The sequence below is a fragment of the Neolewinella marina genome, from assembly GCF_002631205.1.
GTDB classification, from domain to species: Bacteria; Bacteroidota; Bacteroidia; order Chitinophagales; family Saprospiraceae; genus Neolewinella; species Neolewinella marina.
Genome location: NZ_PDLO01000004.1, coordinates 288357 through 344636 on the forward strand (window position 1 = coordinate 288357; position 56280 = coordinate 344636).

Below are 56280 nucleotides of genomic sequence, written 5' to 3' on the forward strand. Positions count from 1 at the left end.
AACCAGCAACCAGTAACCAGAAACCAGCCCCCTACCCCCCATCATCCAGCCCAAACACCTCCTCGGTAGACTCCAGCGGCACCTCGTCGGTCAGGTCACGGGCAAAGCGGCACCACTCGCATTCGGGTTTCCCACAACCGGTGAACTGTTGTTCCTGGATGGCCTCCCAGGTGTCGCGGAGGATCTTGCGCAGGGCGTCGGTATCCTTCGTCAGTAGTTCAACGGTCTCTTCGGTTTGTTGGCCATCGGGATTGGTGAGCAGGTAGCTGATGCGCCCCTCCCGTACGCGGTGGAGGGTACCCGGGCGGTTGTCGTAGAGCAGTTTGTAGAAGGTCAGCTGCCGCCAGTAGTCGCCGCCGTAGGGATTGCTCTTGGAGGGGCGGCGCAGTTTACTGCTGCCTCCGGTGCTCGTCTTGTAGTCCACCACCCGCACGTAGGCGTCGCTGATCACGTCCACCCGGTCGATGATGCCCGTCAGGGGGATGCCGTCCACTTCGGCGTTCCGGATCAGGTACTCGATCTCCACGTCATTCACCCAGCTGGAGCGGTACGTATCGTAGTAGCTCGCCAGTTCCCGGCGCCCGCGCTCCAGGCGGCTCTCGTAGCCCGTGCGCGACAGCATGCCGCGGCGTTTGGCCAGGGCGATCTCGAAGTTGTAGACCAGTTCCTCCCGGCTGGGGAAGGCCCGGTCCGGGTCGCGCTTCATGCGCAGGAAGTAGTCCTGCAGGGCCTCGTGGAGGGCCGAGCCGTAGACCGTCCGCTCCCGCTCCCGGTCGGGCACCCGCAGCAGCTTTTCGTAGTAGAAGCGCAGGGGGCAATCCAGGTAGGCGTACAGGGCACTCACGCTGAGGCGGAAATCGGCCAGCAGGTGGGCAATGGCGCTGCGCTCTAGCAGGGGGAAGCGGGCCGGGTCCTTCGGGCTCAGCTGCAGCAGGGCCAGTTCCTCCAGGGTGGCCGCGTCCAGACTGGCCTCCCGCCGGGTCACGCCCCCGCCCTCAATCAATTCATCGACGAAGGCGACGTGTTGCTGCAGTTTGTCCTTCGGGCTGAGCTCGGCGCAGGAGAGCACCACCTCCGAGCGGGCGCGGGTGAGGGCCACGAAGAAGAGCCGACGCCGGGCTTCTTCCTCGTCTTCCGCCCCGGCGTAGGTCAGGGTATCGGGGAGCTTGAAGCGGCTGCGCGAGCGACCGCCACCGGGGCCCCAGTTCTTTTCCGAGCAGTCCAGCATCCACACCTTCTCGAATTCCAGCCCTTTGGCGCTGTGGGCCGTCACCAACAGTACGGCGTCGGCCTGCTCGAGGTGGGAGCGCAGGGGCAGGTCGATGCGGTTGCCGTCCATCTGGTCCAGGGTGTCGAGCAGGTCGCGCAGGGCCAGGCGGGGGCGGCGGGCGATCTCGCGCACCACGAAGTCGGTAAAGGTGGCCAGGTGCTGCAGCAGCTCGGCGCGGTTCGGGTCGCGGAGGACGCCGGCCAGCAGTCCGGATCCGTTCAGGACGTACTCCACGAATTCGGCCAGCGGCAGGCTGCCAATCAGGCCGATGGCTTCCTCCAGCCATTCCGCTACCCGGCGGATGTCGTCGGTGCCCTCCACCCCGTAGGGGTAGAGTTCCGACTGCCGGAGATACTCTCGCCAGTCGGGGAAGCGGCCGCGGTCGTCCACGGCGTCCAGGCGGCCGAGGTTGATGAGCGACAGGTCATGAGGACGCAGGCCGAAGCAGCGGAAGTGGAGGATGCGGAAGATCAGGTACTCCCCGGTGCCGGGGCGTTCGTGCTCGGCCAGCAGGTAGCGGAGCAGGTCGCGCAGCTGGCGTACCGGGCGGCCGTCCAGTACGTTGGGCCGCCGCTTGCTGCGGTAGGGGATGCCGGCCCGTTCCAGGAGGTGGCGCAGCAGGTCGGCCTGGCTGTGCTTGGCGTAGATGACGGCCATCTCCGACCAGGGCACGCCGGCATCATGCCAGTGCTTGAGCTGACCGACGAGGTAGCCAGTTTCCTGGCGGTGGTCGGAGAAGCTGAGGTAGCTCACGCCGGCGGGCAGGGCACCCGCGTCCGCGCCCCCGCAGAAGTTGCTGTTGAGCCGCTTGTCGATGCCGCGGTGGGGCAGGCGGTCACCGATGCGGAGGTTGTTGCGGTTGATGACCGCCTCGGCGCCGTTCAGGATGGGCTGGATGCTGCGGTAGTTCTCCGTCAGGGTCACCACGGTGAGGTCCGGGGCGTAGCGGTTGTGGAAATCGACCATGGCGTTCAGGCGGGCACCCTGGAATTCGTAGATCGCCTGGTCGTCGTCGCCCACGATGAAGATGTTGGGGTTCTCCCAGTAATCGGTGAGGTGGCGGATGATGCGCTCCTGGCTGCCGTTGGTGTCCTGGAACTCATCGACCAGCAGGTAGCGGTAGCGCTCCTGGTAGCTGCGCAGGAGGCTGGGGTGGTCGTGAAAGGCCCGCAGCACCCAGCCGATCATGTCGCCGTAGTCGTAGCGGCGCTGCCGGCGCAGGGCCTCCTGGTAGCGGGGGAAGAGGCGGACGGCGGAGGCCAGCTTCGCCATGCGGCCGCGCTCCTCTTCGATCAGCCCGGTCTTGGGGTCCCCGGCCTGCTTGTCCTTGTACTTGCGCTGGTAGATGAAGTCGGGGTGAGACTCCAGACCGTCCACGTAGGCGGTGATACGCTGCTCGAGCTCGTCCTCGGTCCAGTTCTCGGCCTTCATCTGGGCGAAGAGGTCCTGGAGGTGATCTTCGTAGTGGTAGGTTTCATGGTAGCCCAGCCGCAGGGGGTCGGTTTGCGGCAGGCCGTCGAGCAGCTCGCGGATGATGCGGATGCGTTCCAGCTCCGAGAGAGGCTCCAGTCCGGGGCGGCCGAAGTAGTGGAGGTTGTGCTGGATCACCTGGCTGCAGAAGCTGTGGAAGGTGAAGATGCTCACCCGGTGGGCCTCCGGGCCGATGAAGCTCAGCAGCCGCTCCCGCATGGCCTTCACGCCGGCGTCGGTGAAGGTGAGGCAGAGGATGTTCTGGGCCCCCGCGTCGGTGCGCAGCAGGATGTTGCCGATGCGGGCGGCCAGCAGGTGGGTCTTGCCGGTGCCGGGGCCGGCCAGCACCATGACGGGTCCCTCGACGGCCTCTACGGCCTCCCGCTGCCGGTCGTTGAGGCGGTCGAGCTCCGCGCGGAAGGTGGCGTTGTAGTCGTAAAGCTTGCGTGAGGGCATGAAGAAAGTAAACCGCCGGCCCGCCGCCTAGTTGACGAAGAGCGCCGAGATGCTCGCGTTGTCGTGGGTATTCCGGATGGCCGTGGCGAAGAGGTCGGCCGAGCCCAGCACCTTGATCTTGTCGCTTTTCTGCCGCAGGGGGATGGTGTCCGACACGATGAGCTCGGTGAGCTGGCTGTTGTTGATGTTTTCGTAGGCGTTGCCGCTCAGCATCGGGTGGGTGGCGATGGCGCGCACGCTCAGGGCCCCCTTCTCCATGATGAGGTCGGCGGCCCGGCAGAGGGTACCGGCGGTGTCCACGAGGTCGTCCACCAGGATGACGTCGGCGCCGGTCACGTCGCCGATCAGGGTCATGCCGCTGATCTCGTTGGCCCGCTTGCGGTACTTGTCGCAGATGACCATATCCCGCTCGAAGTACTTGGCGTAGGCACGCGCCCGCTTCACGCCGCCCATGTCCGGACTGGCGAAGATGACGTTGCTCATGTCCTGCTCCTTGAAGTAGGGGATGAAGATGGCCTGGCTCTGCAGGTGATCCACGGGGATGTCGAAGAAGCCCTGGATCTGGTCGGCGTGGAAGTCGAGCGTCATGATGCGGTCCACCCCGGCGGCCTCCAGCAGGTTGGCGATGAGCTTGGCGCTAATGGGTACCCGGGGGCGATCCTTGCGGTCCTGGCGGGCGTAGCCGAAGTAGGGAATGACGGCGCAGACGTAGCCGGCCGAAGCCCGCCGCGCCGCGTCGATGGTCAGAAGCATCTCCATCAGGTTGTCGCTGGGCTGGAAGGTGCTGCCGATGATGAATACGTACTCCCCCCGTACCGACTCCTCAATGATGGGCTGCATCTCCCCGTCGCTGAAGCGCGCCACTCGGAACTGGCCAAGTTCGTGGCCGTAGGCTTCGGATATCTGCTCGGAGAGGTACTGGCTGGTCGTGATGGACAGCAGGGTGACCTTCTCGTTCATGGGGGTCAGGCGCGGCTTGTGAGACATAGGAAAGGACGAAATATGAAGTAGGAAGTATAAAGTACGAAGGTCGGGGATGTTTGTTGGAAACCAGCAGAACCGGTAGGGTTTCTATCCCCTTCTTGCCGTTTACCCCGAGCGCTGATCCCGTTACGAGGTGGTTGAGATGCTGCTTCGCAGTGGGCGTTTAACTCATGCACTTTCCGCTCAGCTCTTCGTTGGCAAGCCTGGCTCACACTCAATCCAGGCGTGGATTTCCGGGCCCCAAGCTTGTTTTGCCGCGTTTACTGCCATGGCTTGAACGAAGATAGCTGCGACTTGAATCTTCAGTCCGCATCGTGCCAGGTACAATCCCGAGCAAAAGGCCTAACACCTTCGTACTTCCTACTTCATCCTTTGTAGTTCGTACTTATCAACAGAACCGGTGGAGTTGCAGCGCGAGTCCCGAGCGAAAGGCCTAACACCTTCGTACTTCCTACTTCATCCTTTGTAGTTCGTACTTATCAACAGAACCGGTGGGGTTGCAGCGCGATTCCCGAGCGAAAGGCCTAACATCTTCGTACTTCCTACTTCATCCTTTGTAGTTCGTACTTATCAACAGAACCAGTGGAGTTGCAGCGCGATTCCCGAGCGAAAGGCCTAACACCTTCGTACTTCCTACTTCGTCCTTTGTAGTTCGTACTTATCAACAGAACCGGTGGAGGTGCAGCGCAATTCCCGAGCAAAAGGCCTTTCCACCTTCGTACTTCCTACTTCATCCTTTGTAGTTCGTACTTATCAACAGAACCGGTGGGGTTGCAGCACGAGTCCCGGGCAAAAGGCCTTTCCACCTTCGTACTTCCTACTTCGTCCTTTGTAGTTCGTACTTACTTGAGTCTCTCAATCAGCCGCCCAGCCACCCGCAAAAAGTCCATCTCGGTGATGATCCCCACCAGCTCGTTGTCCTTGACCACCGGCAGACAGCCCAGTTTGCCGCCGCGCATCAGGTGCATGGCCTCCTTGATGGTGGTTTGGGGGCTCACGGTGGTCGGGTTCCGGATCATCAGGTCGCCTACCGTGCGGTAGTCGTTCATGTCGTTGTTGATGCGGCCCTTCTGGATGTAGTAGCGCAGCAGTTTGCGGGTGGTGATCAGGCCGCAGAGGTGGCCGTGCTCGTCTTCCACGGGCAGGTAGCGGAGCTTGCGCCAGTCCATGAGGTCAGCCACCAGCTCGAGGAGGTCGGCTTCCCGGACGGTGAACAGGTCCGTTTCCATGAATTCCTCCACCCGCAGTCCCACGGGGCGGTAGTGCTTCAGGTCCTCCACCTTGGGGATGGGCCATTTGTGGACCGGGTCCTGCTCCAGCTGGCACTTCACCATCTGTGAGGTAAGGATGGTGACGGCCTCGTCGCGGTTCACCCGCTCGGTGAGGGAGGTGAAGGATTTCAGCAGCCAGCGGGCGCCGTTCTGGTGGACCTCCGCCCGCTCCTGGATCACGCTGAGGTACCGCTCGATGTCGGGCTGGTCGATGCCGCGGGCCTGCAGCCCCTTGTACGCCAGCGGCAGCAGCTCGTGGAGGATCAGGTCGCGGCAGCTCACCTTGCGGTTGTTGAACCAGGTGAACTGGGTGTCGATGCCGAATTTCGCGGCCTTGGAGAAGTTGTCCTTCACGTCGGCGAAGCTCAGGTGCTCGCGGATGTCCTTGTACTCGTGGGCCATGCCCATCATCAGGCCAAGCCAGAAGGCGGCGTTGGCCGTCTGGTCCAGCACCGTGGGCCCGGCGGGCAGCACCCGGTTCTCGATGCGCAGGTGGGGCATCCCGTTCTCACTGATGCCGTAGCAGGGCCGGTTCCAGCGGTACACCGTGCCGTTGTGGACCTGGAGGGCGCGGAGTTTGGGGATCTTCTTCTGCCCTACGAGTTCCAGGCTGTCTTCGTCGATCTCGGTGCCCAGCAGCACCCGGAAGCGGGCAATGTCCTCCTTGTAGATCTCCATGATGCTCTGGTCCAGCCACCGCGTGCCGAAGCTCACCCGGGGTTCGGACTGCCGCATGTGCTCCTTGCTGGTCCTTACGTCCAGCGACTGCTGGAACAGGGCGATGCGCGATTCGTGCCAGAGCCGCTTGCCGAAGACCAGGGGGGAGTTGGCCGCCATGGCCAAGGTGGGCGCGGCGATGGCCTGGGCGATGTTGTAGAGGGGCACGAAGGTGTCCGGCGTCACCTGCAGGTGTACCTGGTAGCTGGTGTTGCAGGCCTCCAGCAAGGGGCTGTCGTGGTGGATGTGCAGCTCGTCGATTCCCTGGAGGTTCAGCTCGAAGCCGCGCTCGTTCTTCTGCTGGGCCTTGATGGCCTCGATCAGCGCCAGGTAGCGGGGCTTGGGCGTCAGGTTCTCGAGCGCAAGGTCGAACTTGCGCAGGGTGGGCAGGATGCCGGTGAGCACGATGTGGGCGCTGCTGGCCTTGGCGGCGGCCTTCACGATCTTCAGCTGCTCCATATTCTCCTCCTCCATGCGCCGCAGGGCGTCGCCGCCGAAGGTGCGGGGCGTGAAGTTCGTCTCCAGGTTGAAGCGGGCGATCTCGGTGGTGGCCCAGGGGTATTGCTTGAGCCGCTTCAGGACGTTGATGTTCTTCGGGGAGGGCTTCAGGGTCTTGCGATCCACGAGGCACATCTCCTGCTCGGCGCCGATGCGGATGGTGTCCGTCTCGAACCACTGGTGCTTGAGCATGTACTCCAGGGCCTGTACATCCTGCAGCAGGTGGTGGGTGAAAGCCGAGTGGCTTTCGGCGGTTGGTACGTTGACTTTCTCTTCTCCCATGGCTGATCCGGTTGGCTCTAAGGTACACTTCGGCGAACACAGGGCGCGGCCGCAGGTGCAGGAGAATCCGGAAAAGCCGGGAAAATTGGGCTTCGCTTAGGTCTACACTGCCACCGGAGGTAGCTGGGGCTTCACTATCTTCGCCCCCCCAAAATTTATCCCATGGCCACCGAAATCGACTTCAAAGCCCTTACCGCCCACGCCAAGGAAAACGGCTTCATCTACCAGAGCAGCGAAATCTACGATGGCCTGGCCGCCGCCTACGACTACGGCCCCAACGGCGTGCTGCTGAAGAACAACCTGAAGGAGTACTGGTGGCGCAGCATGGTGCAGCTCAACGACAACATCGTGGGCATCGACGCGGCCATCTTCATGCACCCCAAGACCTGGAAGGCCTCGGGCCACGTCGACGCCTTCAATGACCCCCTGATCGATAACAAGGACTCCAAGAAGCGCTTCCGCGCCGACGTCCTCATCGAGGACTACATGGACAAGATCGAGGGCAAGATCAACAAGGAGATCGCCAAGGCCCAGAAGCGCTTCGGCGACGACTTCGACGAGGCCCAGTTCCGCGCCACCAACCCCAACGTACAGCGCTACACCCGGGAGTACGACGAGGTAGCCACCCGCCTGGCCACCGCCATGACCGACGGCGACATGGCCGGCCTCAAGCAGATCATCGAGGACCTCGGCATCAGCGAACCCGATACCGGCAGCAAGAACTGGACCGACGTGCGGCAGTTCAACCTGATGTTCTCCACCCAGCTCGGCAACATCGCCGGCGAGGAAGGCAAGCTGTACCTGCGCCCGGAAACCGCCCAGGGCATTTTCGTCAACTTCACCAACGTCCAGAAGACCACCCGCCAAAAGCTGCCCTTCGGCATCGCCCAGATCGGCAAGGCTTTCCGCAACGAGATCGTCGCCCGCCAGTTCATCTTCCGCATGCGGGAGTTCGAGCAGATGGAGATGCAGTTCTTCGTCCAGCCCGGCAGCCAAAAGGACTGGTACGAAAAGTGGAAGGAGGCCCGCCTGAAATGGCACCTGGCCCTCCACCCCCAGGAGAAGCTGCGCTTCCACGACCACGACAACCTGGCCCACTACGCCGACGCCGCCGTGGACATCCAGTTTGAATTCCCCTTCGGCTTCAAGGAACTCGAAGGCATCCACAGCCGCACCGACTTCGACCTCGGCGCCCACCAGGAGCTCTCCGGCAAGAAGATGCAGTACTTCGACCCCGAAACCAAGGAAAGCTACGTACCCTACGTGGTCGAAACCTCCATCGGCGCCGACCGCCTCTTCCTGGCCACCCTCACCCACGCCCTGCGCGAGGAGCAGGTACCCGGCCAGGATGACCCCAACAACACCCGCACCGTACTGGCCCTCCACCCGGCCATCGCCCCCGTCAAGGCCGCCATCATGCCCCTGAAGCGCAACGACGACCGGCTGGTGGGTATGGCCAAGGAGATCTTCAACGACCTCCGCTTCCGCTTTGAGGTGCAGTACGACGACACCGGTTCCATCGGCAAGCTTTACCGCCGGCAGGACGCCGTAGGTACCCCCTTCTGCATCACCGTCGACTTCGACAGCCTGGAAGACGGCACCGTCACCGTCCGCGACCGCGATACCCTCGAGCAGGTGCGGGTGAAGAAGGAAGACCTCGCCGGCCTCATCGGCCCGAAAGTGGATATGGGTAACCTGCTGCGCTCGGCTCAGTAGGGGCTATTGTCAAGTAGGGTTCACCGCTGATTTCTCCGCCACTGGCGCAGGAGAGGCAACCGCGGATTTCGCGGATTCGGGTTCGCTGATTTACACAGATGTTGCCGCTCACTTTGCTCGCGGACGGGCGCAGATTTTTCGCTTGCAGCGGTTCTGGCTCAGGCCCACCATTCTTTTATCGCCTGCCAATTGACGTGGATCTGGTACGCAACGAACAGAAAGGGGGATCGCCCTTGAGATCGCCCGGTCGGCGAAGCGCAAAAGGGCGATCAGAAGGCTGCACTGTTTGAGCGACCTAGGGTTAGAGGTTGGAAAACGCATGGGGGGCTATCCTCTGACTAGCTCCGGAGTGCAGATCGTTTTGCGAGTTTGCAGCATTCCGTCCTTTTGGGTTACGCCGACCGAAAAAGGCGAGGTCAAAGGCATGCTTTTTTGGTCCTTTTGTAGCTAGACAAAAGGACGAAGGGTTATCAAGGATTTCCGCGATGTAACTGGTTTCCCCGAAGGTGGATATAACCTACAACGTCCCAGCCGCCTCCCGGAAGACCGTAGCCAGCACCACCTGCCCCGCGGCCCGCAGGGTCCGCTTGTCGATGACGTCCAGGTTGTCGTCGCCGGTGTGCCAGTGGGGTACGAAGCCGCTCTCGGTATCCTTGCGGTGGTTGATGATGTCTATGGTGGGGATGCCAGCCATGGTATTCAGGAAGAAATGGTCATCGGTGACCGCCCCTCCCCTTTCGTTGACGTAGTAGCTCTCGTAGCCCATGCTCTTGGCCAGCCGCCACACCTTGCCCACGATTTCGGGGGCGTACTTTTCCGAGTAGCCTTCCACGGCGAAGGTGGCGTCGCGGGCCCCCACCATGTCCAGCAGAATGCCGAAGCGCGGTTTGGGGGCGGGCACGTTCCTCGAGTAGTGCTGGGCACCCAGTCCCCAGCTGTTGCGGTTGCCGCCGTTAGCCTGCCCGTAGTCCTCCGCGTCGAGCAGCACGATGTCGACTCCGATGCCGGGATCACTCATGCCCAGTTGGCGGGCGATCTCGAGCAGTACCCCTACCCCGCTGGCGCCATCATCGGCACCGTTCACTACGGCGTTGGGGTCGTCCTCCAGGGGGCTGTCGGCCATGGGGCGGGTATCCCAGTGGGCGGCCAGCAGGATGCGGTCTTCCCGCTCGGGGGCGTAGCGGGCGATGATGTTGGTGGCGTTCAGTTCGGTGCCGTCGTAGGCCCGGGCGGTGAAATCCTGGCGGCTGACTTCCGCCCCGAATTCCTCCAGCTTGCTGATGAGCCACTCCCGGGTGTGCCGGTGGGCTTCGCTGTTGACCACGCGGGGGCCGAAGTTCACCTGCTGCTCCACGAAGGCGTAGGCGCTGTCGCGGTCAAACTTCGGGACGGGCTTGGCTTCCCGGGGCGGGGCCGCGGGTGCCACGTCCTGGACGGGGGGGCCGGCGTCGTTGGTACAGGACGCGGTGAACAGCAGTAAAAGGAAGCCGGAAAGGAAAAGGTAAGTCTTCAATGGCAGGGGGTTCAGGGGCCGCGGGGGGGTTATTTAGTGAGCACCTGCTCGGCGTCTTCCAGCAGGTACATCAGTTGGTTGATGTTGTCGTTGTTCAGGCGCAGCTTGCCCCGCAGGGTGATTCGCTCGGTACGGTATTTGACGGGTTCCTTCGCCTGGACTTCCATGACGGTTTCGGGACCCGCGCCCCCGCAAAAGAAACACATATTGTAGGGGTAGGCGCTGAAGACGAATTCGTTGTGGCTCTTGTAGCCCTCCACGGGAACGATGTAGCCGCTGATCTCGATGACCTTGCCCTCGAGGGCCTTGACGTCCTTGCCGAAGACGGGCACGTCGACCTTGAAGCCGAGGAGTTCGTCGTATTTCTTCTCGTAGGTGACCTTGGACAGGTCGTCCCAGACGGCGGCCGCGGCCGACTGTCCGACAGCTACCGCGGAAAAGGCCAAAAAGCAAAGGAGTACCAGGAAGCGCATGGTCGGGGAATTTAGGGCTAAGATACTCCTAACGCGGGGCGACCGATTTTGGCTGTCAACGAAGCGTTAAGGCTACCAGCCCCCGCCGGCACCGCCGCCGCCGAAGCCGCCGCCACCGAAGCCGCCAAATCCTCCGCCACCGCCGCCGAAGCCGCCGCCGCCACCCCCGCCGCCGCCGAAGCCACCGGGCAGGATGAACCAACCGCCGCCGCGCCGCCCGCGTGGGCTACGGCGCCCGTCGTAGTGGCCGCCGCGCCAGTAGCCACCGTCGCCGTCGTCATCGTCGTCGTGGCGGTTGCCGAAGCGGTTCAGCAGCATGAAGATGACGAAGATGAAGATGAATACGAAGATCGGGTGGACGCCCGGCTGTTCTTCCGGCACCTGGTCGGCGGTGTACTCGCCACGGCCGGCGTCCATGATGGCCTGGGCGGCACCGGAGATGCCGGCGTAGTAGTCGCCCCGACGGAAGGCCGGCGTCATGATGTTGCGGATGATGCGGCCGGCGCGGGCGTCGTTGAGGAAGCCCTCCACCCCGTAGCCGGTCTGGATGTAGATCTTGCGGTCGTCACGGGCAACGTAGATCAGCACGCCGTTGTCCTTGTCCTCGGAGCCGCCGATCCCCCACCCTTCGGCGATGGCCAGGCTGCGGTCGAAGACGGGCTGCCCCTGGAGGGAAGCCTCGGTCACTACCGCGATCTGGGTAGAGGTCTCCTTGGCGTAATCATTGAGCTGGCGGGTGAGTTCGGCCTGCTGGGCGGCCGTCATCAGGCCCGCGAAGTCGTTGACCAACTGGTTGGTGCTGCGCGGGATTTCGGGCTGGGCCACCAGGCTCCAGGCGGTGAACAGCAGCACGACCAACGCCGTCCAGCGGGGCAGACTAAACAGGGGGCGTTGGCGGGATAGGTTCACGGCAGGGGGTTTACGGGCTCCCGGGGGGGAGCGATTGGGGTCTAGTTGTAGCTGATTTCGTCGGGCAACTCATTCACGTCGTCGCTCTGGTAGGGGAAGTACTCCTTGAGGTTGCGCCCGATCTGCTGCACGGCCAGCTCGATGCCGGTGGCAAAATCGCCGCGGCGGAAGTGCTGCTGCATCAGGTCGCGCTCCTCATCCCAGAAGTCGCGGGGCACCACCCGGTTGATCCCCTCGTCGCCGACGATGGCGAACTCCCGGCGGTCCACGGCCAGCAGGATGAGCACGGCGTTCCGGTCCTGGGTCTGGTCCATGCCCAGCTCACCGAAAAGGCGTTTGGCCACCTCCAGGGCGGGTTTGCGAGCGCCGACTTCGACGTGCACGCGAATTTCCCCGGAGGTGGCCGTTTCCGCTTCCCGGATGGCCGCAACGATGCGGTCCTCCTCGTCTTTATTGAAGAACCTTACCATTAAAATTCTACCGTCGGGGCGTTTTGGGCGCCGGCTTCGGCCTGGAACTGGGGCTTCTCCTCAAAGCCGAAGACGCTGGCGAACAGGGCACCGGGGAAGCGGCGGATCTGCTTGTTGTACTCGGTGGCCTCCTCGTTGAAGCGGCTGCGGGCTACGGCGATGCGGTTCTCGGTACCGGCCAGTTCGTCCTGGAGGGCCTGGAACTGCTGGTTGGTCTGCAGCTGGGGGTAAGCCTCGGCGGTGGCCAGCAGGCGACCCAGTCCGGAAGAGATCTGGGCCTGGGCGGCCTGGAACTGCTCCAGCATTTCGGGGGTCAGGTTGTCGGCGTCGATGTTGATGGAGGTGGCCTTGGCGCGGGCCTCGATGACCGATTCCAGCGTTCCGCGTTCGAATTCCGCGGCTCCCTTCACGGTATTCACCAGGTTCGGGATGAGGTCGGAGCGACGCTGGTACTGGGTTTCCACGTCAGACCAGACCCGCTCGACGTCTTCCTCGGCGTTCACGAATCCGTTGTAGCTCGTGCACCCCGCGATCAGCAGGATGGCCAGAATGCCTACGATAAGGGCCAGGGTGGAAAATGATCTCATGATTTAGTCGATTTTAGAAAGTCCGCCAGTATAACATCGGCGGCGGCGGGAATGGTGATGTGTTCGTCGAGGTGGTTGAGTAATTCGTCGTTTTCTACCCCGCGCGACTTGAGGTAAACATCCAGTTTTCGGAGCAGTTCGCGGCGGATGTGCTCCCGCAACCACGCCCCGCGCTGGCGGCGACGGCGGTCGGCCAGGGCGGGCCCCAGGCGCTCGCGGTAGGCTTCCAGGCGGTCGGCCACTTCCGGAATCCCCGCTCCGGTCAGGGCGCTGGCGGTGGCCACTTCCACCGTCCATCCGTCGGGGCGGGCCGGGGCCAGGTGAAGGCCGCGGCGCAGTTCGGCGGCGGCCAGGCGCGCCTCCCGGGGCAGGGCGTCGGCCTTATTGACCACCAGGTGGTCGGCCAGCTCCAGGATGCCGCGCTTGATGCCCTGCAGGTCGTCGCCGGCGGCGGGCTGGGCCAGGAGCAGGAAGGCGTCGGTCATGCCGTGCACCTGCCATTCGGCCTGCCCCACCCCTACCGTTTCCACGATCAGGTAGTCGTAGCCGGCGGCCTCGCAGAGCAGCACCGCGGCCCGGCTGGCGGGTCCCACGCCCCCCAGCTCCCCGGCGTTCGGGCTCGGGCGGATGTAGACGGCCTCCTCCCGGGTCAACAACTCCATGCGGGTCTTGTCGCCCAGGATGCTTCCGCCGCTCAGGCTGCTCGTGGGATCGATGGCCAGCACGGCCAGCCGGTGGCCGCGGCGGACGAGCTCCAGCCCAAAGGCTTCGATGAAGGTGGACTTGCCCACCCCCGGCGTACCGCTGATGCCCAGCCGGAAGGTGGGTTTCGGTGGGCGGCATCGTTCCGCCAGGGCGATCAGCTGGGCGGCCGCGGCCTGGTCTTCCGGCCGGTTGCTCTCCACCAGGGTGATGGCCCGGCCCAGGGCGCGGCGGTGGCGCGGCGACTGCAGGTCGGCAAAGAGGGTGGCGGGATCCATGGGCGCCAAGATAGTATTCCGCAGACGGCTAGCTCAGCTCGCAGACCCGGCGCAGGGCCCCGATCTGCTCGGGGTTGCCCACCACAATGAAGCTGGCGTTCGGTTCCAGAATGGTGTCCGGCCCGGGATTCACCAGGTATTTGCCGCTGCCGAGCCGGTGGCCGATGATGTTGACCCCGGTGTTGGCCCGCAGGTGGAGGTCGGCGATCGGCTTGCCCCGGTAGCGCTCCGGCAACTGGTCGTACCTCAGTTCCTCGAAGCCGATGTCGCCCGACAGCTCGTTCGTGATGAAGCTGAAAAACTCGATGGCGCCGGGCTTCGAGATCAGGGTGGCCATGTAAAAGCCCCCGATCTGCTCGGGCATAATGACGTGGGTGGCGCCGGCCTTGATCATCTTCTGCCGCGCCCGCGCTTCCTTGGCGCGGCTCACGATGCGGAGGCGGGGGTTGAGGTCCTTGGAGGAAAGGACGATGAAGAGGTTGTCGCTGTCGTCGTTCAGCGCCGTGATGAGGGAGCTGGCCCGCTCGATCCCGGCCGCGAAGAGGGTATCGTCGTGGGTGGCGTCGCCCACCACGTAGAGCGTCTGGTCGTCGGCCTCCAGCAGGGGCTGCAACTTCTCCCCCTCCTCTTCGATGACCACGTAAGGGTGGTTGTGCTGCCGCAGGTGGTTCACGATCTCCTGCCCGTACTTGCCGTACCCGCAGACGATGGTGTGGCCCTCCAGTTTGCCGATTTTCGCCTTCACCCGGTTGTACTGCATGGTTTCAAAGAGTCTTCCGTCAAATACAAAGTAAGAGAAAGCGGCCAACACGTAGCCCACCACCCCGATATTGACGATCACCAGGGCGGAAACGAATACCCGCCCGCCGTCCGACAGCGGCCTCACCTCCCCGAAGCCCACCGTGGAGATGGTGATCACGGTCATGTAGAAGGCCTCCAGGGCGGTGTACCCCTCGATCAGCATCAGCCCTCCGGTACCGATCACCACGATGATGACCAGCAACACCAGGGCGAGCCGCAGGTCCAGCGCGGTATTCGACAGGGTGAGGCGGGTGAGGGGGCTGGAAGGCATACCGTTGCAATTTACACATCCGGCGGCCGACGGCCGTTACCGCACCTGTCCGCTCCCCCTGACCAGCCACTTGTAGCTCGTCAGGGCCTCCAGCCCCATAGGGCCACGGGCGTGGAGTTTCTGGGTACTGATGCCGATCTCGGCCCCCAACTCAAACTGTCCGCCATCAGTGAAGGCGGTGCTGCTGTTCACGTAGACCACCGCGGCGTCCACTTCCCGCAGGTAACGCTCCTGGTTCACCTCGTCGTCGCCGATGATGGTCTCGCTGTGGCGGCTGCCGTGGCGTTCCACGTGGTCGATGGCCGCGTCGATGTCGGCCACGGTCTTCACCGACAGGGCCATCCGCAGGAACTCCGTGCCGAAGGAATCCTCGTTGGCGTGCTTCAGGAGCTCGGCCGGATAATGACCCGTGAGGGCCGCGTGGGCTTCAGTATCGGCGTACACCTCACACTGGTGTTCGCTTCCAAGGGTTTCCAGCAGTTCGGGCAGGCGGTCCAGTTGCTGGCGGTGGATCAGCAGGCAGTCGAGGGCGTTGCAGACGCTCACCCGGCGGGCCTTGGCGTTGGTAATGATGGCCCGGGCCCAGTCCGGATTGGCGTTGGCGTCCACGTAGGCGTGGCAGATGCCGGCGCCGGTTTCGATGACGGGTACGGTGGCGTTGGCCCGCACGTGGTCGATCAGTCCCTGGCTGCCCCGGGGGATGATCACGTCGACCAGCCCGTCGGCGGTCAGGATCGGTTGTAGGGCTTCCCGTTCGGCCGGGGCCAGGTAGCAGGCCAGGGGCAGGCCGGTGTCGGCCAGGGCCCGGTCGATGAGCTCCTTGATGGCCCGGTTGCTGTCGGCCGCGTCGCGGCTGCCCTTCAGCACGGTGGCGTTGCCGGCCTTCAGGTTGAGGGCGAAGACGTCGAAGGTGACGTTGGGCCGCGATTCGAACACGATGCCCACCACCCCGATCGGTACGCTTACGCGGCTCAGCTGGAGGCCGTTGGCCAATTCCCGGTTTTCGAGTACCCGGCCCACGGGGGAAGGGAGGGCCGCTACCCGGCGCAGATCGGCGGCGATTGCCCGCAGCCGCTCTTCGTTCAGCAGCAGGCGGTCGTACTTCGGGTTGGCGGGGTCCATCCGGTCCAGGTCGCGGGCGTTGGCCGTCAGGAGGTCTTCCATATGCGCCTCGGTCAGCTCGGCCAGCCGGTGGAGGCAGCCGTTGAGGCGGTCGGCGGGCAGGCGGTTCAGGCGGGCGGCGGCGGTGCGCAGGTTCCCGAGTTCCGTTCGGATAGCAGTGGTTTCGTCGGTGACCATCATGGTGGTTTAGCTTGTGGTATCGCTTTCCGTCTGGGTGGCTACGGACCAGCTGTTCCCAAAAGGATCAGTAAATGCACCCCGCCGGTCGGGGTCGCCGGGGCGTTCCCGGGGAGCGTCGATGGCGGTACAACCCGCGGCCAGGGCCTTGGCGTAGAGGCGGTCTACGTCGGAAACGTAAAGGTGGCTCAGGGGCTGGTTCGGCGGGAACTGCTCGGTAGCCTCCGCGAGCATGAGCACGGAGTCGTCCAGCCGCACCTCGGCGTGGACCACCCGCCCCTCGTGGGTGTAGCGGCGCAGCCGCTCCGCACCGAACACCCGCTCCAGGAAATCGATGTAGGCGTCCGCGCCCTTCACGACGTGGTAGGGGGAGAAGCTGTTGTAGCCCGTCGGCTTGAAGGGAGTGGACATGGTGGCGGTGGCGTTGGTGTGCTCCCGCAAAATACGGCCGGCCGCAGGCTTGGCGCAGTTTGGGCCTGCTTTCCGGGGGGCTTATTTACGATTTGCGGCCTAGTGGTCCGACCACTAACCGGTCGGACCACTTAAGTCGTCCGACCAGTTTCCATTGGACCACTTAGTCGTCCAACCAAAAATCCTTGGACCAGCCCCCACCCTAACCTTCCCCCCGCCCGTGCGTTACTGCTGCATAACCCCGAAAGACATGCGACTAGAGCACATTGGCATCGCCGTGAGCAACCTCGAAGAAAGTGAAGCCCTACTGGAAAAACTGCTCGGCCGGGGTTCTTACAAGCGGGAAACCGTAGCCGAACAGTCGGTAACCACCAGTTTCTACCGGGGCGGAGCGGGGGAAGCCAAGCTGGAGCTCGTCGCCCCCGAGGGCGCCACGGGGCCCATCCAGAAGTACCTCGACAAGCGCGGCCCCGGCATCCACCACCTGGCCTTTGAGGTGGACGATATCCACGCGGAGATGCGGCGGCTGCGGCGGGACGGCTTCGAGCTGCTGCAGGAGGTTCCCACCCCGGGGGCTGACAACAAGCTCGTCTGCTTCCTCCACCCCAAAAGCACCAACGGCGTCCTCGTGGAAATCTGCCAAAGCCGGCGCGAATGATCAACGAGAAACGGCTGCTCCTAATCCTCGCTACGGTACAGTTCTGCCACATCATCGACTTCATGATCATCATGCCGCTGGGCAAGACGATCATGCAGGCTTTCGACATCACCCCCGGACAGTTCGCCTGGGTGGTATCGGCCTACGCCCTGGCCGCCTTCGCCGGCAACCTGGTGAGCACCGTGGTGATCGACCGCTTCGACCGCCGCACCGCCCTGCTGTTTCTCTTCACCTGCTTCACGGCCGGCACCCTGGCCTGCGCCTTCGCGCCCACCTACGGCTTTTTGCTGGCGGCCCGCTTCGGTACCGGCCTCTTCGGCGGCACCCTGGGTGCCCTGGTGCTGGCCATCGTGGGCGACGTCATTCCACTGGCCCGCCGCGCCTCGGCCATGGGCTGGGTCATGACGGCCTTCAGCGCCGCCTCCGTGGTCGGCGTACCCGCCGGCATCTGGATCGCGGCGGAGTACAGCTGGCACGCCCCTTTCTACGCCACGGCGGCCCTGGCGGCCATCTTCGTTACCGTGGCCTTCTTCTTCGTACCGCCCATGCGGGGCCACCTGCGGCGGGAAACGGTGGTGGCCGATGAAGCCCTCGACGAGGTGAGCCGGGAACCGGAAGCCCAGCTGCTGCAGCCGCGTTCGGTGGGCAGCAAGATCGCCGCCCCCTTCCGGGCCATCTTCTCCAACCCCAACCAGCGGGCCGCCCTCCTCTTCACCCTCACCCTCATGCTGGGCCACTTCACCATCATCCCCTTCATCGCGCCCTACATGCAGATCAACGTGGGCTTCGCCGACAAGCAGGTCAGCCTCATCTACCTCATCGGCGGGGGGCTCACCGTGGTGCTGCTGCCGCTGTTCGGGCGACTGGCCGACCGCTTCGGGCGCATGCAGGTATTCACCGCCTCCTCCTTCCTGGCCCTGTTCAGCATCTACGCCCTGACGAACCTCGACACCAACTCCATCCCCGTAGCCCTGCTCGTCACCAGCTCTTTCTTCGTCGTGGCCAGCGGCCGCAACGTACCCGCCACCACCATGGTCACCAGCGTGGTACGGCCCGAAAACCGCGGCGGCTTCATGAGCATCCGCCAGTCGGTGAACGAGATGGCCCTCTTTTTCAGCAGCGTGGTGGCCGGATTCATCATCACCGAAGGGCCCGACGGCAAGCTGCAGCACTACGAACTGCTGGGCTACTTCACCATCGTCATGAGTGTGGTGGCGGTGTACACGGCCAGCCGGATCCGGGCGGTGGCGTAGGCGCATTCGCCGCCAATTCCCGTACTTGCACCCATGAGCACACGCATTGCCATTTTCGTCAGCGGCGGCGGATCGAACGCCCGGGTAATGATCGACCGCTTCCAGGCCCACCCGGAAGACGGCGTCGAGGTCGTACTGCTCGTGAGCAACAAGGCTACCGCCGGCGCCCTTACCGTGGCGGCGGAGCGCGGGGTGCCCAGTCTGGTCGTAAAGCGAAGCGAGTGGACGGCGGGCACCGAGCTGCTCGAGGCCCTGGAAGCCTATTCGGTCGACTTCATCGTCCTGGCCGGATTCCTCTGGCTCATCCCCGCCTACCTCGTGCAGGCCTACCCGAACCGCATCGTCAACATCCATCCCGCCCTCCTCCCCCAATACGGTGGCAAGGGCATGTACGGCCACCACGTCCACGCAGCCGTCAAGGCGGCCGGCGAAACCGAAAGCGGCATCACCATCCACTACGTCAACGAGAACTACGACGAGGGCAACATCATCTACCAGGCCGCCGTCCGCCTCGACGCCGACGACACGCCGGAAAAGATCGCCGAACGGGTGCTGCGGCTAGAGCACGCGAATTACTGGCGGGTGGTGCGGCAACTGGTACAACGCGGTCTCAGACCGCAACAGTAACAAGCGGTCTCAGACCGCGGCAGTACAACGCGGTCTCAGACCGCGCAAGCAGAATGCGGCCTCCGGCCGCGCTGGATCGGCTAATGCAAGAGGGTCGAACAGCTTGATGCAGCGCTGCCGGAGGCAGCCTTTTTCTTGCGCTGCCGGGAGGCAGCATTGTACTGCCGCTGCCGGAGGCAGCATCGTACTACCGCCGGTCGGCAGCAGCATACTGCCCGATCCCCATATCCAGCAACAGCAGCAGCACCGCCGGGGCCAGGAACCAGTAGAAGTAGCTGTCGTAGGTGCTGAACTCCTGGGTCTCGAATTCCTGCTTCTCGATGCGGTCGACCTGGGCGCGGAGGGCCTGGGCCAGGTTCTCGCTGTCGCCCCCGAGGGCGAAGTAGGCACCGCCGCCACTCCGGGCAATTTCCTGGAGGGTGGATGGGTCGGCACTGGTGGTGGCCGGACCGCCGCCCGCCTCGCGGATGTAATCGTTGCGCCCGTTGTTGAGCTGGATGGGCATCAGGGTGCCGTCGGACTGCCCGACGCCTACCGTATACACCAGCAGACCAGCGTCGTGGGCCCGGGCGGCCGCGGCGGCGGCCTCTCCGGCGTGATCCTCCCCGTCGGAGACGATGATGAGGGCGCGGTGGTTGGCACTTTCCTCATCGAAGGCCGCCTCGGCGGTGGTGATGGCCTCGGCCAGGTTAGTGCCCTGGGCGCTGAGCTGGTAGGGGGCGGCGGTGCTCACCACGCTCTTCACGAAGGCGTAGTCGGTGGTCAGGGGAGCGGCCATGACGGCCGTGCAGGTGAAGAGCTCCACCCCGATGTTGTTCCCCGTCAGTTCATCCACCAGGGTATTGGTGAAGAAGCGCGCCCGCTCCATGCGGCTCGGCTTCACGTCCTCGGCCCGCATCGAGTTGCTGATGTCGAGGGCCACGATCAGGTCGATGCCCCGCCGCTGGATCTCTTCCCGCTGGGCCGACCACTGGGGGTTGGCCAGGGCCACCACCAACAGGGGCAGGCTCAGGACGAGCAGGCCAAACTTCGTCCACGGCAACCGCCGGTTCACCCCCGGCGCCAGGAAGGGGATGAGTTCCCGGTCGGCGAAGCGGTCCAGGGCCGCGCGCCGCTGCCGCCAGTACCAGACGAAAACGATCAGCACGATCGGCACCAGAAGCAGCAGCCAGAAGTAATCGGGGTGTTCTACGCGGAACATAGGCGGGATTGGAAAAAAATTACCGTGGCCCAAGGTAAGGACCGGCGGGCGGCCTACCGCAGTTTGATGTCCTTGATGATCTTCATGATGTCCGGGGTCATCTCCTTCGGCATCTCGAAGGTGTCGCGGCGGTAGTCCGACCAGGCTTTCTCCTCCTTAACCTGGGCCTTGATCTCCTTGGCCAGGGGGCGCAGCAGGTGCTGGAGGTCGGGGAAGCGCTCCAGGAGCAATTTGATCACCCGCTCGCTTTCGTCCATACTGTTGCTCGGGAAGAGGTCGACCTGACAGGCGATCTCGATGCGGCGGCGCTGCCGGCTGTAGAACCACTCCTGGATCTCCTCGGCGTCGATGGCCCCGCGGGAGTCGGCCGACCAAATCAGCACGTTGTACAGTTCGGCGACCTTCAGGGCGGGCACCCCCTCGCTGAGGCGGAAGAGCAGCTCGGTGACGCCTTCCTCCGGCAGCAATTCGAGCAGTTCACTGAGGGCCTTGAACAGCCGCTCATCGAAGGACACCTGCTCGTAGCCGGGCTTGCCCTCGATGTACATCAGGTCGTACACTGCGGCCAGTTGCCGGCGGGCGGCGGCGCGGCGACCGCCACCGGAGGGGGAAGGGAGGGAGGATGAGGTCATGCGTGAGGACTTAGGGGATCGTCCTTAACACGGTATACCGCAGCAGGGTTTCCAGCAGCAGCAGTCCGAATCCGAGCCAGAGGAAGCGGGCGAACTGTTCCTCATAGCGGCGGAAGACCGTCGTTTCGATTTCCGTCTTCTCCAGCTCGTCGATGTAGGCGTAGATCGACTCCAGCTCCTCGGTGTCCCGGGCCCGGAAGTAGCGGCCGTTGGTCTCCTCGGCGATGTAGGCCAGCAGCTCGTCGTCCACCGTGCCCCGGGTGGGTTTGAAGCGGTAGCGCCCCCCGCCGATGGGCGCCGAGGGCATTAGGGTTTCCTCCCCGCTGCCCACCCCGATGGTGTACACCCGGATGCCGAACTGCCGGGCGATCTCGGCGGCCACTTCTGGCTTGTGGCGGTCGCCGGCGTTGTTCTCCCCGTCGGTGAGCAGGATGATGATCTTGGAGGCGGCCTCGCTGTCTTTCAGGCGGTTGATGGCCGTTTCCAGGCCGAGACCGATGGCCGTTCCGTCCGTGATCTCGCCCATCTCGAGTTCGCTGATGAAGCGGTCGATGATTTCCTTGTCGACCGTCAGTGGTGCTTTGGTGTAGGCCTCCCCGGCGTAGGCCACCAGTCCGATGCGGTCGTACTCTCGCCGGCTCACGAAGTCGCGGGCCACCTGCTTGGCCACTTCCAGGCGGTTGGGGTCGAAGTCCTGGGCGCCCATACTGGTGGAGAGGTCCATGGTCAGCACGATGTCGATGCCCTCGGCGGTCACCGATTCCTCGCTCAGGTCCAGCCGCGGCCGGGCCAGGGCCACGATCATCAGCACCAGGGCCGCCACCCGCAGCAGGGGCAGGAAGGGGCGCAGGGTACTGCGCCAGCTGCTCAGTCCGTCCACCGAGCGGGTACTCGGCAGCCGCAGGCTCACCAGGCGTTCGCCGCCGCGCTTCTGGTTCCAGAGGTACAGCAGTACCGGCACCGCCGCGAAGGGCAGCAGCCAGGGGTAGACGAAGGTAAATTGGTTCCACCAGCCCATTACACCTGCGGTTTGGGGGGTGAGGCCACGGCTTCCTCCTCCGTTTCCGGCCGGGGCTGGGTGGCTACGATGAAGGTGCGTACCCGGTCCAGGCTGCGGGGGTGAAGCTCCGCGGCGGGGGTGGCCTTGGCGAACTTGACGAGGTCCGAGAGTTGCAGCAGTTCGTTGAGTTCCCCGGCACGCTCGCGGTCCAGTTCCTCCCGGCGGTCCAGGGCGGAGGTGATCTGCCGCGTCGTCATTTCCAGGGCGGGTACGCCGAAGCGTTCTTCCAGGTAGGCGCGCAGGATATGGGTCAGTTCCACGTAGTAGCGGTCGGTCCGTCCCGCTTGCCACAGCTGTTGCCGTTCCAGTTCATCCAGGGCTTCCAGGGCGCGCACGTGGGCGGGCGGCGGGGGCGGGGCCGCGGGTGCCAGGGCGGGTTGGCGGCGGCGGTAGGCCCGGATCCCGAAGAAGAGTCCGGCGGCGGCCAGCAGGGCGAACAGCCACCAGAAATCCCAGAGGTTCCGCGGTTCCTCGATGATGGGCTTGATGGGCAGGATGTCGTCTTCGGCCGCGACGATGGCGCCGCGCACGGTCAGCAGCAGGTCGGTGGTGTAGACCGTATCCCGGCGGCCGGCCGGCGTCTCGAAGTAGACGGGCAGCGGCGGGATGGCCACCTGCCCCGTATCGAAGCTGGTGATCAGGAAGCGCTGCTCCAGCAGCAGTTCCGGGGTTTCGGCCAGGGTCTGCAGCCCACCGTCACGGATCACTTCCGCGGCGGGCAGGCCGTCGATGAGGGTGGTCGCGACGGGGAATACGGTGGTGCCCGGCGGGGCCGATACGTTCACCGTCAGGTTGATCTGGTCGCCGATCACGATCTCCTTGCGCGCCAGCTCCGCCCGGGCGTTGACGGTGCGGTTCGTCGACTGCTGGGCGGTGGCGGAGAATCCCCACAGCAGGAGCAGGACCCAGAAGTAGTGGCGGCTGACTGGCATGTCGCGAAGGTACAATGCGGGGGGAGTTTCCCGGTGGAGGCCCGCCTACCCTTTGAGCAGCTCTTCCAGGTAGTGGCGCTTCACCCCGAAGCGCTGCTTCAGCGCTTCCCATTGCACCCGCGCGCCGCCGCCCGCCTGCCCTTCGGACTTCACGGCGGTGATCATCACGTTCTTGGCGGTATGCTCCAGCGGGATGAACTCGAAGATCCTGGTGGCGTAGCCCCGGCCCTGGAGGTAGAGGGCCCGCAACCCGTCGGTAAGCATGGCGGCCTGCCGTTCGAGCATGATGCCGCTGTCGAGCAGGGGGCGCAGGTCGTCGGGTACCTCCATATCGCGGCGCACCTGCTTCTGGCAGCAGGGGGCCACGATCATGATCTCGGCCCCGGCGGTGATGCCCCGGAAGAGGGCGTCGTCGGTGGCCGTATCGCAGGCGTGGAGGGCGATGAGGACGTCGAGGCGGTCGGGGTGGTAGCTGTCGATGTACCCCTCCACGAAGTTCAGCCGGTCGAAACCATTCTCGGCCGCGATCTGCCGCCCCTTCTCCACCAGGGCGGGCCGCAGTTCCACGCCGGTTACGTTGACTTCCAGGCCCAGGGTGTTGGTCAGGTGGTCGTAGAGGACGAAGGTGAGGTAGCCGCTGCCCGAGCCCATATCGACGAGGTGGGCACCGGCGGGCAGGGGGTGGTGGTGGACGAGGTTGTCGACGATCTCGACGAACTTGTTGATCTGCTTGTACTTGCGCCGGCCGGCGGCGGTCACCTGCCCGTCCGCCGTGGTGATGCCCAGGGCGTGGAGGTAGGGGCGGTCGGCGGGGATGTCGCGGTACTTTTGTCGGTTGTGCGCCAGTACCGGCGTTTCGTGGCGGGCGGGCTCCCCCCGCAGCCGGGCGTTACCCTTGCGGCTCTGCAGCAGGGAGAGCTGCTCGTCGAGGGTGAAGAGGTCGCCGTTGTAGTAGGTGGTGGCCAGTTGGTCGGTCAGGTAGGCCAGGCCGGCCTCGGGGGCGTAGTTCTTGGCCTCCTCCCGGTCGGCGTAGCGGTGGGTGACCTGCAGGACGGTCTCCCCCTTCAGCTCCACGGGGCGGGCGTAGAGGTTACGCGGGGTGGCGGGATCCTTGCGGCGGGGCTTGCTCAGGGTGAGCTTCGCGAGGCGGCCGGCGTGGAGGGCGCGGCCGGCGGCGGACCAGAACGTATCAATGGCTTCGGACATGCCGCAAAGGTAAGGTGGGCGGGCGCCGGAGCCTCAGGGGAGAAAATGTTGTTTATTTTCCGTTTTAAAATATTTGCTTTTAAACGGCTCACGGCCTATTTTACCTGGTCCATCCACTCACCAAACACACTACCGCCATGACCATCCAGCAGATCGCCGACCGCCTCGTAGAGCTCAGCCGTAACCGCCAGTCCACCCAGGCCTACCGCGAACTTTTCGCCCAGAACGCCAGCAGCCACGAGATGCCCGGGGTGCCCGACGGAACGGTATCCGGCCTGGAAAACCTCATCGCCAAGAGCGAGGCCTTTGACCAGATGCACCGGGAGATTCACGAGCTTACCGTGACCGAGCCGCTGGTCTACCAGCACTTCTTCACCGTCGGCATGGGCATCGACGTGACCAAGAGCGACGGCACCCGCAGCCAGGAGCACGAAATTTGTGTCTACCAGGTGAAGGACGGCAAGATCGTCGACGAGCGTTTCGTCTACTCCATGCCCGGCTAGCCCCGGCTGCCCACCCCCCGCGCGGCGCGATCCAGGATTTTTATCCCTATTGCGCATTAAATCTCAACTGCTTACCTTTGCGGTCGTTTTTGCGGGTGTGGTGAAATTGGTATACACGCTAGATTTAGGATCTAGTGCCGCAAGGCGTGAAGGTTCGAGTCCTTTCACCCGCACATCATTCCGCCTCCTGGCGCGATTGACGGCCTGCCCCCCGGTAGGCCTTTCTTTTAAAGTATAAGCAAATGGCTGAAGTAACGTACGAGAAGACCGGGCCGGTCACGGGTCGCATCCAACTCTTTTTCCCCAAGGAAGAATTGAGTAAGAAGCTCAATGAAGAGCTGAAAAAGGAAAGCAAGCGGGTCAACATTAAAGGATTCCGCAAAGGCAAGACCCCCATTTCGGCCCTCCGCAAGCTGATGGGCAACCAGGTCTTTGGCCCCCTGCTCGACCGCAGCATCCAGGAGGAGCTGTTCGGATACATCGAGGAGAATGACCTGAAGTTGATCTTCAGCCCCCTGCCCGACGAAAGCGAGGAAGTGGAGCAGATCAGCGCCAACAACATCAAGGACCTGCGTCTGTCGTACGACCTCGGCCTGGAGCCCGAATTCGAGCTGCAGCTGCCCGAGCAGTCGTTCACCAAGTACGTGCTCGACACCAACGAGGAGTTCGTCGACGAGCTGGTCAGCAACCTGCGCAAGCAGCGGGGCGAAACCAAGGAGATCGAGGAAGGCCCCATTGAGGCCGAGGACATCCTCGACGTAACCATCCAGGAAGTGGACGGCGAGCTGACCAACGACACCAAGCTGTACGTGGACAACCTCCAGGACGGCGTGAAGGAGCAGCTCATCGGCCAGTCCGTAGGCACCAGCATCACCCTCGACGACCTGAGCCAGGTAGAGTCCAACGCCAGCGACAGTCACGTACGCAAGTACCTGCTGGAACTGAGCGACGAGCAGAAGGACCTGGACCTCAGCGGCAAGACCTTCACCATCACGGTGAACAAGATCAGCCGCCTGGTCCCCGCCGAACTGAATGAGGAGTTCTTCATCCAGTTCGACCCCGAGGGCAACGTCACCAACGAGGAGCAGCTGCGCGAGCGGCTGGCCGAGGAGAATGCCAAGGGGTTCAACGCCCAGGGCGTCTCGATGGCCAACTTCGAAATCCAGCGCGCCCTCGTGGAAGGTAACGACTTCGAGGTACCCGTGGAGCTGATGAAGAAACTCAGCAAGGACGACAGCGAATCCAACTTTGAGCTCTTCGAGCGCGGCGTCCGCTGGATGCTGATCCGCAACAAGGTGGCCGCCGAGAAGGAAATCGAGCTGCAGTACGAAGACGTACGCGCCGAGGCCCTGGAGTCGCTGATGCGCATGCTGGGTGGCCAGCGCCCCGCCTTCCTCAACGACGAGTTCCTGGACAACTACATCCAGAACATGCTCAAGGACGAGAAGCAGCGCGAGGAACTGAGCAACAACGCCATGGAGAAGAAGGTGATGGCCGCCATCCGCGAGGACGTCAGCCTGGTCGAGCAGCCCCTCTCGGTGGAGGAGTTCAACGAAACGATCAAGGCATTCAACGAAGCCAACACCCCGCCCTCCGCCGAGGAGGAATAGGCCCTCAACCCTAGCGACCCTGGTACCGTTTACGGGGAGAATCCTTCGACAAAATCAGAATACTATGACTCCCCAAGTCCCCCAGGATGAATTCATGAAGTACGCTACCCGCCATATGGGTATGAGTACCATGCACCTGGAAAAGTACGCCCAGACCATCGGTGGCATGGCCACCCCCCAGGTGATGGGCTTCTCCCCCAACGTAATCGAGGAGCGGCAGATGAACGTTGCCGCCCTGGACGTCTTCAGCCGCCTGATGATGGACCGCATCATCTTCATGGGCGTGGCCGTTACTGATTACGTGGCCAACGTGGTCCAGGCGCAGCTACTGTTCCTGGAGTCCGTTGACCCGAAGCGCGACGTACAGATGTTCATCAACAGCCCCGGCGGCAGCGTCATCGCGGGCATGGGCATGTACGACACCATGCAGTACGTCACCCCCGACGTGGCCACCATCTGTACCGGACTGGCCGCCTCGATGGGATCCGTCCTGCTGGCCGCCGGCGAGAAGGGCAAAAGGTCCATCCTGCCCCACGCCCGGGTGATGATCCACCAGCCCAGCGGTGGCATGCAGGGTCAGTTCTCCGACATGGAGATCAACTACCGGCTGATCTCGAAGCTGCGTGAGGAGCTTTATACTATCTTGGCCAAGCATACGGGCCGTACCTTTGAAGAGATCGAAAAGGACAGCGACCGCGACAACTGGATGACGGCTCCGGAAGCGGTCAGCTACGGCCTGGTCGACGAGGTGCTGAACCGGGAAAAGAGCGAAGCCAAATAAGTCCCTCGCCCCTTTCCCCTACCAATCAACTCACCCGGCGGGCCGAACAGACGCAATGTCTTCCGGCCCGCCGTTTTTTTACCGATACACCTACTTATACATCCCCCCTTACATGATGCGAGGTAAACGACAAGATTTCCGCTGTTCCTTCTGCGGCCGCGACAAAAGCGACGCCCTGGTCCTCGTGGCCGGGCTGGACGCCCACATCTGCGAAGTCTGCGTGGAGCAGGCCCAGGAGATTGTCGCCGAGGAGCTCTACGGCGGCGTCAACCCCGAAGCCCCGGAAAGCCAGCCCCAGGTAAAGGCCCCCAAGTTTGAGTTCAAGCTTCCGAAGAACATCATCCCCAGCCAGATCAAGGAGCACCTGGACAAGTACGTGATCGGCCAGGAGGAAGCCAAGAAGATCCTCTCCGTCGCCGTCTATAACCACTACAAGCGGCTGTCGCACCCCGCCACCACCGACGATGAGGTGCAGATCGAAAAGAGCAACATCCTGCTCGTAGGCCGCACCGGTACCGGCAAGACCCTGCTGGCCAAGACCATCGCCAAGCTGCTGCAGGTGCCCTTCGCCATCGTCGACGCCACGGTATTCACCGAGGCCGGCTACGTAGGCGAGGACGTGGAAAGCATCCTGTCGCGCCTCCTCCAGGTCTGCGACTACAACGTGGCCGCCGCCGAGCACGGCATCGTCTACATCGACGAGATGGACAAGGTGGCCCGCAAGAGCGACAACCCCAGCATCACCCGCGACGTGAGCGGCGAGGGCGTCCAGCAGGCCATGCTGAAGATGCTCGAAGGCACCGACGTGAACGTGCCCCCCCAGGGCGGCCGCAAGCACCCGGAGCAGAAGCTCGTCAAGGTGAACACCCAGAACATCCTCTTCATCTGCGGCGGCGCCTTCGACGGCATCGAAAAGATCATCGCCCGGCGGACCAACACCAAGGTCATCGGCTACGGCAACGCCAACAAGCGGCAGATCAAGGAGGAGGATATGCTGCAGTACATCACCCACCGCGACGTGAAGCGCTACGGCATGATTCCCGAGCTCATCGGCCGCCTGCCCATCATCTCCTTCCTGCGCCCCCTCGACCTCGACGCCATGAAGCGCATCCTGGTAGAGCCCCGCAACAGCCTGCTGCGGCAGTACCAGCACCTCTTCCGCCTGGAAGGGATCAACCTAACCTTCACCGACGACGTCATCGCCTACATCGCCGAAACGGCCCTCGAGTACGAACTCGGCGCCCGCGGCCTGCGCTCCATCTGTGAAGCCATCATGACGGACGCCATGTTCGACCTGCCCGGCCGCAAGGACGTGAAGCACTACACCATCGACACCGTTTACGCCAAGTCCAAGCTGGAAGGCGGTATGCTGGAAGTGCTGCGCGCCGCGGCCTGATTTTTTCACCGCAGATCCCGCGGATTCCGGGCTCCGGCTGTTGTGCAGGAAACCCGCCGCGCGATCTGCGGTAAAAAATACCCCTACCTATGGCCATTGATGCCAAAAATCTCCGCGTCGACTACCAGGCCGACGAACTGCTGGAAAAGGACGCCCCCGACCAGCCCTTCCCCCTCTTCGACCGCTGGTTCCGGGAAGCCCAGGACAGCGACTGCCCCGAACCCAACGCCATGGTCGTGGCCACCGTCACCGCCCAGGGCCACCCCGCCGCCCGGGTGGTGCTGCTCAAGGAAGTGGACGAGCGCGGCTTCGTCTTCTACACCAACTACGACAGCCGCAAGGGACAGGAGATCGACGCCCACCCCCACGTGGCCCTCGTCTTCAACTGGCTGGAACTCCAGCGGCAGGTCCGCATCGAAGGCCGGGTGGAACGCCTCGACGATGCCACCGCCACCGCCTACTTCCAGAGCCGCCCCAAGAAGAGCCAGATCGGCGCCTGGGCCAGCCCCCAGAGCGACGTCATCCCCGACCGCGACTTCCTCGAACGGCGGCGGCAGGAACTCGAAGAACAATACCGGGACACCGACACCCTGCCCAAGCCCGACCACTGGGGGGGCTACGTCGTGATCCCCGAAATGATCGAATTCTGGCAGGGCCGCAGCAGCCGCCTCCACGACCGACTGGCCTACCACCGGCCCGCCGAAGCGGAGGAATGGCAGCGCGAACGCCTGGCCCCCTAAACTTCTCTCCATGCAAACGGACGCCCACTGGGTTCAGCTTCAGACCGACATTGCCCGCTACCACACCCCCCTCCACGAAGCCGCCACCACGGTGGTGGACGAGAAGGTGAGCAACTACCCCATCTTCGTGGCCTACGCCGGCGAAGACCTGGAAAGCCTGCCCGGGATCTACGTGATGGACGTACCCACCCCCCGCGACCTCGTCTGGACCATCAACCTCACCACCCTGGAAGAACTGGTGGCCAAGCAGGTGGTGACCCCCGACAAGGTCGACCCGTTCCGCAACGTCTACAAGGACAAGCCCGACAGCTTCTGCTTCCTCATCATCGACGAGGCCGGCGGTCGCTTCGGCTTCGTCAAGCAGCACGTCGGCAAGGCCTGACCGTCTTTCACCCCATCCCCCCTATTCCGACTATGATTTCCGAAGCCGCCATTAACCGTACCCTCGACCGCCTCGAATCCGGCGACGAAGCGTACGAACAACAGATCCAGGACTTTGCCGAGAGCCAGCCCGAGCTCATGGAGTACCTCACCAACGAGGACGTAGAGGCCTTCACCGAAGGGGAACGGGAGCTGCTGCTCTTCGCCGCCCTGGTCATCTTCCAGTCGATTGACGACGAGCAATCCGGACTGCCCGAGGTGACCGGCGACGCCATCGCCACCGCCGAGGAACGCAACTACGAGATCATGGCCGGCAGCAAGGGGGCCACCCTCCGCGATCGCTTCACCCCCTTCTTCGAGCAGAGCGAGGAGGAGGAGCTGCTGGCCTTCGTCGAGGACCTCACCCTCTCCGAAGAGGAAGGCGACGCCATTTCCCCCGAGGCGCGGGAGCCCTTCTTCGTGACCCTCAAGACGGTCATCGACACCCTCACCTAGCGGCCAGCTCCCGGTTGCGGGCCTCACGGGCCCGGTCGACGGTCAGCAGGATCAGCAGTCCCCCCACGCCCAGTCCGGAAATGGTATAGATCGAGCTGGCGTAACCGAAGTATTCCGCCAGCTGGAAACCCAGTACCGGCGTGAGCACGAAGGCCAGGGAGTAGCTCGCCGAGAGCAGCCCGAGGTATTCGCCGCGGCGGGAGGGCGGAGCGTGCCTGGCCACGTAGGTCCCCGTGAACGGCATCAGCAGGATCTCCCCGAAGGTGATCAGGGCCATCCACACCAGCAGCAGACCGTAGCCCACCACCGCGGCCACCGGCAGCAGGAAGTAGCCCGCCGCGATGAGCGCGCTGCCGGTGAGCATGACGAACAGCGGCCGGTAGCGGCGGTCGGCCAGGTACACCAGCGGCATCTCCACCAGCACGATCAGCACGCCGCTCACCGTGAGCAGCAGTCCGAATTGTCCCTCGGTGTAGCCGTTGGCGGTGAGGTGGACGGGCACCGTACTGAAGAGCTGAAAGAAGCACATGATCACCAGGGTATTGGCCAGTACCATCTGCACCAGCCACGGTTGGCGGTAGCCGGGTCGCGTTTCCGGGCGGGGGGCCTTTTCTGCCGCGGACGCGGGTGCCGGGGAAGGGAGGGGACGGGCCGTTTCGTCGGCCGGCAAGGCCACCAGAAAGAGGATGGCCGCCATCCAGTAGGTGATGCCGTCGGCCCAGAAAAGGCTCTCGTAGCCGTAGGTCGCGATGAGCAGTCCACCCAGGGCCGGCCCCACCGAGAAGCCCAGGTTGGCGGCCAGCCGCTGCAGTCCGTACGACTGCGTCAGGTGCTCCGGCGGGGCGTAGACGGCAATGGCCGCCCGGTTCGCCGGGCGGAAGGCATCGGCGGTCAGCGAAGTCAGGAAGACCAGGCCGCAGAGCGGCCAGAAGGAAGTCACCTGCCCGATGAGGATGTGCAGCAGGCCGGCAATAATCAGGCTGAACACCATGATGTGCCAGGAGCCGTAGCGGTCGTTCAGCAGTCCGCCCAGGTAGTTGCCGGCGATGCCACCGACGCCGAAGGCCCCCATCACCCAGCCGGCGTCGGTAGCCGTATAGCCCATGGAGTTCACCAGGTAAACCGAAAGAAAGGCGACCACCATGGCGCCGCTCCGATTGACCACCATGACCAGGGACAGAAGCCAGACTTTGCGGGGCAATCCAGAGAAAGAACGGACGTACAGCCGACCAATACGGGGCAGGGTGGAAAGCATCGTCTGGGGTTGAGAGTGGAGATAACGACCCGTTTGCACTACAAGTTCCGGGAATGGACTTTAGTTTTGTCCATTCAAAGCCCTATTCCACCGCATGGCTGGCAGGAGAGAAAAGTTCGTCATCAGTAGCATTCGCCGGCTCCTCAACGGAACGGCGCGCATGTCGCGGCGCCAGGCCGGCGCCATCGGCTACTACCTGCTGAGCAAGCCCCGGCGGGCGGCCGACGAGCCCCTGAGCACCGCCTTCATGCAACAGGCCAAAAAATACACCGTCGACGCCCAGGGCAATACCCTCCAGTGTTTCCACTGGCCCGGCAAGGGGCCCAGCGTGCTCCTCCTCCACGGTTGGGAAAGCCATACCGGCCGCTGGTTCGAGTTTTTCGAGCCCCTCCGCAAGGCCGACTACTCCATCTACGCCTTCGACGCCCCGGCCCACGGCAAAAGCCGCGGCCGCCGCTTCAGCGCCCTGATCTACGCCGAGGCCCTGGCCACCTACCTGGAGCACCACGACTTTGCCCCCGAATACTGGATCGCCCACTCGGCCGGCGGCATGGCCGCCATCCTCTACCTGGCCGAGATGGAGAACAAGTACGAACCCCGGCAGCTCGTCAGCCTGGCCGTACCCGGGGAGCTGGAGCACTTCATCGACAAGTTCTGCTCCTTCGTCGGGGTACACGACAAGGTCAAACAGGGGATCGACTACCAGTTCCGCCGCAAGCTCGACATGAGCTTCACCGACATCTCCTTCGTCAACTACGTGAAGAAACTGCAGGTGCCGGGGCTGATCATCCACGACGAATGCGACGACCTGGCCCCCATCAGCGGCGCCGAGCAGATGCACCGCAACTGGGCCGGCTCCAGCCTGATCACCACCCGCGACTGCGGCCACAGCCTGGTGGGCGAACTCGTACCGGCCATGGTGCTGGAATACCTGCGCCGCTGCCAGGTGCCTCATTAGGGTGGTAAACGCGTAAGGCATCAACCATGAGCGGTCGGGCGCGGTTGATACGGTAGCGACAAACCCAACACTATGGCCATTTCCTCTACCGTCGGAATCGATGACTTTTCCATCTACCTCCCCCAGCTCTACCTCCCGATCGAAAAGCTGGCGGAAAAGCGGAATATCCCCTATAGTAAGTTGAAAGACGGACTCGGCCTGGAGCAGATGGCCCTGGCCGACGCCCGGGAGGATACCGCCACCATGGCCGCCAACGCGGTGCTGGACCTGATGCACAAGAATGACCTGGACCCCTGCACCGTGGGTCGCATCTACCTGGGCACCGAGAGCGCCCTCGACGGCGCCAAACCGACGGCCACCTACGTGCTGGAAATGCTCAGCGACCACTTCGCCGACGCCTACGGCCCCAACTGTTTCCTGCACTGCGACGTGGTCGACCTCACCTTCGCCTGCATCGGTGGTGTTGATGCCCTGCAGAATTGCCTGGAATGGACGGCGGCCCGGGAAGACCGCATCGGAATCGTCGTAGCCAGCGATCGGGCCAAGTACGAAATGGGCAGTACGGGCGAGTACACCCAGGGCGCCGGCGCGGTAGCCATGCTGGTCCGCCAGTCGCCCCGCCTGCTGGCCATCGACCCCGACTTCGGCGTGGCCACCCGCCCCACCCACGACTTCTTCAAACCCAAGCGCAAGGTCAGCAAGCAGGACATCATCCGGGAGGTGATCGACCTCCTCCCCGACCTTTCCGCCGAAGACTATTCCCTGGGTGAGCTGGAAGACAAGCTGACCAACGGCTCCACCACCACCGGCGTCCTCGATTGCAACGAACGCTTCCTGACCATCCACAAGGACACCCCCGTCTTCGATGGCCCCTACAGCAACGAATCCTACCAGGCCCGGATCCGCGAGGCATTGATGGACTACCGCCGCCGCCGCGGACAGCAGCCCGGCCGCCTCAGCGAAGAATACGCCGCCCTGGCCTTCCACCTCCCCTACGCCTACCAGGCCCGGCGGATGTTCTCCGAGATCTATATGGAGGAGCTTAAGGCGCAGCGCCAATGGGAAGCCTTCACGGAACGCAACCAGCTCGACGTACCCTGCGCCGACGACTACGAGGACCGCGAGCAATACCTGAACAAGTGCGGGGAGTTCCTGCGGTCGGTAACCAAGACCGAAGATTACCGCCGGTTCGTGGAATCCCACCTCGCCCCCGGCGACTGGGCCAGCTCCCGCGTCGGCAACCTCTACTCCGGCAGCGTATTCCTGAGCCTGATGGCCATCCTGGAAGCCGCCCACCACTCGGACGAGGACCTCAGCGGCCAGGACCTGCTGGTACTGGCCTACGGCAGCGGCTCCAAGGCCAAGGTATTCGGGGCCACCGTACAGCCCGGTTGGCGGGAAGTGACGGCCGGCTTCGACCTGCAGTTGCGCCTCAACAACCGACAGGAAATCGACTACGATACCTACGAGAAACTGCACCGCTGCATCCTCCCCGACAACGTCACCGAGCACGAACAGGGAACCTTCTTCCTGGCCGACGTACACGACAGCCACGACGAAACCGAAGGGGTGCGCCACTACGGCTACGCCGCCAACGTACTGGCATAAAAAAAGCCGGGGAACTCCCCGACTTCAAAATACTTTCAAAAAACTATTCCTGAGTTTGCCTTCATCAAACGAGAGGCGAACGCCTTCGATGGCGCAAACATAGGGATTTCACCGATTTGAGACAACAATTAGCTTACGAAAAGCGGTGATTTCTCTCCTTTTGTAAGTATATAAGTTACACTAAGTCCCCCACATTTATTTTAACGGCCAAAACGGGAGGCCCAGCCACCTATTCCAGCCGATCAATCACTCGCAGGCTGTCCTGCAGCAGACTGTCCCTGCGCAGGCTGTCCTGCAGCAGGCTGTCGCGCAGCAGGGTATCAAAGCGGATTTCGAAGGGGAACAGGGGGCGCAGCGGCAGCGGTTTGGACAGCTGAGGCGGGGGTGGTTCACCCGGTCGCCCGGGACGCGGCGGTCGCCCCGCAATGCGGCGCATCTTGCGGGCGCGGTCCAGCAGCAGGGAGTCCGCCCGGGCGGTGGCCGCCTCCTGTACCTTCCGCTCGCAATCCCTCAGCAGGTTGGCCCGGATCGCGGCGACCTGCTCGGCGGCCCGTTCCTCGATGAGGACACGGGGGTTGATGGCTTCCTCACGGCAGCCCGCCAGCCAGAGGCACAGCAGCAGGGGCAGGTACCTGATCATTGGCCGGTAATTTGGGGCAAGCGTGCCCGCAGGCGGGTTTCCTCCTCCAGCCGCCGCTGCACGATGCTGTCCGTGGCGATGGCTACCCGGTCCTCGAAGCTCTGTTGGCAAAGGCTGTCGAGCAGCGGCCGCAGGGAGTCGATCCGCGCCGCCGCGATGGCCTGGAAGGCGTCGCGCTGTTCCGGCGTCAGTTGCACCCGTACGGCCTTCTCCGGCTCGCAGGCGGAAACCAGCAGTCCGACCAGAAACAGGATGGGGGGCAGGAGCTTCACGGCACAAACTTACGGATGCTTTACCGTTCCCGGGCGGAAGCATCCTACCTTCGTGGCACAATCAAGCCCTACCGCATGGACCCCCTTCGCATTGGAATTACGGTTGGCGATGTTAACGGCATCGGCCCCGAGGTGATCGTCAAGGCCCTCACCCGGCGCGGCATCCTGGAGCTGGTAACCCCCGTGATTTACGCCTCCGAAGCGGTCTTTGCCGCCTACCGGACGGAGGACGACGACTTCGCCCTCCAGTCGATCACCGACCCGGAGTCGGCCGAAGACGGGACCATCAGCCTGGTTTCCTGCTGGGAGGAGGCGGTAGAACTCACCCCCGGCCAGCCCACCGCCGCCGGCGGGCGGGCCGCCGCCCGGTCGCTGGAGCGCGCCGTGGCCGACCTGAAGGAGGGCAAGCTCGACGCCCTGGTCACCGCCCCCATCAACAAGTCGGTGATGCCCAAGGACGACTTCCCCTACCCCGGCCACACCGAGATGCTCACCCAGCGGCTCGGCGCGGAGGAAAGCCTGATGTTCCTGGTCAGCGACGACCTCCGCGTAGGCGTGGTTACCAATCACATTCCCGTCTCCCAGGTGGCCACCCAGGTCACCCAGGCCCGCATCCTGGAGAAGATCAACATCATGGACGCCAGCCTGCGGGCCGACTTCGGCATCGAAAAGCCCCTGATCGGCGTCCTGGCCCTCAACCCCCACGCGGGCGACGAGGGGCGCATCGGCACCGAAGACGACAAGGTGGTCCGCCCCGCCGTAGAGCAGGCCAAGGAAGCCGGCATCATGGCCCTGGGCCCCTACCCCGCCGATGGATTCTTCGGCAGCGGCAAGTTCCGGAAGTTTGACGCCGTCCTGGCCATGTACCACGACCAGGGGCTGGTCCCCTTCAAGGCCCTCAGTTTCGGCAAGGGCGTGAACTTCACCGCCGGGCTCCCCGCCATCCGTACCTCCCCCGATCACGGCACCGCCTACGACCTGGTGGGCCAGGACCAGGCCAGTCCGGATTCCTTCCTCGCGGCCCTCTTCCTCGCCCGGGAAACCTACCTGAACCGCGAACGCCATGCGGAGGATACCGCCAATCCCCTGGAAAGCCGCATGCACCTGGTGTACAAGCGCAAGGCCCGCGCCGGCAAATCCGGCGGCGGCAAGTCCGACCGCAAGGGGGGCCGCGGCGGGAAGCGCTAAAGATTAACCTCCGAAGCTCCAACAATCCCGGGGCGGCGCGATTTAGTACGGGAAGCCCTTCCGCCCATGCGCCGCTACCGCCTCCCGGTCCTGATCTTCTTTGCCGTATACGCCGCGGTGGCGGTCTACGGCTGCTTCCGCCTCAACTTCACCTTCGACTTCCAGCAGTTCTTCCCACGGGGAGATGAGGACCTGGAGTTCTTCCTGGAGTTCATCGACGAGTTTGAGGGAGACGACAACTTTCTTCTCGTAGCCCTGGAGCGGGAACCCACCGTTTTCGACAGCAGCTTCCTGGCCCAGGTGCACGACTTCAGCCTCGCCGCCCGCGAACTGCCGGGGGTGGAGGCCGCCCAGTCGCTCACCTCCTTCGGATACCCCATCAAGACCCCCTTCGTGGTCACCACCATCCCGGCCATCCACCTCGACGATCCGGGGCGCTACGCCGCCGACAGCGCCCGCATCATGGCCGACGAGCGCTTCGTGGGTAACCTCATCAACCGCCGCGGTACGGCCCTGGTCACCGTACTGAAAACACCCAGCCTTATCTCTCTGGATCAGAGCCGCGCCCTGATCCGGGGGCTCGACAGCCTGGTGGCCACCTACGACTTCCCCGACTACCACTACCTGGGGCCCGCTTATTTCCAGAAGGAGCTGGTGGCCATGCAGATCCGGGAAGTGATCGTCTCCGCCCTGATTTCCGGCCTGCTGGTCTCCTTCGTCATGTTCCTGCTGTTCCGCCGCCCCCTCGGCATCGCGGTGGCCCTGGTGAGTATCGCCCTGGGACTGCTGCTGTTCATGGGCACCCTGGGATTGCTCGGGCGGGAGCTCAACGCCATCGCGGCCCTCTATCCGGTGCTGATGATCATCGTGGGCACCTCCGACGTGATCCACATCATGTCGAAATACATCGACGAGCTGCGCAAGGGGTTGCCCAAGGAAGCCGCGATCCGGGTAGCCATCAAGGAGATCGGCCTGGCCACCCTGCTCACCTCCCTCACCACGGCGGTGGGATTCGCTACCCTGCTCACGAGCCGCATCGACCCCATCCGCGACTTCGGGCTCAACGCCGCCCTCGGGGTCATGATCGCCTTCTTCACCGTCATCCTCTTCACCACCTCCCTGCTGAGCTACCTCTCCGTCGACCAGATCGTCAAGCTCGGGCGGCAGCAGGCCTTCTGGGACCGACTACTGGAGAAGACCTACCAGTTCACCCAGCGCCACGCCACGGCCATCAAGATTGGCGCGGTGGTGGTCGTGGGCCTCTGCCTCTGGGGCATTTCCCTGATTACCACCAATTACCGCATCGAGTCCACCCTGCCCAAGAACCGGAAGGTCACCGAGGACTTCCGCTTCTTCGAGCGGGAGCTGAGTGGCTTCCGCCCCTTTGAGCTGGCCATCCTGACGCGTGACAGCAGCGCGGTGACCGACTTCGACAACCTGCAGGACATTGGCCGGATCGAGGACTACGTCCGCCAGTTCCCCTTCGTCCAGGGCACCGCCAGCATCACCGCCGTCTACCGCAGCATCAACCAGGCCTTCAACAACAACCGCCCCGACGCCTATACCCTGCCCGCCACCGAGGCCCGCTACCGGGAGTACCGCGCCCTGGCCGAGCGGGTGCCCGCCGTGAACCTGAACCTGCTGGTGAGCCGCGACCGGCAGAAGGCCCGCATCACCAGCCGGCTCGACGACATCGGCGCCGACAGCATCAAGGTATTCCTGGACAATACCCACGCCTGGATCAACGCCAACGTGGATACCTCCCGCATCGAGGTGCGCAGTACGGGCACCGGCCTCATCATCGACAAGAACGCCGAATACATCCGCCGCAACCTGCTGCAGGGGCTCGGCCTGGCCATCGTGATCGTCTGCCTGCTGATGGCGCTCCTCTTCCGCAACTGGCGGATGCTGGTGATCAGCCTGATCCCCAACCTGCTGCCCCTCCTCATCGCCGGAGCCATGCTGGGCTTCCTGGGCATCGAGCTGGAGGCCGGCGTGAGCATCGTATTCGCCATCATCTTTGGCATCGCCGTGGACGATACGATTCACTTCCTGTCCAAGTACAAGCTGGCGCGGCGGCGCGGCGTACCGGCCCCGGAGGCCATCCACCTCACCTTCCGGGAGACGGGCAAGGCCATCGTGCTTACTTCGGTCGTCCTCTTCTTCGGCTTCCTGGTCATGCTGTTCAGCATCAGTCCGCCCAGCGTCACCATCGGCCTGCTCATCAGCCTTACCCTGGCCAGCGCCTTGATCAGTGACCTGCTGCTGATCCCCTTGCTGCTGCGGTGGCTGGACCGGAGCGAGTAACCTGATTATTTCTTCTCAGCTACCATGATGTACTGGTAGTCGAGGGCCGTATTGTCGGTGGAGATTACCTGGAAGCCCGCGGATTCCAGCATGCCGGCCAGGGTCGACAGACCGATGCGGTCGCTGGGGTCGGGGCCCAGGGCGGTATCCTGCTGTTTCCAGTCCACGATGACCACCCGACCGCCGGGGCGCAGGGCGGGGAGGAGCTTGCGCAGGTAGTCCTCCTGGTTTTCGATGAGGTAGAGGGTATTGACGAAGAGGACGATGTCCACCTCATTGTCCGCCAGAAGGGGGTCATCGGCCAGGGCCAGCCGGGGTTCCAGCCGGGGCTGCAGGTTGGCGGGCAGCTCGGTCATCCGCACCGTGTCCAGGTAGTCGATCCAGCGCTGGTCGATCTCGACGGCGATCACGCGAACGGCCAGGGGGGCCAGGCGGCGGGCAAAGAAGCCCTCCCCCGCCCCGATGTCGGCGATCACCTTCTCCTCGATGTCGCCGAGCACCTCGATCACCACCCCGGGCTTTTGCCATACGTGGCGCTCCCGGTCGTCCTCCCCGGCACCGGGGGCGGCGTAGACGTCCTCGGTGGGGGGCGTGGGCCCTTCCGTCTCCTGGCAGGAAACCATCAAACACAGTAGCAGGAAAAGGGAAAGGCGCATGTATCGAAAGCTGGCGGCGGCCAAGATACGGACCACCACCTTACAGGCCGGCGGTGCAGAGGTCGCGCATCAGGTCGTAGATCAGGCGGTTCACCACGCTGGTGCGCAGGTCGTGGTTGTTCACGGCTACGCTGTAGGCCAGGCGGCGACCGTCCGGGCGGTCCACGTAACCGGCGTAGGTACGCACGGCGTTCACCGTGCCGCTCTTGCCCCTCACCCGCCCTTCGGCTACCGTACCGCGCAGTACGTTGCGCATGCTGCCGCTGCGGCCGGCCAGGGGGATGCTCTCCACCCAGCGCTCCTGCCCGGCCTGGTCGACCAGGAAGGCGGTCATGAAGGCCGGGGAAAAGAAGTTGCGGGGGTCCAGTCCGCTGCCGTCGCGCAGGTTCACCCCCCGGGTATCGAGGCCGCGGCTTTCCAGCCAGTCCATGACCACCTCGGTGGAGGCCAGCTCCTCGCGGGGCCGTCCGTTGGCCTTGTTCATTTCCCGCAGCAGGCCCTCGGCGTAGAGGTTGACGCTGTTCATGTTCGTGCGGTCGACGATCTCACTGAGGTAAGGCGAAAGTTGCTCGTCCAGCATCTCCCCCACGGTGTAGCCGCCGACGGTCAGGTGGGTAGCCGGAGGGCCGGTCACCACGATGCCCACCGCTTCCAGGCGGTCGTTGAGCATCTGGGCTGCCAGCAGGGCGGGGTCGGGCAGGGAACCGCGGATCCGGAAGCTGCCCGTACCCGCCGGAATGCTGCCCCGGATGAAGTGGTGGTAGTTGAAGGGGGCCCCGAAAATGTAGGCCTGGTCGCCGCTGCCCCGGGGGCCGCTGGTAAGCTCATTCGTGAATTTCAGGCCGGGGACGGCGGGTTCCACGCGCAGCACTGGCGGCGTACTGCCCTCGTCGGGGCGCTGGGTGAAGGTGAGCTCGTAGCTGTTCTCGTTCAGGTTCAGGCCGTAGGCTCCCGCGCCGTAGTAGTTGCCCAGGTCGGCCCAGGGCCAGCCCCTACCGGTGCCGTCGGAACCGTAGCGGCTGCCGTCGCCGATGACCGCCCCCGTGATGCGGCGGATGCCGCGCTCCCGTATGGCCCGGGCCCAGCTTTCTACCACCTCTTCCAGTTCAGCGGCCCCGTCCATCCGGCTGCTGCCCAGGGTGGGGTCGCCGCCCCCGACGATGTAGAGGTTGCCGCGCAGTATCCCGTCCTCAATGGGCCCCGAGGCGATGAGGCGGGTCTCGAAGCGGTAGTCGCTCCCCAGGATGTCCATGGCGGCCGCCGTGGTGATCAGCTTCTGGGTGGAGGCCGGGATGCAGGCCACGCGGGCATTGTGGGAGGCGAGTTGCCGCCCGTCGTCAACAAGGCGGACGTCCACGGCCACCAGGGCGTTCTCCAGCACCTGCGTTCCCGCAAAACGATCCACAACCTGCTGCACGGATGACTGTCCGGACAGGGCGACGGAAAACAGCAGGCAACACAGGAAAAGGCGCAGGACCATAGCGGGGTTTTTGGGGTGGCGGGTACGCGGGTGCAGGGTAATCAACGCAAGAGCAGGATCCGGTGGGTGAGGTGGCCGAAGCGCCCACTGACGCGGAGGTAGTAGGCCCCAGCGGGCAACGCACCCAGGTCTAAGCGTTGCCGGGGGGCGCGGAGTTCACTCCACTCGGCCATTCGGTGGCCGGTGGCGCTGAAGAGGCTGGCGCTGACCGTCTCCCCGGCCCAGCGCCCCTCCAGTTCGAGGGTCAGCTGGCCGCTGGTGGGATTGGGGAAGAGGTGGATGCGGCGGCCACCGTCAACAGTAAGGGTGCTGCTCGTGGTATCGAGTGCAATGTCGCGGGCGGGCCCGGGGAAGCTGCCACAGGCGTTGACGGACACCACCCGCCAGAAAAAGCTGGCCGGCAGGGCGTCCCGGGCCACGGTAAGCTGGCGGCCGGCGGTGGTGGCCACGTAAACGGTATCCGCAAAATTGGCCGTGGTCGATACCTGCAGGGTGTAGGCGCGGGCCGTTTCCAGGGGGCGCCAGCGGAAGGTCACGGTCTCCGGCTCCACCCGGGCCGCGAGGGGCGTTACCGGTTCCGGCACGGGCAGTACCTCCAGGGAGTGTACCGCCCGCCGCTCGCTGCCGTCGGCGGCGATCACCACGAAGGTGAGGTCCGCGGTACCGGGGCCCACCAGCGTCCAGGCGCTGAACAGAACTTCAATCGTCCGGGTAGCGGCATCGTAGCGGAAGGTGTAGTTGTCCAGCTCCAGTCCGTCGGCCTCCACCCGCAGGGAGGGCTTTGCCGTGTAGCCGTCGCCGACCCGCAGCCGGGCCGTACCCCCGAAGTTGGCGCAGGACAGGATCGGGGGCGTCAGCAGGGAAACGCTGAGGTCGCGGTCGTCCCGCCGGTCTTCGCATACCCGCAGGCGGAAGTCGGTGATGGCTCCCCCGTCCTCGGCGGCCTCGTCGGTAACCACGAGTTGCCAGGTACCGCGGGCCGACTCCTCCGCGAAGGCCGCAAAGTCACCTACCGGGCGAACGCGCAGGTAATCCCCGACACTGCCGTCCTCGCAGTGCTCACTGAACTCCGCGGCCGTGGTTGCCGCCCCGGCGGCGAAGACCACGTACAGGTCGGTGGCCGGGCAGGCTCCACCGAGCAGGGGATCCAGCAGGGGGACGCTGGTACCCGCGGGGCTCACCAGCCGCAGCGACAGGTCGCCCACGAAACTGTGTTCCACCCCGACGATCACTTCCAGGAAGGAGAGGTCCAGGTCTTCGCTCACCTCGAGGGTGGCCTTCACCTCCCCGGGCTGGGCCGCCGGAATGGGCACGGGCAGGGAGCCGGCCGTACGGAGCAGGCAGCTGCGGTCCGCCGTGGTGAAGTTACGCGGTGCGGACCAGGCGCCCGGGCCACAATCGTTCCCGCCGCGCACCCGCCAGTAGTAACGGGTGCCGCCGGCGAGGGGGAAGTCGGGGACGAAGGAGGTGGTAGCCAGCCCGCGCAGGTCGGCTACGAGTCCCGTAAAGTCAGCGTCCTGGGAGATCTGCAGGTCGTAGGTCACCGCCCCCGCCGCGGTCCGCCAGCCGAGTTCGAGGAAGGGGTCCACCCCGCTGCTCTGCTGTTCGGGCCGTAGGAGGGTTACCGCCGGCGGGGCGTCCGCCACCAGGGTAAGGGTGAGGGTGAGGGTGTCCGAAAAACCGCGCCCCCCTACGGCCACTACGGTGATCGGGTAGCTTCCGGCCGCGGCGTCGGTGGGGTCGGCCCGCAGGGTGACGGTATTCCCTCCGGCGGAGGTGGCGGGCAGGGTGAGCTGCAGGTCCGGGTGGGCGGCGGCGGTGAGTTGGGTGCCCACGGGAAAGGCTTCGCCCAGGGTGAGGGTGAACTCGCTGATGCTCCCGGTGCAGCTGCGGAGGCAGGCCGGACTGGCCACCAGGGCAGTGGCGAGGGCGGCTTCGTCGAGCCCCTCCAGGGTTAGGGTGCCGGTACCGCAGGGGTCGAGCCAGGGGGCCAGGCTCGTCGCCGCGGTGCCGCCACCCAAGAAGCTGCGGGCGAAGGAGCCGAAGATGTCCTCGGCCTGGTTCCCGCAGGCGGCGGAACCGCCGAAGAGCTGTCCGCGGATCCGCCCGGCGGCGTCAAAGAGGGGCGCGCCCGAGGAGCCCGTTTCGGTTGAGCCCACGTCCCAGTAGGCGACGCGGAGAAAATCACCGTCCGCCTTGGCCTCTCCCAGGATGTTGGACCGGGTGACGGGCTGGTCGGAGATGGAAATGCGCTTCTCGTCCAGGTTTGGGTGGTGGACGGTAGCGACCCGTCCGGTGGGGGGAGACAGCGCGGCCGACCAGCCCGCGAAGAAAGCCCGGGCGCGGGGGTTGACGGGCTCGTCAAGCTCGATCAGTGTCATGTCAGTGGCTGAGTAGCTGGCCAGCAGCCGAGCTCCGGTATTGAACACCTCGAGGTGTCCGTCGCCGGCCGAACCGCTGTCGTTCGATCCCGGCGGGCGGCACTGGTCGTTTTCGAAGTTCCAGTAGGTGACCAGGGTGGGCGCGGTGGCGGCATTCACTCCGCAGTGGTTGGCGGTAAGGAAGAGGGGGCGGCCGTCCTGGTTGGTGTTGTTGACCAGAAAGCCGGTGCAGCGCTCCCGCCCTTCCAGGGTGTAGGCGGCCACGCTGCGGATCGCGTCGCGGAAGGCTTCCACCTGGGGGTAACCATCGGCCGCACCGCAGGCTACGTCGAGGTGGCAGTCGTCGCTGAGCAGGTCCATCACCCCTTCAAAATCGTGGTTGACCGAGGAAATGACCAGGTCCAGTTGTCGCTTGCCCTCCGGCGGCAGGAGTACCTCTACTTGCAGCTCGTCGCCGCGCAGCAGGGGCGACCAGAACTGGGCGTGTTCCGCGTTGTCGGCGGCGGTGAAGGGGCCGAAGCGGTTGGCCCGCGTGGTCAGGTAGAGGCGGGCGCCGGGGGGCAGGGCGAAGCGGGTGAAGCCGAGGTTCAGCGATTTGGCGCCGGGACTGCGGACGCTCCACCGCCACGCCAGGCTGTCCGGGCCGGCGCTCGACCACTGTCCGTCGCGGGCGGGCCGCACGTCCACCGGCAGGGTGACGGCGAAGGTCTCGGGGCGGTCCGGGCGGCGCAGCGCCAGCTCGGAGGCCAGCAGGCGATCGTTGTCCTGGGCGGGCAGTTCGAGCACCGGCGCCTGCGCTACGGCGGGCCCGGGTAACCTGCCCTGGGCAAACAGGCAGGTGAGGAAAAACGGGAGGGCCAGCAATGCGGTGAGGGCGCTGCGCAACATGGGAGGGGGTTGTTTAGCCAAGGTAAGGTGGAAAATCGGTGACAATAAATTGAAGCCGTGCTTTGTAGGTTAAGCGGCAAAGCCTTACCTTTGCCCGACTTTTGCAGAACCTCCGGCCCGGTAACGAGTGCCTTAAAAAATAATACAGCATGAAAAGGACTTTCCAACCCTCCAAGCGTAAGCGTGTCAACAAGCACGGATTCCGCTCGCGCATGTCTACCAAGAACGGCCGCAAGGTTTTGGCCCGCCGTCGCGCCAAAGGTCGCTACAAGCTGACCGTCAGCGACGACACCTACAAGAAGTAACTCATACCACCGGAGTAACTCCCGGAAGGTTGCAAAATTATCAGCCCTGACTGCTCACCGCGGTCAGGGCTTTTTGTCGATCCCGCCGGGGTGGCGGCCGCCTTGCTATCTTTCCCCCATGCGCGTACTTATCCAACGGGTCAGTGAGGCCTCGGTTACCATTGCGGACTCCGTTTCCGGACAGATCGGCCCCGGCCTGCTCATTCTGCTGGGCGTCGAGGACGCCGATACCGACGAGGACATCGACTGGCTCTGTGGCAAGATCAGCCGGCTGCGCATCTTCTCGGACGCGGAGGGCAAGATGAACCTGAGCGTGACGGACATCGACGGGGGGCTGCTGGTCGTGTCCCAGTTTACCCTCTTCGCCAGCACCAAGAAGGGCAACCGGCCGGGCTTCACCCGCAGCGCCGGCCCGGCGGTGGCCATCCCCCTTTACGAGCGCTTCGTGGCCCGGTTGTCGGCCGAGGCCGGCCGGCCGGTCGCTACCGGGGAGTTCGGCGCCGACATGCAGGTGGCCCTGGTGAACGACGGGCCGGTGACCATCTGGATGGATTCCCGGGACCGGGAATAGGCTGGTCCATGATTTTTTTGTTGGACGACTTAGTGGTCCATGCTGAAATGGTCGGACGACTTAAGTGGTCCGACGACTAACCGGTCGGACCACTTAAGTCGTCCGACCACTCACCCAGGGGCCAGCCCCTCCACCCGGCTCAGGAACAGGCCCTGCGGCGGCGCCTGCCCCACCGAAATCCGCTCGCCCGAAGCGAGGGCGTCCGCCAGTTCGTCGGGGGAAAGCTCGCCCTGCCCCACCCGCAGCAGCTGGTAGACCAGAATGCGGATCATCCCGCGCAGGAAGCGATCGGCCACGAAGCGAAAGCGGTACCGCCCCTCCCCTTCCCGGTGGAAACTCGCCTCCCGCAGCTCGCAGGTCGTGGTGTTGTGGCGGTCGGGGGTGAGACAGAAGGCCCGGAAGTCGTGGGGGCCGGTGAGCATCCGCAAGGCCATTTCCATCGCCCAGGTATCGAACTCCCCCAGCTCCAGGTAGCTACTGACGGGGGCGAGAAAGGGATCGGCCCGCGTGTGGAAGTAATAGTCGTAGGTGCGCCCCGTAGCGTCGTAGCGGACGTGGGCGCCGGGCGCCACGGGCCATACCCGGTAGAGGACGATATCGTCGGGAAGCAGCTTGTTCATGATGAACAGCCAGTTGTCGCGCAGCGGAGCCTCCACGTCGAAGTGGAGGTAGTAGTCGGAAGCGTGGACGCCCGCGTCGGTACGGCCACAGCCCACCACCTTCGGCGGATCCCCCGCCGCGGGGCCCTTGCCGGATTGCCCCTGCACCCGCGCCAGCGCCGCCTCGATGGTCCCCTGCACGGTGACCGTATCGCCCGACTGCCGCTGCCAGCCCCGGTAATGGGTGCCGCGGTAGGCGAGTTGGACGAAGTAGCGGTGCATACAGTTGGGGATTAGCGGCAGAAGGTAACCGATTCCCGCCACAAGGAGGAAAACCCTCCGCCCCTACCGGCCCAGCCGTATAAGACATGCACCAGAGATTGGTATATAATTTTATTTGAAACCGATTTAATACGTATTTATATTGTATTACACAAATAATTATGTCATTGATTTGGACTTTCGCAGCCAAGGGCTTCCGCCTCCTCACGACCTCAAAAAACGGACACAAACCCAATTAAATGGGTGATAAAGCTGGCAACCGCAACTCACTCATCCTGCCCGGGGAATTCCTCCACCCTTCCGCACGGGGCCGTAACAGCTTGACAATCACCCACCTGTTACGTATATTCATCATGACCTTATAATCCCCCGGCACCACTCCCTGATCACTTTCCGCTGCTATCATTGCGGATGAATCCGTGGTTCCGGTTCACCACACACCAACTCAGACCATGAGGCACTCGTACCTACTCGTGGTGGCAATGCTATTGCCACTGTTCACCTACGCCCAAAGCGGAAATTCCACCGACGGCGTCTCCTCGGAATTCTTCGATGTCATCTTTACCGAAACCGCTTACAGCACCTGGGACGACCGGGGCAGCGGGGCGGACCGCGACGTCACCTTCTGGCAACCCGTCGCAAAGCCCGGCTACTTCGTCTTTGGTGATATGGTGACCGACAAATACATGTCGCGGATATATACCGCCAGTAACGGAGGCAGTTACGCCTCCCTGTCCGCGGACGACAAGAAACTGATGCCCTTCACCATTGCCTTGCGGCCCAAACCCGGGTATGAGAACCTGCTGAAGGTTCCCACCGGTTTCCAGGAAGTGTGGAACGATGCCGGCAGCGGGGCAAACCGCGACGGACGGGTATTCCGCATCCTCTGCCCGGGCACCTCCGTGGCCCTGGGTATGATCGCGACCAACGGCAGCAGTCCGGAACCCCGCAAAAACGATTGTCGCTGCATCGAGAAAACGGCCTTCAGCAAGACCAAAAACAAGACCGTACAATTGATCATGCCTGCCGCCCCCCAGTCCATCGCCCCCACTGGGATACGCGCCTACTGGGACGATGCCGGCAGCGGCGCGGACCGGGACATTGCGGTCTTCCAGATCGGCGTAAAGCAAGGCATCAAGGGCGGGCAGGATGAACTTGTGATCCCCCCCTCCACCTTCCTGGCCAGCAACAGCGGCAGCCGGTTCCCGGACGACAAGGCCTATGCCCTGGTGCTCCAGTTCCAGACCGACCTGACGCAGCCCGTCGAGCTGCCCACCTTCCCCGAGCTGACGGGCCCCCAGCCCATTAACTTCGGCAGCAATTTCGTCACCACCAACACCTATCAAGTGCCCTGCTTCAGCGTGGTGGACAACAGCTACAACTCACTGCTGGAGCAGTTCCGGGAATCGCCGGTGTACACGGTACACCGCACCACCCGCTACGAGCTGGTCGACCAGAGTACCACCGGTCAGAACACGGACGGCGTCCTGACCTTCGCCTACACCGTGGGCATTACCAACGAGGAGAACCACGCCGCGTCGCTCGGCCTTACCCGGGGCTTTTCGGTCACGGCCGGAGTATCCGGCGGGGTACCCGGCGTCGGAGAGGCGAGTGTAGAGGTGACCAGCTCGATCGAAATTTCCGCGTCCTACTCCTGGGGCGGGTCGGTAGCCACTACGGAAGAAAAGACCTACGGGGCGGAACTGCCCCTGCGCCCCTATCAGACGTACGGAGCGATCTACCAGGCCATCGACGACTACGTCATCAAGCGGAAGGACGGCACGGAAGTAGGCGGCGCCAATTTCCGTAACGGATCCAAGAACTACCACCTCGTGGCCTGGCCGAGCCAGGACCCCAATGCCGCGAAACCGGCGCCCGCCGCTCCCATTGCGGGCAGGGCCACCCCGGCCATTCCCGGAGGGACCACCCTGGAGGTAGGCAAGCAGTATTTTTCTCCCAACCGGCAGTACTACATGATCCACCAGCCCGACGGAAACTTCGTCATCTACAACAGCAGCAACAACCACTTCGTCTGGGGCTCCTACAACAACCTGGGCGCACCACTCGACCCCGCTGGCCGCTACGTCATGCAATCTGATGGAAACCTCAGCTTCCTGAATCCCAACAATGAGCAGTTGTGGTCTACGCGGACGCGGGTGGCTGGATCCGGACTCCAGCTTTCCGACAACGGAAAATTGGAAATCGTCTCCCCCGCCAACCAGGTCATCTGGCGCACCAACTGATTCTGCAGCACCAGACTTCGGACCTTTGCCGGGGCCGCGGACGATCGTCCGCGGCCCCGGCTGGTTTTGGGCATGTGGGCTCCGGGGCGGACATTTTCCCTAAAGACGGCCACCCGACCCCTCGCTGCCGCACTTTCCCGCCCCGCCGTAGTTTGCACGACTACCCATCCCACTCCCCTATGCACGTAGCCATCCTCGGCAACGGTATCGCCGGAATCACCGCCGCCCGCTGGTTGCGCAAGCTCAGCGACGACGTCCGCATCACCGTAATCTCCGCCGAATCCGATTACTTCTTCTCCCGCACCGCCCTGATGTACGTCTACATGGGCCACCAGCGCTGGGAAGACCTCATGCCCTATGAGCCCTTCTTCTGGTCCAAAAACCGGATCGAACTGCGGCGGGGCTACGTGGAAGGCGTGGACGTGGCCGCTAAAACCCTGCATTTTTCCGGCGGCGATAGCCTGGCCTACGACAAGCTCGTGCTGGCCACCGGCAGCGCCTGGAACACCTTTGGCTGGCCCGGACAGGACCTGCAACGGGTGGGCGGACTGGTAAGCGTCCAGGACCTGGAATACCTGGAAAAGGTCACCCCCGAGATCCAGTCGGCCGTAGTCGTCGGTGGCGGCCTCATCGGCATCGAACTGGCCGAGATGCTCCACAGCCGCCACATCCCCGTTACCCTGCTGGTGCGGGAATCCAGCTACTGGAGCAACGTCCTGCCCCGGGAGGAAAGCGAAATGGTCAGCCGCCACATCCAGAGCCGGGGCATCGAGGTGCTGCACGATACGGAGCTACAGGAGATACACGACGACGGGGGCGGGGCCGCGGGTGCCATAACCACGAAGTCGGGCCGGCGCATCGAGTGCCAGTACGTGGGCCTCACCGCCGGGGTACACCCCAACATCGGCTTCCTGGCGGGGAACGACGCCGTGGAAACCGGCAAGGGCATCCTGGTGGATCAGTACCTGCGCACCTCCGCCCCCGACGTCTACGCCATCGGCGACTGCGCCGAACTGCGGCAGCCCCGTCCGGGCCGCAAGGCAATCGAGGCCATCTGGTACACCGGCCGCATGATGGGGGAAACGGTAGCCTATACCCTGCTGGGGCGCCCGGTGGCGTACGACCCCGGCATCTGGTTCAACTCCGCCAAGTTCGTCGACCTGGAGTACCAGGTGTACGGCGAGGTGCCCGCCCACGGCCGGGAGGGACTGGCCACCCTCTACTGGGAGCATCCCGACGGTGAAAAATCGGTACGCATCAACTACGAGAAAGACGGCGGGGCCGTCCGGGGCTTCAACCTCATGGGCATCCGCTACCGGCAGGAAGTCTGCGAGAAATGGATCGCCAACCGCGCCCCGATCGAGGAGGTGCTGCAGAACCTGGGCATGGCCAACTTCGACCCGGAGTTGTACGCCGAATACGAGGCCGATATCGTAGCCCTTTACAACCAGCAGACCGGCAGTAACCTCCGGCTGCAAAAGAAACGCGGCCTCGACGCCGTCCTCCGCTTCCTCAATTTCAAGACCCGCACTCCCCGTGCCATTGCCCGTCCCGATGCCCAGTAAACGTACCCCCAAGACCACCCTGCAGTACGTAGGCTTGGCCCTCTTCGCCGTCGCCCTGCTCGTCTTTACGGCCATGCTCGGGCTGGAAAACTACCGGATCGGCGAAGAGGAGTTCCTGTCTACCGTAGCCCCCGCCCCGGAAGGAGTCGTCACCGGAGTATCCGCCGGCTCCTCCAGTGGGGAGAGCTCGAACGACCCGGCGCCGGCTCCCGAAGCGGACCCCAAGGCCCGCCTGGTCTACGAGGTCAGGGGCGCCGCCTTCCAGGCCGCCGGTCAGGAGCTGGGGCTGTTTGACCAGACCTTCGGCAGCAGCTTCAGCTTCCAGGACAAGATCGAGGAGGTCTATACCGCCGCCCGCCGCCGGGCCGACGAGCGGGTCGATCAGCTGATGGCCGAAGCGGCCCTCCCCGACGGCGTTTCGGAGTGGGACCTGCGGCTTTCGGATCCGATCTACTTCAAATCCAGCCTGCTCTCGGTGGCCACCGCCGCCGAGCGGGGACCGGTGAAGGACAATCCCCTGCTCTTCCTCGGGCTCACCATCGGGCTCGGGTTGCTGGGCGGACTGCTCTACATTATCCCGAAGTTCCGCGGCAAACCCGGGATCAAGCACGACCACATCTACCACTCCCAGCTCACCAAGGGACTGAACCTGGGCTGGCGCAGCGTCTTCCTGGCGGTGGCCACCCTGGGCATCATCGGTTACGGGGTGAGGTACATGGCCAGCGACTGGTTCTGGCCGGGGGTGACGGTGGTGGTGGCCCTGCTCATCATCGGGCTGGTGCTCTTCGCCGAGCATTCCTGGCGCAACCGTCCGGCCCGCGCGGCCGACCCCGCCGGATTATCGGCCTACCTCGGCATCCTGGCCGGTACCTACCTCATCGGCTTCTATATCCTGCTGTACTGGGCCCCGGAGCACGTCACGGCCTGGATCACCATGGTGAATCCCGTGAAGCAGGGCCTCTTCGGGGGGATGGCCAGTCAGTGGTTCCTCTACGGACTGCTGTACACCCTCATCATCCTGGTCATGGGTGTGCGCATGCTGGCCAAGTACCGCCACAACAGGTATCAGGTCGTGCGGACCTTCTCCGTCATGTTCTTCCAGCTGGCCTTCGCCTTCCTGATCCCCGAGATCCTCGGTGCGCTGAACAAGCCGCAGCAGGACCTGAAGAATATCTGGCCGCTGGACTACGACTTCTTCTTCAGCTGGCAGCTGGAGGAATTCCAGAGCGCCGGGGCCCTGGGCACCTTCATGCTGGTATGGGGCATCTTTCTGGTCATCGTGGGCGTCCCCCTGATGGTCCACCTCGTCGGCAAGCGGTGGTACTGCAGCTGGGTGTGCGGCTGCGGCGGCCTCGCCGAGACCATGGGCGACCCCTGGCGGCAGCTCAGCGACAAGAGCCTCCGCGCCTGGAAGTTCGAGCGGTGGATCATCCACGGGGTGCTGGTGGCGGCCATCGGCATGACGGCCCTGACGCTCTACTCCTACTTCACCGGCGCCGACAGCCTGCTCGGTTTTCAGACCTGGAAGGTGCAGAAGTGGTACGGCTTCCTCATCGGCGCGGGCTTCGCCGGGGTGGTGGGCACCGGCTTCTACCCCCTGATGGGCAACCGGGTGTGGTGCCGCTTCGGCTGCCCCCTGGCGGCCTACCTCGGACTGGTACAGCGCTTCCAGAGCCGCTTCCGCATCACCACCAACGGCGGACAGTGCATCAGCTGCGGCAACTGCTCCACCTACTGCGAGATGGGCATCGACGTACGCGCCTACGCCCAGAAGGGGCAGGACATCGTGCGGGCCAGCTGCGTAGGCTGTGGCGTCTGCGCGGCGGTATGCCCCCGGGGGGTACTGCGCCTCGAAAACTCCAGCGTCGACGCCGGCTACCGGACGGTGCCGGAGCGGGTGATCCACGTCTCCGAGGAGGAAGGGGCCTACCTGAAGTTCTGACCAGCGGCCCCCTCCCGGCTCAGCAGGTGCACGGCGCAGGGGTCGCCCCCAAGTTCGCGCTCCTCCAAGAATACGAAGCCCAGCCGGCGGTAGAAGCGGATCGCAGCCGTATTCGTCACCAGCGGATCGACGAGGATGCCCACAACCTTGAGGTCCCGAAAGCAGCGCGCGATGACCTCCTCCATGATGAGCGTGCCGTAGCCCCGGCCCAGGTCCTCCGCTTTGCCGATCCAGAGGTCGATGGCGCGGTGGTGGTCCGCCACCTGCCCCCAGTAGTGGCTCTCTTCCCGGGCCGGGTCGATGATCTGGACAAAGGCGATGGGCCGGTCCCGGAGTTCGGCGATCAGTTGTTCCCGCCACGGGTGGTGGGTGCCCAGGTCCGTTTCCCAATCCCACTCCTCACCACCCGTGGCGGCTGCCACGTGGGGTTGGGCCGACCAGTGCTGCAGCAGGGGGATATCCTGGGGGGTAGCGGGGCGCAGGTGTAGCATGAGGGGGGGATTTACTGCTGATTAGACATCTGATGTTGTCCGGGGGGACATCCGATGTCCTCGAGGGGGCTGAGTCGAGAAAAACGGATGAAAATGGGCAAAACCATGGCACAATGCTCCTATTCGGGGCATTTCACTCCGAATTTGGGGTTTTTTAGCACATTCAACATCCGATGTTCTCCGCTGAAAATGGCTGAGGACATCCGATGTGTACCCCAAAAAAAAGCCCCCGCACCAACATCGGTACGGGGGCTTTCCTTATTCAGCGGGGGGCAGGCTACTGCTGCTTCCACGCGCGGCTGGCGAAGGCATCGTCCAGCGGGGTTTCGAAGACGTGGTTGTAGTAGTTGCTCATGGTCTTGACGCCGGCGGCGGCCACTACTCCGGCTACGTGGCGCTCGGTGTAGCCGGCGCTGAGGAATTCCTCCACGTCGGATTCCGAGGGGCGGCCCCGCTTGGCGATGAAGGCCTTGCTGAAGCGGCTCAGGGCACCCAGCTTCGCGTCGGGCACCTCGGTGTTGTTGCGGATGGCGTCGGTCACCTCGGTGGGCACCTTCGACATCTTGTCGGCAATGAAGCTGTGGGCGGCCAGACAGTACTCACAGCCGTTCTCGTAGCTGATCGACATGAAGATCACCTCCTGCTCTTGGGGCGTGAAGCCGGCGTGCTGGCGGAAGGAGTTGTAGGCGTGGGTGTAGGCATCCAGCAGGGCGGGGTTGTTGGCCATGCCGGCGTACATATTGGGCACCATGCCCATGCTCTTTTTCGCCTGCTCCAGGATGGGGCGGGCTACCGGGTCGGCGGATTCAATGGTCTGGGGCTGGAAGGTCAGATTTTGCAGTGTATTCATGGGAAAGGTTGTTAAAGGGGTTAATAACTAAGCAACCGCTTAGTTAAGGGGTAAAAAAATTTAGAGTTGCTCGAAGGAGACTTCGATGTAGTCGTTCAGTTGGTTACGGTCGAAGACCTTGCTGCCGGCGGTGAGGCCCTGCAGGGCGACCATCAGGTAGTTCACCCGGCGGTCCAGGGTACTTGCGTCCGCCCGGGGTGCGGCGGCGGCCAGTTTCACCTTCAGCACCCGCCGCAGGTGGTCGACGAAGGGGGTGATCTCCGCCTGGATCGCGGGATCGGCTTCCGCAGCCAGTTCCCCCAGGGTGTTGTGGAGCAGGCAGCCGTTCCGCTGCCGGTGGGCCAGGGCGAAATCCAGGAAATCGTGGAAGTAGGCCTTGATGGCCGCTACGCCGTCGGGCGAGGCTTCCAACTTGTCCACCAGCCGCAGCATCTTGGCCTGGTAGTGCCGCAGGCTGGCCAGCAGCACCCCCCGCTTGTTCCGGAAACTGGCGTAGATGGAGAATTGGTTGATGCCCATCTCCTTCTCCAGCATCCGCACGGAAGTACCGCCGTAGCCGTGCCGCCAGAAGACGTGCATGGCCTTCTCGACGACCTCTTCCTCCTTGTATTGCTTGCTGCGGGGCATGGTATTCTAAGCGTGTGCTTAGATAACGGCGGGCGGGACTTTTAGTTCACCATACCCAAAGGTTCAGGCCTCCCGCAGCGCCGCGATATCCATCTTCTTCATCAGCTGGAAGGCCGCGACTACCCGGGGCGCCCGCTCCGGATCACCGAGCAGCGCCGGCAGCTCCGCGGGCACTACTTGCCAGCTTACGCCGAACTTGTCCTTCAGCCACCCGCAGTTCCCCTCCGATCCGCCATCCGCCGTCAACCGCTCCCAGTAGTGGTCGATCTCTTGCTGGGTTTCGCAGCTGATGACGAAGGAGACCGCCTCGTTGAAACCGAACTGCGGTCCGCCGTTCAGCCCCATGAACGGGCTGCCGTTCAGCTCGAAGGTGACGACCGCCCCCTGGTCAGCAACGATGCGGGAATCGGGAAATACGGAGGTATAGAGCCGCGCGGCTTCTGCGGCCCGCCCGTCGAACCACAGGCAAGGATAGGGGGAGTTGGTCATCGAAGCGAAGGTTGGTAAAGCATAAAAAAGAAGGTACTGCATTTTCGTGCAGTACCTCCTCTTGTCGGCTCACATGTCCCGCGGCGCTGGCTAGACCGGGATCATCTTCGCTACCTCCATCCGATCGAAGTTGCGGTGCTGGGCGATGGCCTTGATGAATGCCTGCGGCTTCCCGTCCACGAAGACGGCCTTGTCGTCCTTTTTGTGGTCGCCGACGTGGGTGGCGTCCAGGAGTTTCACGGCAGCTCCGTCCGCGGCAATGGCCTTGCAGTGCTTGAAAGCTTCATTGACGAACTTCTTGTACTTGGCCTGCTTCAGCAGGGCGTCGACCGACTTTTGGCCACCCGGGATGTACACGGCATCGAAGAGCACGCTTTCCGTGGTCATAATGGCCGCGAACACCTCATGGTCGTGCCCCTTGGTACATTTGATGGTGCCGCCGTGGGGAGCGACGATCTTCACCATGGCGTTTTCCTTTTCCAGGGCATCCCGCATGGGGCCGAAGTCGTCGGCGTCGAAGCCATCGGCCGCCAGTACTGCGATTTGCCGGGTGGCAATCGAGTTTGACGGAAGGTGGGTTTGACTCAGAGCATCCGATTTTTCCAGGTACACCTGTTTCTCTCTGGGCTGCATCTTTTCCACCTCATCGTCCGGCCCGATGGCCTGGTTGACGGGCGGATCTACGCTGTCGGGCACTTCCAGGCCCAGTCCGTCGGCCACCTGCTTGGCGAGTGCCTCGTCGATCTGGGAGATCATAAACAGCATGCGCTGCTGGACGTGGGGGTAGGTACACTTGCCCAGTTCGAAGGTATAGGCATCGGCCACGTGGGCCTTTTCCCAGTCATTCAGGCTGCGGTAGAACAGGGCAGGCTGGGAGAAATAGTCGACGAAGCTTTCGCTGCGGGCCCGAATCTTGTGTCCGTCGATCCGCTCGGTGAAGGATTCAAAGGCGCCATCGGCGATGCTCGTCAGAAAGGGGCAGCCGCCGCCCAGGGTGTTGGGGAAGTAGGCGGTTTTCCCCTTGGGGATCTGCATCTGCATATGTCCGTCCCGCTGGTTGTTGTGGACGGCGGCGATCGACTGGTTGATCGGGATCTGCTCGAAGTTCACGCTGCCCAGCCGGCTCAGCTGGGTATCGCGGTAGGAGAAGAGCCTCCCCTGCAGCAGGGGATCGTTGCTGAAGTCCAGTCCGGGCACCAAATGGGTAGGCAGGAAGGCTACCTGCTCGGTTTCCGCGAAGAAGTTGTCGGGGTTCCGGTTCAGGGTCATCTTGCCCACGATCTTCACCGGCACCATCTCCTCGGGGATCAACTTGGTAGCGTCGAGCAGGTCGAAGGGGAACTTGTGCTCGTCCGCCTCGGGGATGATTTGCAGGCCCAGTTCCCACTCGGGGAACTGACCGGCATCAATGGCATCCCATAGGTCGCGGCGGTGGAAATCGGGGTCGGCGCCGTTGATCTTGACGGCTTCGTCCCAGGTGACGGAATGCACCCCCAGCTTCGGCTTCCAGTGAAAGCGGACGAAGTGGGCCACGCCCTCGGCGTTGATCATGCGGAAGGTGTGGATGCCGAAGCCCTCCATCATCCGGAAGCTGCGCGGGATGGCCCGGTCGCTCATCACCCAGATGTGGTTGTGCAGCGTCTCGGGGGACAAGGAAACGAAGTCGTAAAACGTATCGTGGGCAGACTGCGCCTGGGGGATTTCGCGGTCGGGCTCGGGCTTGACGGAGTGGATCAGGTCGGGAAACTTCATCGCGTCCTGGATGAAAAAAATGGGCATGTTGTTGCCCACCAGGTCCCAGACGCCTTCCTCGGTGTAGAACTTGACGGCGAAACCGCGGACGTCGCGCGCCAGGTCCGGGGAGCCCTTGGAGCCGGCTACGGTAGAGAAGCGGACGAAGACGGGCGTCTTGCGGGAGGTATCATTGAAGATGCCGGCCTTGGTGAACTCCGGGATCGCCTCGTAGAGCTCGAACACCCCGTGGGCCGCGCTGCCCCGGGCGTGGACGATCCGCTCCGGAATGCGCTCGTGGTCGAAGTGGTTGATCTTTTCCCGCAGCAGGAAATCCTCTAGGAGGGTGCCGCCGCGGATGCCGGACTTCAGGGAGTTGTTGGTGTCGTTCACCTTGAGCCCCATATTCGTGGTCAGGGGCTGGTCGGTGGGGTCCTTGCGGTAGGGTTCCAGCGCCTCGTTCTTGGCGGAGTTCGGGGCGGCGGGGGGTGTTTTCTTTTTGCTCATGCCAGGCGGGTTTAGGTGTGGTCCGCAATGGATCAAAACCCTGGCTTTCGCCCCCCTGTTCGGGTAGCGGCGACGGATAAGTTCCGGGCGGCGGCGCGCGGGTGCCGGGGAAATGCGGTTCGGCCAACCTGCCCCTGGCGGGCGGGGTCTTTTTCTTGACACAAACCTTTCCTTCGGGCATTGAACCATGCCGGCGGCCTATCCCTTTTAGAGGGTATACTTTAAACCGACCGCGGCTGCTTCGCCGGCCCACCCCGATAATTTCCAGTAAACATGGCAGAGACCAATAACTCTAACATCCAGAAAGAGGCCAATAGCCACGGCCAGTCCCACAACATGCACAACAACCCGGACAACGGGAAGGTGTGGGAAGTCAATGAATCCAGCAGAAGTTGCCCCTTCCTCAGCGGCGCCCACTCCACGGCCAGCGCCGGTACCTCCAACCGCGACTGGTGGCCCAACGCCCTGAACCTCCACATCCTGCGGCAGAACAGCAACCTGACGGATCCCATGGATCCCGACTTCGACTACGCCGAGGCCTTCCAGAGCCTCGACCTGGAGGCCCTGAAGCAGGACTTGCGCGACCTGATGA

50 protein-coding genes and 1 tRNA gene (1 of these 51 cut by a window edge) are annotated in these 56280 nt (G+C 64.0%); 22 read left to right on the forward strand and 29 right to left on the reverse strand.

Annotated elements, in window-relative coordinates; translation table 11 throughout:
* Window positions 1-31: 31 nt before the first annotated feature.
* The 3 genes from CGL56_RS11605 to CGL56_RS11615 form a co-directional block, all read right to left on the reverse strand.
* Window positions 32-3196: an ATP-dependent DNA helicase gene (locus CGL56_RS11605; protein ID WP_099106726.1), complete on the reverse strand. Its 3165-nt coding sequence runs from the start codon at window positions 3194-3196 to the stop codon at window positions 32-34.
* Between the two features lie 27 nt (window positions 3197-3223).
* Window positions 3224-4183: a ribose-phosphate pyrophosphokinase gene (locus CGL56_RS11610; protein WP_245184262.1), complete on the reverse strand. Its 960-nt coding sequence runs from the start codon at window positions 4181-4183 to the stop codon at window positions 3224-3226.
* Between the two features lie 839 nt (window positions 4184-5022).
* Complete coding sequence (locus CGL56_RS11615) at window positions 5023-6948, reverse strand: CBS domain-containing protein (protein WP_099106727.1); 1926 nt, start codon at window positions 6946-6948, stop codon at window positions 5023-5025.
* A 162-nt stretch (window positions 6949-7110) separates the two neighbouring features.
* Between CGL56_RS11615 and CGL56_RS11620 the strand changes: the two genes are divergently transcribed.
* Window positions 7111-8664 carry a glycine--tRNA ligase gene (locus CGL56_RS11620; protein WP_099106728.1) on the forward strand — a complete coding sequence of 518 codons (1554 nt, stop codon included), beginning with the start codon at window positions 7111-7113 and terminating at the stop codon, window positions 8662-8664.
* A gap of 517 nt (window positions 8665-9181) precedes the next feature.
* Here the strand turns inward: CGL56_RS11620 and CGL56_RS11625 are convergent.
* The 9 genes from CGL56_RS11625 to CGL56_RS11665 form a co-directional block, all read right to left on the reverse strand.
* Window positions 9182-10183 carry a M28 family peptidase gene (locus CGL56_RS11625; RefSeq protein WP_099106729.1) on the reverse strand — a complete coding sequence of 334 codons (1002 nt, stop codon included), beginning with the start codon at window positions 10181-10183 and terminating at the stop codon, window positions 9182-9184.
* Between the two features lie 23 nt (window positions 10184-10206).
* A complete protein-coding gene (locus CGL56_RS11630) occupies window positions 10207-10650 on the reverse strand; it encodes a hypothetical protein (protein ID WP_099106730.1) in 444 nt (147 codons plus the stop codon).
* 72 nt (window positions 10651-10722) lie between these two features.
* Entirely contained in the window at window positions 10723-11559 is an 837-nt protein-coding gene (locus CGL56_RS11635) for a TPM domain-containing protein (RefSeq protein WP_209280385.1), read from the reverse strand.
* A 41-nt stretch (window positions 11560-11600) separates the two neighbouring features.
* Complete coding sequence (locus tag CGL56_RS11640) at window positions 11601-12029, reverse strand: TPM domain-containing protein (protein WP_099106731.1); 429 nt, start codon at window positions 12027-12029, stop codon at window positions 11601-11603.
* Complete coding sequence (locus CGL56_RS11645) at window positions 12029-12616, reverse strand: LemA family protein (protein ID WP_099106732.1); 588 nt, start codon at window positions 12614-12616, stop codon at window positions 12029-12031. The genes CGL56_RS11640 and CGL56_RS11645 overlap by 1 nt, the downstream gene beginning before the upstream one ends.
* The gene (gene meaB, locus CGL56_RS11650; RefSeq protein ID WP_099106733.1) at window positions 12613-13596 is read right to left on the reverse strand and encodes a methylmalonyl Co-A mutase-associated GTPase MeaB; all 984 of its coding nucleotides are present in this window, start codon (window positions 13594-13596) and stop codon (window positions 12613-12615) included. The genes CGL56_RS11645 and meaB overlap by 4 nt, the downstream gene beginning before the upstream one ends.
* 28 nt (window positions 13597-13624) lie before the next feature.
* On the reverse strand, window positions 13625-14668 hold the full coding sequence (locus CGL56_RS11655) for a potassium channel family protein (RefSeq protein ID WP_099106734.1): 1044 nt from the start codon (window positions 14666-14668) through the stop codon (window positions 13625-13627).
* Window positions 14669-14704: 36 nt separating this feature from the next.
* Window positions 14705-15970, reverse strand: a complete 1266-nt coding sequence (locus CGL56_RS11660; protein WP_099106735.1) for a glutamate-5-semialdehyde dehydrogenase — start codon at window positions 15968-15970, stop codon at window positions 14705-14707.
* A 6-nt stretch (window positions 15971-15976) separates the two neighbouring features.
* Window positions 15977-16378 (reverse strand): VOC family protein, encoded by a 402-nt coding sequence (locus tag CGL56_RS11665; protein WP_099106736.1) that lies wholly within the window; start codon window positions 16376-16378, stop codon window positions 15977-15979.
* A 250-nt stretch (window positions 16379-16628) separates the two neighbouring features.
* On the opposite strand from CGL56_RS11665, the gene mce reads away from it, so the two are divergent.
* From mce to purN, 3 genes are read left to right on the forward strand one after another with little or no spacing between them, the layout of a single operon-like run.
* The gene (mce, locus tag CGL56_RS11670; RefSeq protein ID WP_099106737.1) at window positions 16629-17036 is read left to right on the forward strand and encodes a methylmalonyl-CoA epimerase; all 408 of its coding nucleotides are present in this window, start codon (window positions 16629-16631) and stop codon (window positions 17034-17036) included.
* Window positions 17033-18289: an MFS transporter gene (locus tag CGL56_RS11675; RefSeq protein WP_209280384.1), complete on the forward strand. Its 1257-nt coding sequence runs from the start codon at window positions 17033-17035 to the stop codon at window positions 18287-18289. Before mce ends, CGL56_RS11675 begins: the two co-directional genes overlap by 4 nt.
* A 33-nt stretch (window positions 18290-18322) precedes the next feature.
* A complete protein-coding gene (gene purN, locus CGL56_RS11680) occupies window positions 18323-18916 on the forward strand; it encodes a phosphoribosylglycinamide formyltransferase (RefSeq protein WP_099106738.1) in 594 nt (197 codons plus the stop codon).
* 187 nt (window positions 18917-19103) lie between these two features.
* Here the strand turns inward: purN and CGL56_RS11685 are convergent, their stop codons facing one another.
* The 5 genes from CGL56_RS11685 to CGL56_RS11705 are packed head-to-tail and all read right to left on the reverse strand — an operon-like array spanning window position 19104 to window position 23947.
* Window positions 19104-20117 carry a VWA domain-containing protein gene (locus CGL56_RS11685; protein ID WP_099106739.1) on the reverse strand — a complete coding sequence of 338 codons (1014 nt, stop codon included), beginning with the start codon at window positions 20115-20117 and terminating at the stop codon, window positions 19104-19106.
* A 53-nt stretch (window positions 20118-20170) separates the two neighbouring features.
* Window positions 20171-20749 (reverse strand): hypothetical protein, encoded by a 579-nt coding sequence (locus CGL56_RS11690; protein ID WP_099106740.1) that lies wholly within the window; start codon window positions 20747-20749, stop codon window positions 20171-20173.
* Between the two features lie 10 nt (window positions 20750-20759).
* Window positions 20760-21767: a vWA domain-containing protein gene (locus CGL56_RS11695; protein WP_099106741.1), complete on the reverse strand. Its 1008-nt coding sequence runs from the start codon at window positions 21765-21767 to the stop codon at window positions 20760-20762.
* Window positions 21767-22741 (reverse strand): hypothetical protein, encoded by a 975-nt coding sequence (locus CGL56_RS11700; RefSeq protein ID WP_099106742.1) that lies wholly within the window; start codon window positions 22739-22741, stop codon window positions 21767-21769. The genes CGL56_RS11695 and CGL56_RS11700 overlap by 1 nt, the downstream gene beginning before the upstream one ends.
* A gap of 45 nt (window positions 22742-22786) precedes the next feature.
* Window positions 22787-23947 (reverse strand): class I SAM-dependent methyltransferase, encoded by a 1161-nt coding sequence (locus CGL56_RS11705; RefSeq protein WP_099106743.1) that lies wholly within the window; start codon window positions 23945-23947, stop codon window positions 22787-22789.
* A gap of 137 nt (window positions 23948-24084) precedes the next feature.
* On the opposite strand from CGL56_RS11705, the gene CGL56_RS11710 reads away from it, so the two are divergent.
* The 8 genes from CGL56_RS11710 to CGL56_RS11745 all read left to right on the forward strand — a co-directional run bounded on the left by CGL56_RS11710 (window position 24085) and on the right by CGL56_RS11745 (window position 29853).
* Window positions 24085-24450, forward strand: coding sequence for a SnoaL-like domain-containing protein (locus CGL56_RS11710; RefSeq protein WP_099106744.1), 366 nt, complete (start codon window positions 24085-24087; stop codon window positions 24448-24450).
* Between the two features lie 91 nt (window positions 24451-24541).
* Window positions 24542-24623 (forward strand) — tRNA-Leu (locus tag CGL56_RS11715).
* A 69-nt stretch (window positions 24624-24692) separates the two neighbouring features.
* Window positions 24693-26060 (forward strand): trigger factor, encoded by a 1368-nt coding sequence (locus CGL56_RS11720; RefSeq protein ID WP_099106745.1) that lies wholly within the window; start codon window positions 24693-24695, stop codon window positions 26058-26060.
* 64 nt (window positions 26061-26124) lie between these two features.
* Complete coding sequence (locus CGL56_RS11725; protein WP_099106746.1) at window positions 26125-26841, forward strand: ClpP family protease; 717 nt, start codon at window positions 26125-26127, stop codon at window positions 26839-26841.
* A gap of 115 nt (window positions 26842-26956) precedes the next feature.
* On the forward strand, window positions 26957-28237 hold the full coding sequence (gene clpX, locus CGL56_RS11730; protein ID WP_099106865.1) for an ATP-dependent Clp protease ATP-binding subunit ClpX: 1281 nt from the start codon (window positions 26957-26959) through the stop codon (window positions 28235-28237).
* Window positions 28238-28326: 89 nt separating this feature from the next.
* Window positions 28327-28977, forward strand: coding sequence for a pyridoxamine 5'-phosphate oxidase (pdxH, locus tag CGL56_RS11735; RefSeq protein ID WP_099106747.1), 651 nt, complete (start codon window positions 28327-28329; stop codon window positions 28975-28977).
* Window positions 28978-28987: 10 nt separating this feature from the next.
* Window positions 28988-29359 carry a hypothetical protein gene (locus CGL56_RS11740; RefSeq protein WP_099106748.1) on the forward strand — a complete coding sequence of 124 codons (372 nt, stop codon included), beginning with the start codon at window positions 28988-28990 and terminating at the stop codon, window positions 29357-29359.
* Window positions 29360-29391: 32 nt separating this feature from the next.
* Window positions 29392-29853, forward strand: coding sequence for a hypothetical protein (locus tag CGL56_RS11745; RefSeq protein ID WP_099106749.1), 462 nt, complete (start codon window positions 29392-29394; stop codon window positions 29851-29853).
* Here the strand turns inward: CGL56_RS11745 and CGL56_RS11750 are convergent.
* A complete protein-coding gene (locus CGL56_RS11750; RefSeq protein WP_099106750.1) occupies window positions 29846-31108 on the reverse strand; it encodes an MFS transporter in 1263 nt (420 codons plus the stop codon). The genes CGL56_RS11745 and CGL56_RS11750 overlap by 8 nt on opposite strands.
* 94 nt (window positions 31109-31202) lie before the next feature.
* On the opposite strand from CGL56_RS11750, the gene CGL56_RS11755 reads away from it, so the two are divergent.
* Both CGL56_RS11755 and CGL56_RS11760 read left to right on the forward strand, forming a co-directional pair.
* A complete protein-coding gene (locus CGL56_RS11755; RefSeq protein WP_099106751.1) occupies window positions 31203-32066 on the forward strand; it encodes an alpha/beta fold hydrolase in 864 nt (287 codons plus the stop codon).
* A gap of 72 nt (window positions 32067-32138) precedes the next feature.
* Window positions 32139-33674: a hydroxymethylglutaryl-CoA synthase family protein gene (locus CGL56_RS11760; RefSeq protein ID WP_099106752.1), complete on the forward strand. Its 1536-nt coding sequence runs from the start codon at window positions 32139-32141 to the stop codon at window positions 33672-33674.
* A gap of 229 nt (window positions 33675-33903) precedes the next feature.
* Here CGL56_RS11760 and CGL56_RS11765 read toward each other — a convergent pair whose 3' ends face one another.
* Both CGL56_RS11765 and CGL56_RS11770 read right to left on the reverse strand, forming a co-directional pair.
* On the reverse strand, window positions 33904-34314 hold the full coding sequence (locus CGL56_RS11765) for a hypothetical protein (RefSeq protein ID WP_099106753.1): 411 nt from the start codon (window positions 34312-34314) through the stop codon (window positions 33904-33906).
* On the reverse strand, window positions 34311-34586 hold the full coding sequence (locus CGL56_RS11770) for a hypothetical protein (protein ID WP_099106754.1): 276 nt from the start codon (window positions 34584-34586) through the stop codon (window positions 34311-34313). Before CGL56_RS11770 ends, CGL56_RS11765 begins: the two co-directional genes overlap by 4 nt.
* A gap of 15 nt (window positions 34587-34601) precedes the next feature.
* Between CGL56_RS11770 and pdxA the strand changes: the two genes are divergently transcribed.
* Both pdxA and CGL56_RS11780 read left to right on the forward strand, forming a co-directional pair.
* Window positions 34602-35774: a 4-hydroxythreonine-4-phosphate dehydrogenase PdxA gene (pdxA, locus tag CGL56_RS11775; protein WP_245184257.1), complete on the forward strand. Its 1173-nt coding sequence runs from the start codon at window positions 34602-34604 to the stop codon at window positions 35772-35774.
* A 66-nt stretch (window positions 35775-35840) separates the two neighbouring features.
* The gene (locus tag CGL56_RS11780) at window positions 35841-38081 is read left to right on the forward strand and encodes an efflux RND transporter permease subunit (protein ID WP_099106756.1); all 2241 of its coding nucleotides are present in this window, start codon (window positions 35841-35843) and stop codon (window positions 38079-38081) included.
* A 5-nt stretch (window positions 38082-38086) separates the two neighbouring features.
* Here the strand turns inward: CGL56_RS11780 and CGL56_RS11785 are convergent, their stop codons facing one another.
* The 3 genes from CGL56_RS11785 to CGL56_RS11795 are packed head-to-tail and all read right to left on the reverse strand — an operon-like array spanning window position 38087 to window position 43486.
* Window positions 38087-38737: a class I SAM-dependent methyltransferase gene (locus CGL56_RS11785; protein WP_099106757.1), complete on the reverse strand. Its 651-nt coding sequence runs from the start codon at window positions 38735-38737 to the stop codon at window positions 38087-38089.
* 40 nt (window positions 38738-38777) lie between these two features.
* Window positions 38778-40217 carry a D-alanyl-D-alanine carboxypeptidase/D-alanyl-D-alanine endopeptidase gene (dacB, locus tag CGL56_RS11790; protein WP_099106758.1) on the reverse strand — a complete coding sequence of 480 codons (1440 nt, stop codon included), beginning with the start codon at window positions 40215-40217 and terminating at the stop codon, window positions 38778-38780.
* A gap of 41 nt (window positions 40218-40258) precedes the next feature.
* The gene (locus tag CGL56_RS11795) at window positions 40259-43486 is read right to left on the reverse strand and encodes a proprotein convertase P-domain-containing protein (RefSeq protein WP_099106759.1); all 3228 of its coding nucleotides are present in this window, start codon (window positions 43484-43486) and stop codon (window positions 40259-40261) included.
* Window positions 43487-43635: 149 nt separating this feature from the next.
* Here CGL56_RS11795 and rpmH point away from each other — a divergent pair, with 149 nt between their 5' ends.
* Together rpmH and dtd are read left to right on the forward strand one after the other, a co-directional pair.
* A complete protein-coding gene (rpmH, locus tag CGL56_RS11800) occupies window positions 43636-43791 on the forward strand; it encodes a 50S ribosomal protein L34 (RefSeq protein ID WP_099106760.1) in 156 nt (51 codons plus the stop codon).
* Window positions 43792-43909: 118 nt separating this feature from the next.
* Complete coding sequence (gene dtd / locus CGL56_RS11805) at window positions 43910-44362, forward strand: D-aminoacyl-tRNA deacylase (protein WP_099106761.1); 453 nt, start codon at window positions 43910-43912, stop codon at window positions 44360-44362.
* A gap of 110 nt (window positions 44363-44472) precedes the next feature.
* Here dtd and CGL56_RS11810 read toward each other — a convergent pair whose 3' ends face one another.
* Window positions 44473-45243, reverse strand: a complete 771-nt coding sequence (locus tag CGL56_RS11810) for a tRNA pseudouridine synthase A (protein WP_099106762.1) — start codon at window positions 45241-45243, stop codon at window positions 44473-44475.
* A gap of 482 nt (window positions 45244-45725) precedes the next feature.
* Between CGL56_RS11810 and CGL56_RS11815 the strand changes: the two genes are divergently transcribed.
* From CGL56_RS11815 to CGL56_RS18465, 3 genes are all read left to right on the forward strand, one after another.
* Window positions 45726-47486, forward strand: a complete 1761-nt coding sequence (locus CGL56_RS11815; protein WP_167641674.1) for a hypothetical protein — start codon at window positions 45726-45728, stop codon at window positions 47484-47486.
* A gap of 179 nt (window positions 47487-47665) precedes the next feature.
* A complete protein-coding gene (locus tag CGL56_RS11820; RefSeq protein WP_099106764.1) occupies window positions 47666-49051 on the forward strand; it encodes an NAD(P)/FAD-dependent oxidoreductase in 1386 nt (461 codons plus the stop codon).
* Window positions 49041-50993, forward strand: coding sequence for a 4Fe-4S dicluster domain-containing protein (locus CGL56_RS18465; RefSeq protein ID WP_245184256.1), 1953 nt, complete (start codon window positions 49041-49043; stop codon window positions 50991-50993). The genes CGL56_RS11820 and CGL56_RS18465 overlap by 11 nt, the downstream gene beginning before the upstream one ends.
* On the opposite strand, the gene CGL56_RS11830 is transcribed toward CGL56_RS18465, so the two are convergent.
* The 5 genes from CGL56_RS11830 to CGL56_RS11850 all read right to left on the reverse strand — a co-directional run bounded on the left by CGL56_RS11830 (window position 50978) and on the right by CGL56_RS11850 (window position 55688).
* Entirely contained in the window at window positions 50978-51484 is a 507-nt protein-coding gene (locus CGL56_RS11830; RefSeq protein ID WP_099106765.1) for a GNAT family N-acetyltransferase, read from the reverse strand. The two genes, CGL56_RS18465 and CGL56_RS11830, sit on opposite strands and share 16 nt — an antisense overlap.
* Window positions 51485-51761: 277 nt before the next feature.
* Window positions 51762-52334, reverse strand: a complete 573-nt coding sequence (locus CGL56_RS11835) for a carboxymuconolactone decarboxylase family protein (protein WP_099106766.1) — start codon at window positions 52332-52334, stop codon at window positions 51762-51764.
* 60 nt (window positions 52335-52394) lie between these two features.
* Entirely contained in the window at window positions 52395-52961 is a 567-nt protein-coding gene (locus tag CGL56_RS11840) for a TetR/AcrR family transcriptional regulator (RefSeq protein WP_099106767.1), read from the reverse strand.
* 63 nt (window positions 52962-53024) lie between these two features.
* The gene (locus CGL56_RS11845) at window positions 53025-53450 is read right to left on the reverse strand and encodes a VOC family protein (RefSeq protein WP_099106768.1); all 426 of its coding nucleotides are present in this window, start codon (window positions 53448-53450) and stop codon (window positions 53025-53027) included.
* Window positions 53451-53540: 90 nt separating this feature from the next.
* Window positions 53541-55688 (reverse strand): catalase, encoded by a 2148-nt coding sequence (locus tag CGL56_RS11850; protein ID WP_099106769.1) that lies wholly within the window; start codon window positions 55686-55688, stop codon window positions 53541-53543.
* A gap of 336 nt (window positions 55689-56024) precedes the next feature.
* Between CGL56_RS11850 and katG the strand changes: the two genes are divergently transcribed.
* Window positions 56025-56280, forward strand: the start of a protein-coding gene (katG, locus tag CGL56_RS11855) for a catalase/peroxidase HPI (RefSeq protein WP_099106867.1). It continues 1985 nt past the right edge of the window; the window shows 256 of its 2241 coding nt (coding positions 1-256); it begins with the start codon at window positions 56025-56027; its stop codon lies beyond the right edge, outside the window.

What these genes read in the sequence shown, in the direction of transcription:
- CGL56_RS11605 (WP_099106726.1), bottom strand. Translation starts at nt 3,196, where the DNA reads ATGCCCTCACGCAAGCTTTACGACTACAACGCCACCTTCCGCGCGGAG.
- CGL56_RS11610 (WP_245184262.1), bottom strand. Translation starts at nt 4,183, where the DNA reads ATGTCTCACAAGCCGCGCCTGACCCCCATGAACGAGAAGGTCACCCTG.
- CGL56_RS11615 (WP_099106727.1), bottom strand. Translation starts at nt 6,948, where the DNA reads ATGGGAGAAGAGAAAGTCAACGTACCAACCGCCGAAAGCCACTCGGCT.
- CGL56_RS11620 (WP_099106728.1), top strand. Translation starts at nt 7,111, where the DNA reads ATGGCCACCGAAATCGACTTCAAAGCCCTTACCGCCCACGCCAAGGAA.
- CGL56_RS11630 (WP_099106730.1), bottom strand. Translation starts at nt 10,650, where the DNA reads ATGCGCTTCCTGGTACTCCTTTGCTTTTTGGCCTTTTCCGCGGTAGCT.
- CGL56_RS11640 (WP_099106731.1), bottom strand. Translation starts at nt 12,029, where the DNA reads ATGGTAAGGTTCTTCAATAAAGACGAGGAGGACCGCATCGTTGCGGCC.
- CGL56_RS11645 (WP_099106732.1), bottom strand. Translation starts at nt 12,616, where the DNA reads ATGAGATCATTTTCCACCCTGGCCCTTATCGTAGGCATTCTGGCCATC.
- meaB (WP_099106733.1), bottom strand. Translation starts at nt 13,596, where the DNA reads ATGGATCCCGCCACCCTCTTTGCCGACCTGCAGTCGCCGCGCCACCGC.
- CGL56_RS11655 (WP_099106734.1), bottom strand. Translation starts at nt 14,668, where the DNA reads ATGCCTTCCAGCCCCCTCACCCGCCTCACCCTGTCGAATACCGCGCTG.
- CGL56_RS11660 (WP_099106735.1), bottom strand. Translation starts at nt 15,970, where the DNA reads ATGATGGTCACCGACGAAACCACTGCTATCCGAACGGAACTCGGGAAC.
- CGL56_RS11665 (WP_099106736.1), bottom strand. Translation starts at nt 16,378, where the DNA reads ATGTCCACTCCCTTCAAGCCGACGGGCTACAACAGCTTCTCCCCCTAC.
- mce (WP_099106737.1), top strand. Translation starts at nt 16,629, where the DNA reads ATGCGACTAGAGCACATTGGCATCGCCGTGAGCAACCTCGAAGAAAGT.
- CGL56_RS11675 (WP_209280384.1), top strand. Translation starts at nt 17,033, where the DNA reads ATGATCAACGAGAAACGGCTGCTCCTAATCCTCGCTACGGTACAGTTC.
- purN (WP_099106738.1), top strand. Translation starts at nt 18,323, where the DNA reads ATGAGCACACGCATTGCCATTTTCGTCAGCGGCGGCGGATCGAACGCC.
- CGL56_RS11685 (WP_099106739.1), bottom strand. Translation starts at nt 20,117, where the DNA reads ATGTTCCGCGTAGAACACCCCGATTACTTCTGGCTGCTGCTTCTGGTG.
- CGL56_RS11690 (WP_099106740.1), bottom strand. Translation starts at nt 20,749, where the DNA reads ATGACCTCATCCTCCCTCCCTTCCCCCTCCGGTGGCGGTCGCCGCGCC.
- CGL56_RS11695 (WP_099106741.1), bottom strand. Translation starts at nt 21,767, where the DNA reads ATGGGCTGGTGGAACCAATTTACCTTCGTCTACCCCTGGCTGCTGCCC.
- CGL56_RS11700 (WP_099106742.1), bottom strand. Translation starts at nt 22,741, where the DNA reads ATGCCAGTCAGCCGCCACTACTTCTGGGTCCTGCTCCTGCTGTGGGGA.
- CGL56_RS11705 (WP_099106743.1), bottom strand. Translation starts at nt 23,947, where the DNA reads ATGTCCGAAGCCATTGATACGTTCTGGTCCGCCGCCGGCCGCGCCCTC.
- CGL56_RS11710 (WP_099106744.1), top strand. Translation starts at nt 24,085, where the DNA reads ATGACCATCCAGCAGATCGCCGACCGCCTCGTAGAGCTCAGCCGTAAC.
- CGL56_RS11720 (WP_099106745.1), top strand. Translation starts at nt 24,693, where the DNA reads ATGGCTGAAGTAACGTACGAGAAGACCGGGCCGGTCACGGGTCGCATC.
- CGL56_RS11725 (WP_099106746.1), top strand. Translation starts at nt 26,125, where the DNA reads ATGACTCCCCAAGTCCCCCAGGATGAATTCATGAAGTACGCTACCCGC.
- clpX (WP_099106865.1), top strand. Translation starts at nt 26,957, where the DNA reads ATGCGAGGTAAACGACAAGATTTCCGCTGTTCCTTCTGCGGCCGCGAC.
- pdxH (WP_099106747.1), top strand. Translation starts at nt 28,327, where the DNA reads ATGGCCATTGATGCCAAAAATCTCCGCGTCGACTACCAGGCCGACGAA.
- CGL56_RS11740 (WP_099106748.1), top strand. Translation starts at nt 28,988, where the DNA reads ATGCAAACGGACGCCCACTGGGTTCAGCTTCAGACCGACATTGCCCGC.
- CGL56_RS11745 (WP_099106749.1), top strand. Translation starts at nt 29,392, where the DNA reads ATGATTTCCGAAGCCGCCATTAACCGTACCCTCGACCGCCTCGAATCC.
- CGL56_RS11750 (WP_099106750.1), bottom strand. Translation starts at nt 31,108, where the DNA reads ATGCTTTCCACCCTGCCCCGTATTGGTCGGCTGTACGTCCGTTCTTTC.
- CGL56_RS11755 (WP_099106751.1), top strand. Translation starts at nt 31,203, where the DNA reads ATGGCTGGCAGGAGAGAAAAGTTCGTCATCAGTAGCATTCGCCGGCTC.
- CGL56_RS11760 (WP_099106752.1), top strand. Translation starts at nt 32,139, where the DNA reads ATGGCCATTTCCTCTACCGTCGGAATCGATGACTTTTCCATCTACCTC.
- CGL56_RS11765 (WP_099106753.1), bottom strand. Translation starts at nt 34,314, where the DNA reads ATGATCAGGTACCTGCCCCTGCTGCTGTGCCTCTGGCTGGCGGGCTGC.
- pdxA (WP_245184257.1), top strand. Translation starts at nt 34,602, where the DNA reads ATGCTTTACCGTTCCCGGGCGGAAGCATCCTACCTTCGTGGCACAATC.
- CGL56_RS11780 (WP_099106756.1), top strand. Translation starts at nt 35,841, where the DNA reads ATGCGCCGCTACCGCCTCCCGGTCCTGATCTTCTTTGCCGTATACGCC.
- CGL56_RS11785 (WP_099106757.1), bottom strand. Translation starts at nt 38,737, where the DNA reads ATGCGCCTTTCCCTTTTCCTGCTACTGTGTTTGATGGTTTCCTGCCAG.
- dacB (WP_099106758.1), bottom strand. Translation starts at nt 40,217, where the DNA reads ATGGTCCTGCGCCTTTTCCTGTGTTGCCTGCTGTTTTCCGTCGCCCTG.
- CGL56_RS11795 (WP_099106759.1), bottom strand. Translation starts at nt 43,486, where the DNA reads ATGTTGCGCAGCGCCCTCACCGCATTGCTGGCCCTCCCGTTTTTCCTC.
- rpmH (WP_099106760.1), top strand. Translation starts at nt 43,636, where the DNA reads ATGAAAAGGACTTTCCAACCCTCCAAGCGTAAGCGTGTCAACAAGCAC.
- dtd (WP_099106761.1), top strand. Translation starts at nt 43,910, where the DNA reads ATGCGCGTACTTATCCAACGGGTCAGTGAGGCCTCGGTTACCATTGCG.
- CGL56_RS11810 (WP_099106762.1), bottom strand. Translation starts at nt 45,243, where the DNA reads ATGCACCGCTACTTCGTCCAACTCGCCTACCGCGGCACCCATTACCGG.
- CGL56_RS11815 (WP_167641674.1), top strand. Translation starts at nt 45,726, where the DNA reads ATGCTATTGCCACTGTTCACCTACGCCCAAAGCGGAAATTCCACCGAC.
- CGL56_RS11820 (WP_099106764.1), top strand. Translation starts at nt 47,666, where the DNA reads ATGCACGTAGCCATCCTCGGCAACGGTATCGCCGGAATCACCGCCGCC.
- CGL56_RS18465 (WP_245184256.1), top strand. Translation starts at nt 49,041, where the DNA reads ATGCCCAGTAAACGTACCCCCAAGACCACCCTGCAGTACGTAGGCTTG.
- CGL56_RS11830 (WP_099106765.1), bottom strand. Translation starts at nt 51,484, where the DNA reads ATGCTACACCTGCGCCCCGCTACCCCCCAGGATATCCCCCTGCTGCAG.
- CGL56_RS11835 (WP_099106766.1), bottom strand. Translation starts at nt 52,334, where the DNA reads ATGAATACACTGCAAAATCTGACCTTCCAGCCCCAGACCATTGAATCC.
- CGL56_RS11840 (WP_099106767.1), bottom strand. Translation starts at nt 52,961, where the DNA reads ATGCCCCGCAGCAAGCAATACAAGGAGGAAGAGGTCGTCGAGAAGGCC.
- CGL56_RS11845 (WP_099106768.1), bottom strand. Translation starts at nt 53,450, where the DNA reads ATGACCAACTCCCCCTATCCTTGCCTGTGGTTCGACGGGCGGGCCGCA.
- CGL56_RS11850 (WP_099106769.1), bottom strand. Translation starts at nt 55,688, where the DNA reads ATGAGCAAAAAGAAAACACCCCCCGCCGCCCCGAACTCCGCCAAGAAC.